At 63.4% G+C, this 56,988-nt stretch carries 51 protein-coding genes and 2 tRNA genes (2 of these 53 only partly in view); 21 read left to right on the top strand and 32 right to left on the bottom strand.

The features are described from left to right. From GGQ99_RS06785 to GGQ99_RS06795, 3 genes are all read right to left on the bottom strand, one after another. Positions 1-936, bottom strand: partial view of a glycosyltransferase family 4 protein gene (locus GGQ99_RS06785; RefSeq protein WP_183261559.1) — the 5' portion only. The gene continues 336 nt to the left of window position 1, outside the view; only the first 936 of its 1,272 coding nucleotides appear in the window; its start codon is at positions 934-936; the stop codon falls past the left edge of the window. Between the two features lie 85 nt (positions 937-1,021). After that, positions 1,022-1,630 (bottom strand): GDYXXLXY domain-containing protein, encoded by a 609-nt coding sequence (locus tag GGQ99_RS06790; RefSeq protein WP_183261561.1) that lies wholly within the window; start codon positions 1,628-1,630, stop codon positions 1,022-1,024. Continuing rightward, a complete protein-coding gene (locus GGQ99_RS06795) occupies positions 1,627-2,730 on the bottom strand; it encodes a DUF2157 domain-containing protein (RefSeq protein WP_183261563.1) in 1,104 nt (367 codons plus the stop codon). The genes GGQ99_RS06790 and GGQ99_RS06795 overlap by 4 nt, the downstream gene beginning before the upstream one ends. 221 nt (positions 2,731-2,951) lie before the next feature. Between GGQ99_RS06795 and GGQ99_RS06800 the strand changes: the two genes are divergently transcribed. Together GGQ99_RS06800 and GGQ99_RS06805 are read left to right on the top strand one after the other, a co-directional pair. Then, the gene (locus tag GGQ99_RS06800; RefSeq protein ID WP_082496386.1) at positions 2,952-3,092 is read left to right on the top strand and encodes a DUF1127 domain-containing protein; all 141 of its coding nucleotides are present in this window, start codon (positions 2,952-2,954) and stop codon (positions 3,090-3,092) included. A gap of 51 nt (positions 3,093-3,143) precedes the next feature. Then, positions 3,144-3,284 carry a DUF1127 domain-containing protein gene (locus tag GGQ99_RS06805; protein ID WP_018427695.1) on the top strand — a complete coding sequence of 47 codons (141 nt, stop codon included), beginning with the start codon at positions 3,144-3,146 and terminating at the stop codon, positions 3,282-3,284. Between the two features lie 474 nt (positions 3,285-3,758). Here the strand turns inward: GGQ99_RS06805 and GGQ99_RS06810 are convergent, their stop codons facing one another. Then, positions 3,759-4,364, bottom strand: coding sequence for a hypothetical protein (locus tag GGQ99_RS06810; protein WP_183261565.1), 606 nt, complete (start codon positions 4,362-4,364; stop codon positions 3,759-3,761). Positions 4,365-4,459: 95 nt separating this feature from the next. Between GGQ99_RS06810 and trmFO the strand changes: the two genes are divergently transcribed. Beyond that, a complete protein-coding gene (gene trmFO, locus GGQ99_RS06815; protein WP_183261567.1) occupies positions 4,460-5,869 on the top strand; it encodes a methylenetetrahydrofolate--tRNA-(uracil(54)-C(5))-methyltransferase (FADH(2)-oxidizing) TrmFO in 1,410 nt (469 codons plus the stop codon). A 13-nt stretch (positions 5,870-5,882) separates the two neighbouring features. Next, on the top strand, positions 5,883-6,404 hold the full coding sequence (locus GGQ99_RS06820; RefSeq protein WP_183261569.1) for a GNAT family N-acetyltransferase: 522 nt from the start codon (positions 5,883-5,885) through the stop codon (positions 6,402-6,404). A gap of 5 nt (positions 6,405-6,409) precedes the next feature. Here GGQ99_RS06820 and GGQ99_RS06825 read toward each other — a convergent pair whose 3' ends face one another. The 4 genes from GGQ99_RS06825 to yajC are packed head-to-tail and all read right to left on the bottom strand — an operon-like array spanning position 6,410 to position 10,585. Next, positions 6,410-7,240, bottom strand: coding sequence for a phytoene/squalene synthase family protein (locus GGQ99_RS06825; RefSeq protein WP_343061691.1), 831 nt, complete (start codon positions 7,238-7,240; stop codon positions 6,410-6,412). A gap of 1 nt (position 7,241) precedes the next feature. Then, positions 7,242-7,628, bottom strand: coding sequence for an Mth938-like domain-containing protein (locus GGQ99_RS06830; RefSeq protein WP_183261571.1), 387 nt, complete (start codon positions 7,626-7,628; stop codon positions 7,242-7,244). Between the two features lie 6 nt (positions 7,629-7,634). Beyond that, the gene (secDF, locus tag GGQ99_RS06835; protein ID WP_183261573.1) at positions 7,635-10,196 is read right to left on the bottom strand and encodes a protein translocase subunit SecDF; all 2,562 of its coding nucleotides are present in this window, start codon (positions 10,194-10,196) and stop codon (positions 7,635-7,637) included. A gap of 50 nt (positions 10,197-10,246) precedes the next feature. Next, positions 10,247-10,585 (bottom strand): preprotein translocase subunit YajC, encoded by a 339-nt coding sequence (gene yajC, locus GGQ99_RS06840; RefSeq protein ID WP_108608306.1) that lies wholly within the window; start codon positions 10,583-10,585, stop codon positions 10,247-10,249. A gap of 181 nt (positions 10,586-10,766) precedes the next feature. Here yajC and GGQ99_RS06845 point away from each other — a divergent pair, with 181 nt between their 5' ends. Beyond that, positions 10,767-11,639 (top strand): ATP-binding protein, encoded by an 873-nt coding sequence (locus GGQ99_RS06845; RefSeq protein ID WP_108608307.1) that lies wholly within the window; start codon positions 10,767-10,769, stop codon positions 11,637-11,639. A gap of 78 nt (positions 11,640-11,717) precedes the next feature. Here the strand turns inward: GGQ99_RS06845 and GGQ99_RS06850 are convergent, their stop codons facing one another. The 14 genes from GGQ99_RS06850 to GGQ99_RS06915 all read right to left on the bottom strand — a co-directional run bounded on the left by GGQ99_RS06850 (position 11,718) and on the right by GGQ99_RS06915 (position 28,071). Next, positions 11,718-12,965 (bottom strand): peptidoglycan DD-metalloendopeptidase family protein, encoded by a 1,248-nt coding sequence (locus GGQ99_RS06850; protein WP_425486777.1) that lies wholly within the window; start codon positions 12,963-12,965, stop codon positions 11,718-11,720. A 262-nt stretch (positions 12,966-13,227) separates the two neighbouring features. Continuing rightward, entirely contained in the window at positions 13,228-13,881 is a 654-nt protein-coding gene (locus tag GGQ99_RS06855) for a protein-L-isoaspartate(D-aspartate) O-methyltransferase (RefSeq protein WP_108608309.1), read from the bottom strand. Next, positions 13,878-14,636: a 5'/3'-nucleotidase SurE gene (surE, locus tag GGQ99_RS06860; RefSeq protein ID WP_108608310.1), complete on the bottom strand. Its 759-nt coding sequence runs from the start codon at positions 14,634-14,636 to the stop codon at positions 13,878-13,880. Before surE ends, GGQ99_RS06855 begins: the two co-directional genes overlap by 4 nt. 1 nt (position 14,637) lies before the next feature. Beyond that, positions 14,638-15,942 carry a serine--tRNA ligase gene (gene serS / locus GGQ99_RS06865; protein WP_183261576.1) on the bottom strand — a complete coding sequence of 435 codons (1,305 nt, stop codon included), beginning with the start codon at positions 15,940-15,942 and terminating at the stop codon, positions 14,638-14,640. Positions 15,943-15,999: 57 nt separating this feature from the next. After that, positions 16,000-16,842, bottom strand: coding sequence for a twin-arginine translocase subunit TatC (gene tatC, locus GGQ99_RS06870; RefSeq protein ID WP_183262376.1), 843 nt, complete (start codon positions 16,840-16,842; stop codon positions 16,000-16,002). A 41-nt stretch (positions 16,843-16,883) separates the two neighbouring features. Then, entirely contained in the window at positions 16,884-17,543 is a 660-nt protein-coding gene (gene tatB, locus GGQ99_RS06875) for a Sec-independent protein translocase protein TatB (protein ID WP_183261578.1), read from the bottom strand. A 32-nt stretch (positions 17,544-17,575) separates the two neighbouring features. Continuing rightward, entirely contained in the window at positions 17,576-17,794 is a 219-nt protein-coding gene (locus tag GGQ99_RS06880) for a twin-arginine translocase TatA/TatE family subunit (RefSeq protein ID WP_108608313.1), read from the bottom strand. Between the two features lie 35 nt (positions 17,795-17,829). After that, entirely contained in the window at positions 17,830-18,933 is a 1,104-nt protein-coding gene (locus GGQ99_RS06885; RefSeq protein WP_108608314.1) for an ABC transporter ATP-binding protein, read from the bottom strand. A gap of 39 nt (positions 18,934-18,972) precedes the next feature. Continuing rightward, positions 18,973-19,707, bottom strand: coding sequence for an SMC-Scp complex subunit ScpB (scpB, locus tag GGQ99_RS06890; RefSeq protein ID WP_183261579.1), 735 nt, complete (start codon positions 19,705-19,707; stop codon positions 18,973-18,975). Then, entirely contained in the window at positions 19,704-20,504 is an 801-nt protein-coding gene (locus tag GGQ99_RS06895; protein WP_183262377.1) for a segregation and condensation protein A, read from the bottom strand. The genes scpB and GGQ99_RS06895 overlap by 4 nt, the downstream gene beginning before the upstream one ends. Positions 20,505-20,569: 65 nt before the next feature. Continuing rightward, positions 20,570-21,589 carry a beta-N-acetylhexosaminidase gene (nagZ, locus tag GGQ99_RS06900; protein WP_183261597.1) on the bottom strand — a complete coding sequence of 340 codons (1,020 nt, stop codon included), beginning with the start codon at positions 21,587-21,589 and terminating at the stop codon, positions 20,570-20,572. Positions 21,590-21,706: 117 nt separating this feature from the next. Beyond that, positions 21,707-24,925, bottom strand: coding sequence for an SPOR domain-containing protein (locus GGQ99_RS06905; protein WP_183261599.1), 3,219 nt, complete (start codon positions 24,923-24,925; stop codon positions 21,707-21,709). Between the two features lie 106 nt (positions 24,926-25,031). Next, positions 25,032-26,789: an arginine--tRNA ligase gene (gene argS, locus GGQ99_RS06910; RefSeq protein WP_183261601.1), complete on the bottom strand. Its 1,758-nt coding sequence runs from the start codon at positions 26,787-26,789 to the stop codon at positions 25,032-25,034. A 61-nt stretch (positions 26,790-26,850) separates the two neighbouring features. Next, complete coding sequence (locus tag GGQ99_RS06915; protein ID WP_108608320.1) at positions 26,851-28,071, bottom strand: deoxyguanosinetriphosphate triphosphohydrolase; 1,221 nt, start codon at positions 28,069-28,071, stop codon at positions 26,851-26,853. A 71-nt stretch (positions 28,072-28,142) separates the two neighbouring features. Here GGQ99_RS06915 and erpA point away from each other — a divergent pair, with 71 nt between their 5' ends. The 3 genes from erpA (at position 28,143) to GGQ99_RS06930 (ending at position 30,135) form a co-directional block, all read left to right on the top strand. Beyond that, positions 28,143-28,490 (top strand): iron-sulfur cluster insertion protein ErpA, encoded by a 348-nt coding sequence (erpA, locus tag GGQ99_RS06920; protein ID WP_108608321.1) that lies wholly within the window; start codon positions 28,143-28,145, stop codon positions 28,488-28,490. A 2-nt stretch (positions 28,491-28,492) separates the two neighbouring features. After that, complete coding sequence (locus GGQ99_RS06925) at positions 28,493-28,873, top strand: VOC family protein (RefSeq protein WP_108608322.1); 381 nt, start codon at positions 28,493-28,495, stop codon at positions 28,871-28,873. A 71-nt stretch (positions 28,874-28,944) separates the two neighbouring features. Then, positions 28,945-30,135 carry a DMP19 family protein gene (locus tag GGQ99_RS06930; protein ID WP_183261602.1) on the top strand — a complete coding sequence of 397 codons (1,191 nt, stop codon included), beginning with the start codon at positions 28,945-28,947 and terminating at the stop codon, positions 30,133-30,135. An 83-nt stretch (positions 30,136-30,218) separates the two neighbouring features. On the opposite strand, the gene GGQ99_RS06935 is transcribed toward GGQ99_RS06930, so the two are convergent. Next, positions 30,219-31,703, bottom strand: a complete 1,485-nt coding sequence (locus GGQ99_RS06935; protein WP_108608324.1) for a nucleobase:cation symporter-2 family protein — start codon at positions 31,701-31,703, stop codon at positions 30,219-30,221. A 138-nt stretch (positions 31,704-31,841) separates the two neighbouring features. On the opposite strand from GGQ99_RS06935, the gene xth reads away from it, so the two are divergent. Further along, entirely contained in the window at positions 31,842-32,633 is a 792-nt protein-coding gene (gene xth / locus GGQ99_RS06940; RefSeq protein ID WP_108608325.1) for an exodeoxyribonuclease III, read from the top strand. A 117-nt stretch (positions 32,634-32,750) separates the two neighbouring features. Here the strand turns inward: xth and GGQ99_RS06945 are convergent, their stop codons facing one another. The 8 genes from GGQ99_RS06945 to GGQ99_RS06980 form a co-directional block, all read right to left on the bottom strand. After that, positions 32,751-33,569: a tetratricopeptide repeat protein gene (locus GGQ99_RS06945; protein WP_108609923.1), complete on the bottom strand. Its 819-nt coding sequence runs from the start codon at positions 33,567-33,569 to the stop codon at positions 32,751-32,753. 716 nt (positions 33,570-34,285) lie between these two features. Beyond that, the gene (locus tag GGQ99_RS06950; protein ID WP_183261604.1) at positions 34,286-35,398 is read right to left on the bottom strand and encodes an outer membrane protein transport protein; all 1,113 of its coding nucleotides are present in this window, start codon (positions 35,396-35,398) and stop codon (positions 34,286-34,288) included. 365 nt (positions 35,399-35,763) lie between these two features. Next, the gene (locus tag GGQ99_RS06955) at positions 35,764-38,547 is read right to left on the bottom strand and encodes a valine--tRNA ligase (RefSeq protein ID WP_183261606.1); all 2,784 of its coding nucleotides are present in this window, start codon (positions 38,545-38,547) and stop codon (positions 35,764-35,766) included. A 143-nt stretch (positions 38,548-38,690) separates the two neighbouring features. Beyond that, positions 38,691-39,446, bottom strand: coding sequence for a PopZ family protein (locus tag GGQ99_RS06960; protein ID WP_183261608.1), 756 nt, complete (start codon positions 39,444-39,446; stop codon positions 38,691-38,693). Between the two features lie 224 nt (positions 39,447-39,670). Beyond that, complete coding sequence (locus GGQ99_RS06965) at positions 39,671-41,053, bottom strand: TolC family outer membrane protein (protein ID WP_183261609.1); 1,383 nt, start codon at positions 41,051-41,053, stop codon at positions 39,671-39,673. Between the two features lie 167 nt (positions 41,054-41,220). After that, positions 41,221-41,895 (bottom strand): protein-L-isoaspartate O-methyltransferase family protein, encoded by a 675-nt coding sequence (locus tag GGQ99_RS06970; RefSeq protein WP_183261611.1) that lies wholly within the window; start codon positions 41,893-41,895, stop codon positions 41,221-41,223. 84 nt (positions 41,896-41,979) lie between these two features. Then, positions 41,980-42,053, bottom strand: a tRNA-Cys gene (locus GGQ99_RS06975). Positions 42,054-42,200: 147 nt separating this feature from the next. Then, positions 42,201-42,467, bottom strand: coding sequence for a hypothetical protein (locus GGQ99_RS06980; protein WP_183261613.1), 267 nt, complete (start codon positions 42,465-42,467; stop codon positions 42,201-42,203). 198 nt (positions 42,468-42,665) lie between these two features. Here GGQ99_RS06980 and GGQ99_RS06985 point away from each other — a divergent pair. The 6 genes from GGQ99_RS06985 (at position 42,666) to GGQ99_RS07010 (ending at position 50,263) form a co-directional block, all read left to right on the top strand. After that, positions 42,666-42,740, top strand: a tRNA-Asn gene (locus GGQ99_RS06985). A gap of 461 nt (positions 42,741-43,201) precedes the next feature. Continuing rightward, positions 43,202-44,806 carry an amidohydrolase gene (locus GGQ99_RS06990; protein ID WP_246389434.1) on the top strand — a complete coding sequence of 535 codons (1,605 nt, stop codon included), beginning with the start codon at positions 43,202-43,204 and terminating at the stop codon, positions 44,804-44,806. A gap of 277 nt (positions 44,807-45,083) precedes the next feature. Continuing rightward, a complete protein-coding gene (locus tag GGQ99_RS06995) occupies positions 45,084-45,224 on the top strand; it encodes a hypothetical protein (protein ID WP_246389436.1) in 141 nt (46 codons plus the stop codon). Positions 45,225-45,765: 541 nt separating this feature from the next. Then, positions 45,766-47,550, top strand: coding sequence for an AfsR/SARP family transcriptional regulator (locus GGQ99_RS07000; protein WP_210307744.1), 1,785 nt, complete (start codon positions 45,766-45,768; stop codon positions 47,548-47,550). Positions 47,551-47,604: 54 nt separating this feature from the next. Then, complete coding sequence (locus GGQ99_RS07005) at positions 47,605-48,576, top strand: phosphatase PAP2 family protein (protein WP_425486778.1); 972 nt, start codon at positions 47,605-47,607, stop codon at positions 48,574-48,576. A gap of 13 nt (positions 48,577-48,589) precedes the next feature. Beyond that, the gene (locus tag GGQ99_RS07010; RefSeq protein ID WP_183261617.1) at positions 48,590-50,263 is read left to right on the top strand and encodes a S8 family serine peptidase; all 1,674 of its coding nucleotides are present in this window, start codon (positions 48,590-48,592) and stop codon (positions 50,261-50,263) included. Positions 50,264-50,486: 223 nt separating this feature from the next. On the opposite strand, the gene GGQ99_RS07015 is transcribed toward GGQ99_RS07010, so the two are convergent. Beyond that, a complete protein-coding gene (locus tag GGQ99_RS07015; protein ID WP_183261619.1) occupies positions 50,487-51,635 on the bottom strand; it encodes a pyridoxal phosphate-dependent aminotransferase in 1,149 nt (382 codons plus the stop codon). A 136-nt stretch (positions 51,636-51,771) separates the two neighbouring features. Here GGQ99_RS07015 and GGQ99_RS07020 point away from each other — a divergent pair, with 136 nt between their 5' ends. From GGQ99_RS07020 to aat, 6 genes are all read left to right on the top strand, one after another. Beyond that, entirely contained in the window at positions 51,772-53,175 is a 1,404-nt protein-coding gene (locus GGQ99_RS07020; RefSeq protein ID WP_183261621.1) for a M48 family metalloprotease, read from the top strand. 53 nt (positions 53,176-53,228) lie between these two features. Continuing rightward, the gene (locus tag GGQ99_RS07025) at positions 53,229-54,035 is read left to right on the top strand and encodes a DsbA family protein (RefSeq protein WP_108608336.1); all 807 of its coding nucleotides are present in this window, start codon (positions 53,229-53,231) and stop codon (positions 54,033-54,035) included. A 130-nt stretch (positions 54,036-54,165) separates the two neighbouring features. Continuing rightward, positions 54,166-54,600 (top strand): type II 3-dehydroquinate dehydratase, encoded by a 435-nt coding sequence (gene aroQ / locus GGQ99_RS07030; RefSeq protein WP_108608337.1) that lies wholly within the window; start codon positions 54,166-54,168, stop codon positions 54,598-54,600. A 27-nt stretch (positions 54,601-54,627) separates the two neighbouring features. Beyond that, entirely contained in the window at positions 54,628-55,092 is a 465-nt protein-coding gene (gene accB, locus GGQ99_RS07035; protein ID WP_108608338.1) for an acetyl-CoA carboxylase biotin carboxyl carrier protein, read from the top strand. A gap of 18 nt (positions 55,093-55,110) precedes the next feature. Next, complete coding sequence (gene accC, locus GGQ99_RS07040; RefSeq protein ID WP_183261623.1) at positions 55,111-56,454, top strand: acetyl-CoA carboxylase biotin carboxylase subunit; 1,344 nt, start codon at positions 55,111-55,113, stop codon at positions 56,452-56,454. 12 nt (positions 56,455-56,466) lie between these two features. Next, a protein-coding gene (gene aat, locus GGQ99_RS07045) for a leucyl/phenylalanyl-tRNA--protein transferase (protein WP_183261625.1) crosses the window boundary here: on the top strand, positions 56,467-56,988 show its 5' portion. Its footprint extends 96 nt past the window's final position; 522 of the gene's 618 nt are visible here — the first part of the coding sequence; it begins with the start codon at positions 56,467-56,469; its stop codon lies beyond the right edge, outside the window.

The following is a 56,988-nucleotide window of genomic DNA, read 5'->3' on the forward strand; positions in this document are numbered from 1 at the left end:
TCGAGCGGCCAGGGCCTCGGCGCATTCCTTCTGGCTCAGCCATCCCGCAAAGCGCACCTTGCCCGCAGCCTCGTCCGAGGAAAGAAGGCCCAGTTCGCGGGCAAGCTTTTCCAGCCGCTCGCGAGCGTCCCCGTCCCCCATGATCAACAGGCTCATGGGCGCAAGGTCCCTGGCCCGGGCAAACGCACGCAACAGCAGATCGACGCCCTTCCAGTCGACAAGACGCCCGGTGAAAACGAAGCGCGTATGCGAAGGTCCCGACTGCGGGTCTTGTGCGGCGGTTCCGCTCCACAGGGAAAAGTCCACGCCATTCTCGCAGATCTCGATGACCTTGCCACCCAGGCCACCAGGCAAGGCCATGCGACTACGCTGGTTGGCGACCATGACCACGCTCGCCAGGCGCTTGCCGGGGATGAGCCGGTTCATCACATTGGTCATCGCCCGGGCAGCGGCAACGGCATAATCCTCGAGCACGGAACTCCGATCGCGGAACCCCGGCGGAAACTCCATACCGCCATTCAGGGGGCCAACCACAACCGGCGCCCCAAGGCGAAAAAGCATCGACGGTTCACGAGGCGAGACAGGAATCGGCTGGTGGACGATTTGCACACCTTCTTCCACGACGAGACGGCGTGCTTCTTTGACCTGTCGTCGCTGCGTCAAAATCCGCATCAGATAGCCGGTCGAAAAATTCGCCACACGCTGCGGAAGAAATGCCCCAAGGCGCCAGAGAAGACGAATTAACGGCGTGTCGGGTGTGAATATCACCCGCGGGTCATTACCGAAGAGACCTTCGAGTTCTTCCCGCGTCCGTTCATGCACGATAAGCCAAACATCGTAATTTCTGTCACGCAGGATGCGGAAGTACTGCAACGGCAGAATGGCCTCACCGCCAAGACGGGCCGAAGCGTGCTCTGCAACAATGGCAATCTTCATTTCATGCAGACTTCTTTTGCAAAATTGACAGAGACATAATTCGTCTCGTTATTTCACACATTCCTGGCCTCTGGAAGCGAACGTCTCAATAAAGCGGTTCCTCGAACAGCATGGTCTCGCCGTCCATCAAAGCCTTGATCTGGCCGCTGCCGTCCCTGGCCACCGCTACCTTGATGCCAAAGCTGCGTAATTCGGGTTCCGCGCCGGAGTTGCGCTTGCGCATCTCCTCCTCGATCGCCAGCCCCTCGCCTTCCGGCACGTAGAAGCGCTCGATGCCGTAGTCGACGCCGATGGTCGAGCCCGGGGGCAGGCTCCAGCCATCGGTAACGTGCCCGACCATGTCGACTTCGTCTGCGCCGGCGGGCGTTGCAGCAGCAGCGCCCAGCCAGGCGGACGTCGCGCGCCAGTAGCCGTCAGCATCCTTCTTCAGCCGCACGACGACGGGCCCCGCCGTCGCCAGCTCGCCCTGGGCCAGGTTGGCGATCTTCTCCACCTCTATGCGCGAAATGTCGTAGCCCAGCCGAACATAGTCGCCGCGCAACAGGTCGCGCGGGTCGACGGGCTCGACCTTGAGCAGCACTTCCTTGCCGTCGCGCAAGATCGCCGCACGTCCGGCGATCATCCAACCGAGGAAACCGATCTGCGCGAGCGCCAGCACGATGGCGGCAATGACGAGCTTGTAACGGGACATCATGCTGCTCCTCGGGCCGGTTCGGGCTTCATCCGTCGTTCGATGCGGATGATCGCATAAGCGAGCCCCGCCAGGATTATTGCCGCTGCGAAGAAGAAGCCGGCCGTGCCGAGCATCGAGCCGACTGTCACGAGATAGACAATCGCCAGTTCGAAGGCGAAGCCGACATAGGCGATCCAGCGCAAGCCGCGACTCTCGCGGCCAAGGAAGACGATGGTCGCGGCAATGACCGCCAGCGCGACGGCGGCGGCAATGACAAAACCCTGCTCGTCGAACCTGTCGAGCTGAACCATGCCCATACCAGAAAGGAAGCCGATCAGCGCATGCAGGGGCAGTCGCCCACCGAGTTGGACAAGGCGTTCCGCAGCGACAGGCGCCAGGGCCGCAACGGCGAGAAGCACCGCCGAGACCAGCGCAAGCACCAGGCCAACCTCCAGCGACTCATAGTGAAAGCCGAGCAGCACCGCATAGAGAATGACCGACAGCGCAATCAGATGCCGGGCAGCGCGGCTCTGCGTCCAGAACGACAGCGCCCAGAACGCCGCCATGAAGACGACGAAGAAATGCGGGAATTCCGAGCGACGGAAGATATCGAAGCCCTTCAGCACCAGCCAGGCGTCGGCGATGCCGACAGCTGCGACGGTCAGCGCGTTGGAGCGCAGCGCGGCAGCGGCAATCGCCGTGCCGATGCACCAAGTGACCACGGCCGCGCTTTCGTCGCCGGCGAAGTGGTACATCTGGCCGATCAGCGCGATCGAGCCGCCGAAAGCCGCGGCAGCGACCAGCCACAGCGCTTCGGCGATACCACCGTGGCCACGCTGCTTGAGCAAGGCGCCACCGACATAGCCTGCGAAGATGACGGCGAACAAGGCGCCGACGCGGGCAATGCGCGGGATCGCTTCCCAGTTGGCGGCGACGAGGATGAGGATGGCGGCAGCAAACAAAAGAGCCGCCATGATCGCCAGGATCGAACCGAAATTGAGCCCGTTGCGCTCGCTGGCCTCGACGTCACGAACAAGCGCGTCACCGGTTGCCCGGTCAAGCAGCCCGGTTTCGACCCATCGGCCGATGTCGTTCTTCACCTTGGTGGCATAGCTCGCCATAAGTCGCGTCCCCCTGCCCGGCTGCCTGTTGTGGCCAAACCGTTGTGATCATGGCGAATTTCAGATTCGGTCGCAATTATGACCGAAGGCTTAATGCCCATTAATGCTGCAATGCACAAAACGCATTGCTGCCATGCGAGCATAGCGCTTCAATTTTGGGCAAGGCCATCCTATCTACGCCTCGTACACAGAAGAGAAAAGAAGACGAACGGAAAACGAAGATGAACCTGATCCGCAATTACCGTAACTGGCGCCGCTACCGTGACACCGTCTCCGAGCTGAGCCGCCTGTCGAACCGTGAACTGACCGACCTCGGCATCACCCGCAGCGACATCCACTTCGTCGCGCGTAAAGCCATCTAACCGAAACCGGGTCCACTGGACCCACCTGTCCGAACCGAAAAGAGAACTAAAATGAACTTGCTCCGCACTTACCGTAACTGGCGCGCTTATCGCGAGACGGTGAACGAGCTTGGCCGTCTGTCGAACCGCCAGCTTGCCGATCTCGGCATCAATCGTGGCGAGATCCAGTCGATCGCCCGCCGCGCAATCTAATTCAAGCTTTCCGTCAGCGCCGACCTCCTCCCCGGCAATGGCGGATCCGGTCAGCTTCTTCCTCCCGATAAGCTGACCACCTTAACACACCCGCCCGACCTCCTCCCCGGGCGGGTGTCGTTACCCGAGAGCTTCGCCCTCTTCGAACTGGCGACAAGAATTCTGCCTGCGCCGACCTCCTCCCCGGCAAAGGCGAATAGGTCAGCTTCCTCCTCCCAGAAGGCTGACCACTCAAAACGACACCTGCCGGATCCTCCTCCCCCGGCAGGTGTTGTTACCCCGAGAGCATCGCCCTCTTCGAACTGGCGACAAGAATTCTGCCTGCGCCGACCTCCTCCCCGGCAAAGGCGAATAGGTCAGCTTCCTCCTCCCAGAAGGCTGACCACCCAAAACGACACCCGCCGGATCTCCTCCCCCGGCGGGTGTTGTTGTTTTGGCCCGCGAAAGTTCCAATTCGGTCCGATGTGCTGCTGTCTAGTTCAGCGCGCCGCTTTCGAGCACGCCACGCTGCTTCCAGTCGCGTAGCGGGATGATGTCGGGGGCGCCGCCCATCGGGGCATACCAGGAATCAACGACCCATTTCACGCCATCGGGCGCGCGGACCACGGCTGTCCAGTGCGGATAGCGGCCGTCGAGCAGGAAGCCACGCGAGGTTCTCGCCTCGACCTTGTGGTACCTGAACAGGCCACGCCCCTGGAGATAGCGCAGCAGCGCGTCAGTGTTGGTCGATTCGTCGACGCAATCCATCTGACCCTTGATCTTCGAGGCGCCGAACTCCGACTGGGGTGCGTCGCGTACGCCGGTCACCTGCTGCGCCCGCTTCTCGAAATAGCCCACTGCCCTTGCAATCGCCGCGCGCTCGGCTTTCGGCGAGGATCGGCCCGCAGCAAGGATCGAGGCAAATCTCGCAGCATCGCCTGGCCCGATGTCGAGGCGCGAACGGAAGGCGCAACTATAGCCATGGCAGATGTCGATGCGCTTCGTGCCCGGCGCGGCGTGGCTCGGCTTGGGGACAGCACCGACGGTCGAGACGGATAGCAGGCCCGCCAGCAGCACATGAGAGATTGAAAGCCTCGTCATGGCAGCATCTTAAAAGTTGCCGCGCAGCGCCCGCAACCCCCTATCACCCGGCGCAATCGTTGCATTCGCCCGCCCAAGGGATTATTCCCGCGACCATGAGCACAAAACCCATTCACATCGTCGGCGGCGGCCTCGCCGGATCGGAAGCAGCATGGCAGGCGGCCTCGGCTGGCGTGCCGGTGATCCTGCATGAGATGCGCCCCGTGCGCGGCACCGACGCACACAAAACCGAGGGCCTGGCCGAACTGGTCTGTTCCAACTCGTTCCGGTCAGACGACGCCGAAACCAACGCGGTTGGCCTGCTGCACGCCGAGATGCGGCTTGCCGGTTCGCTGATCATGAGTGCCGGCGACGCCAACCAGGTTCCCGCCGGCGGCGCGCTCGCCGTCGACCGCGACGGCTTTTCCAACGCCGTCACCGCCCGGCTCGAAGCCCATCCGCTGATCACCATCATGCGCGAGGAAGTCACCGGCCTGCCGCCCGCCGACTGGGACCAGGCGATCATCGCCACCGGCCCGCTGACTGCTCCCTCGCTCGCCGAAGCGATCGCCGCCAGCACCGGCGCCGACGCGCTCGCCTTCTTCGACGCCATCGCGCCGATCATCCATTTCGACAGCATCGACATGAATGTCTGCTGGTTCCAGTCGCGCTACGACAAGGTCGGCCCCGGCGGCACCGGCAAGGACTACATCAACTGCCCGATGGACAAGGAGCAGTACGAGGCCTTCGTCCAGGCACTGCTCGACGGCCAGAAAACCGAGTTCAAGGAGTGGGAAGGCACGCCCTATTTCGACGGCTGCCTGCCGATCGAGATCATGGCCGAGCGCGGTCCCGAGACGTTGCGCCATGGCCCGATGAAGCCGATGGGGCTGACCAACGCCCACAACCCGACAGTCAAGGCCTATGCCGTCGTCCAACTGCGCCAGGACAATGCCCTGGGCACGCTCTACAACATGGTCGGTTTCCAGACCAAGCTGAAGCATGGCGAGCAGGTCGATGTGCTGCGGATGATTCCGGGCCTGGAAAACGCCGAATTCGCCCGCCTCGGCGGCCTGCACCGCAACACCTACCTCAATTCGCCGACGCTGCTCGACCCGACGCTGCAGCTCAAGTCGCGGCCCGGCCTGCGTTTCGCCGGCCAGATCACCGGCTGCGAGGGTTATGTCGAAAGTGCCGCCATCGGCCTGCTCGCCGGGCGCTTCGCCGCAGCCGAACGCCTCGGCCAACAAATGCCGCCGCCGCCTGCCACCACAGCCTTCGGCGCGCTGCTCAACCATATCACCGGCGGCCATATCGTTTCCGACGATGAGCCGGGCAAGCGCTCGTTCCAGCCTATGAACGTCAATTTCGGGCTGTTCCCGGTGATGGAAGCGCCCAAGGTCGAAGGCAAGCGCCTGCGCGGCAAGGAAAAGACCATCGCCAAGAAGAAGGCGATGACGGCGCGCGCGCTTGTCGATTGCCGCGCCTGGCTTGGCATTGCCGAAGCGGCACAGGCGGCGGAATAAGCGGGGCAAGACGATGGCTCCCCCCGAGACCAAGCGCCTGATCCTGAGGGAGATGGTGCCTGGCGATCAGGCGGCCATCCTGGCGGTCTTTGCCGACGACTATGCGCGCCGGTTCTATCCGGAGATGACGACCGAAAACGCTGCCATCGAATGGATCGGCAGAAACCGGGATCGCTACCGGCAGGACGGTTTCGGGCTGTGGGCGATCGTCGACAAGGCCAGCGGCGCGCTGATCGGCGATTGCGGGCCGAGCTGGCAGGACGCCGGTGGCGTTCGCATCCTCGAGATCGGCTATCATGTCGCCCCCGCTTGGCGCGGCCGCGGCATCGCGCTCGAGGCAGCCCGCGCCGCAATGGCATACGGCTTCGCAACCAGGGACGAAATGGAGATCGGCTCGATCGTCGCCACGGACAATACGGCCTCGGCAAGCGTCGCCCGACGCCTGCATCGCGACGTCCGGTCCTACGTGAACTCACGTGGCCTCGACCGCTTCTTGTTCTTCACCAGACGCGACGACCACGACGCGACCGCCTGAGGTCGTTACCAGCCGCGCGAAGCCGTCTTCAACATCAGCAGATGCTTGCGCAGCACTGAGATGCCGTCCTTGCCGCGCTCCAGCCGGTCGAGATAGGCGCCCGTCAGGGACAGCGGCAGGAATGCCGGCCGCAAGCTTACCGGCAAGGTCTTGGCGCCGCGTTCGAAGGCGCGGAGATGTTCCCGCGCGAGCGCAGCCATCGCCTGGACGGCATGCCTCGATGAAGGCGTCTTGCCGCCGGCGACAAATTCGTCCGGCGTCGTGCCGGCCGCAGCCAGGATGTCGCGTGGCACATAACATTGGCCGCGGGTGCTGTGGGCCGGCAGCAGCCGCAACAGCCCGGTGATCGCCTGCGCGCAGCCGGCGTGGCCGGCAAGCTCGGCATGTTTCGGCGCCTCGTCGGCATCGAGAACCAGTGCCGCAAGCTGGATCATCGCCGAGGCGGTCTCGCCGCAATAGCCCTCCAGATCGGTGCGCGAAGGCATCGGGTCGTCGTAGAGGTCGAAGATGCGTGCTTCGAGGTAGTTGTCGAAGGCGGCGACCGGCAGCCGATGGGTCGCAATCGCCGACATCAGGGCCGAGGCCACGGGATGGCCCGCCCCCAGCTCGCTTTGGCCCGACGCGATGACGTCGCGCCACCATTGCAGCCTGATCTCGCCCGGCATGGGCTCGCTGACGCGGTCGCGGATGGCTGCGATCTCGGCATTGAAGGCGTAAAGCGCGAGAAGCGCCGGGCGCTTTTGCTCGGGCGCATAGAGTACGGAGAGATAACGGTCGTGGTCGGAAACGCGCACCGCGTCCAACAGAGACCCTGTCGCGTCGTTCGCCTTGCTCACGTCAGTCGACGGCGATGAAGGCGGCAGCCACGGCGCGGTCTTCGGCAAGCAGCACGTTGTAGGTGCGCACGGCAGCGCCCGTCGACATCGGGTCGGCGGAGATCTTCGCTTGCTTGAGGGCCGCCCTGAGGCGCTCGGGCAAACGGCGCAACTCCTTGCCCATGCCGACGAGCAGGATTTCCACGTCGGCGGCTTCTGCAAACAGCTTTTCGAAATCCGCCGGCGTCAGCGCCAGCGGATCAGTGGGCTGCCATCCGTAGATGCCGGACGGCAGGCACAGGATCGATCCGCGGTGCGACATGTCCGCGAAGCGGAAGCCGCCGTCGCCATAGGCGTCGACGGGTGCTCGCCCGGGAAAATGCGCCTCGCGGATGATCAGTCCAGCCATGGCCTGCTACGACTTGGTCGGCTGGGCGCCGGCCGGCACCGCCGGCTTGTCCTTATCGTCGGCCTCGACGCTTTCGGGCCGCAGCCTGAACAGGATGAGCAGCGGACCAGCGACGAAGATCGACGAGTAGGTACCGACCACGATGCCGAAGATCATCGCCAGCGTGAACGACCGGATGACCTCGCCACCGAACAGGTAGAGCGAAATCAGCGCCAGAAGCGTGGTCACGCCGGTGAGCACCGTACGCGACAGCGTCTGGTTCATCGACAGGTCGAGCAATTGCTCGATCGGCATCTTCTTGTATTTTCGCAGATTTTCACGCACGCGGTCGTAGACCACGACTGTGTCGTTGATCGAATAACCGACAATAGTCAGGATCGCCGCGATACTGGTCAGGTTGAACTCGATGCCAGTCAGCACGTACAGACCGATCATCATGGTCACGTCGTGGATGGTGGCCAGGATCGCGCCCATGCCGAACTGCCACTCGAAGCGGAACCAGATGTAGATCAGCATCGCCAGCATCGCCGTCACCACGCCGATCGTACCCGACCAGGCAAGTTCGCTCGACACGGTCGGTCCGACCGATTCCACGCGGCGGAATTCGTAGTCGTTGGCAAGTTCGCCACGCACCTTTTCGACCACGCTCTGTTCGGCGTTGTCGCCGGCCTTCTGGCCCTCGACGCGGATCAACAGGGTGCTTTCGGAGCCGAATTCCTGGACCTGGACGTCACCGATGTTGAGTTCGCCCAGCCTTGCGCGGACCTCAGACGAATTGGCCGTGCCGCTCTTTGACTGCACCTCGATACTGGTGCCGCCGCGGAAGTCGATGCCGTAGTTCATCTCCATGGTGAAGAACAGGGTCATCGCTGCCAGCGATGCCAGCGCCGAAAGCGTGAAGGCATAGCGGCGCAGGGACATGAACGAATATTTGGTATTGTCCGGAACGAAGCGCACGAGGCCCTTCGGCAGTTCCTTGGGCTTTACCCGGCGCAGCCAGATCGAAACCAGCCAGCGGGTCAGGGTGAAGGCGGTGAACACCGTCGTCACGATACCAATGGCCAGGGTGACGGCGAAGCCACGCACCGGACCCGAGCCGAGATAGAACAGGATGAGCGCGGCGATGAAGGTGGTGAAGTTGGCATCGACGATGGTCGCCAGCGCTCGCGCAAAGCCTGAATCGAGCGATTGGACCAGAGATCGACCCAATTGTCGTTCTTCACGCACGCGTTCGTAGATGATGACGTTGGAGTCCACCGCCATGCCGACGGTCAGGACGATACCGGCGATGCCGGGCATCGTCAGCGTCGCCCCCAGAATGGACAGGATGGCGATGATCAGCGCCACGTTGGCGGCGAGCGCGATGTTGGCGATGATGCCGAGCGTGCCGTAGGCCACCAGCATGAAGCCGACGACGAGGGTGCCGGCGATGACCGAGGCAAACTTGCCGGCCGAGATCGAGTCGGCGCCGAGGCTCGGGCCAACCGTGCGTTCTTCCACAATCGTCAGGTCGGCAGGCAGCGCGCCAGCGCGCAGCAGCACGGCAAGGTCGTTGGCACTCTCAGCCGTGAAGCTGCCAGAGATCTGGCCCGAACCGCCGAGGATCGGCTCGTTGATACGCGGAGCCGAGATCACCTGGTTGTCGAGGATGATGGCAAACAGACGGCCGACATTCTGCTGGGTCGCCTGACCGAAGCGCGAGGCGCCCTTGCCGTCGAAGCGGAACGAGACGACGGCCTCGCTGGTACGCTGATCGAACGTCGCCTGCGCATCGACGAGGTTTTCACCCGACACGATGACCCGGTTCTCGATCAGATAGGGAATGGGCGGATCATCCTGCGAATACATCACCGTCGAGCCTGCCGGCGGACGGCCCTGCAGGGCCTCCTGCGGCGACATCGACTGGTCGACCATCTGGAAGGTCAGCTTGGCGGTCTTGCCGAGGATTTCCTTGAGGCGGGTCGGATCCTGCAGGCCCGGCACCTGGACGAGGATGCGGTCTGCGCCGGCACGCTGGATGATCGGCTCGGTCGTGCCGAGTTCGTTGACGCGGCGGCCGACGACCTCGATCGACTGCGTGACGGCGTTGGCCACGCGATATTCGATGCCGGCATCGGTCAGCGTATAGCGCAACAGGCCGGCTTCTGGCTCTTCGAGCGCAAGCTCGGTCACCGAGCCGGCGCCGAACATGCTTGCCGACACCGGCGCCACCAGCGTGGCCAGTGCGGTCTTGGCCGCCTCGACCTCGCTCGCGTCGGTGATACGCACCTGGATGGTCCTGCCGGTGCCGGTCAGGCCGGTATAGCCGATCTTGGCATCGCGCAGCATCGTGCGGATATCGTCGCGGGTCGTCTGCAGCCGCTCATCGATCAGGTCCTGCCTATCGATGGCGAGCAGCATGTGCGAACCGCCCTGAAGGTCGAGTCCGAGCGTCAACGCGCGCTTGGGAAACCATCCCGGAAGGGAATCGAGCTGAGATTGAGTCAGCATGTTCGGGAGGGTGAAGAGTACCCCGAGGAGCACGACTGCCCAGATCGAGATCGTCTTCCAGCGCGAAAAATAGAGCATATGGCCTCGTCCGTCAGGCGTGAAAGCGGTGCGTGCCGCCTCGAATACGGTTATTTCTTGGCGTTCTGGTTGGCGATCGGCTCGCCCTTGACCCGAACGTCGGAGATGGTCGCACGCAGCGCCGTCACCTTGAGGCCGTTGCCCAGATCGACCTCGAGTTCATTGTCGTCGATGACCTTGGTCACCTTGCCGACGAAACCACCACCCGTGACGACCGTGTCGCCGCGGCGGATCGACGAAAGCATCTCGCCACGCTTCTTGAGCTGGGTGCGCTGCGGGCGGATGATAAGAAAATACATGATCACGAAGATCAGCACAAACGGCAGAATGCTTACGAGAACGTCGGGCGTTCCCCCGGTGGCCTGTGCGTATGCCGGCGTGACGAACATGAATGTCTCCTGAGAAAGTATCGGGATACCGCACACCGGGACCCCGCAAATGTGCGCGGAATATAGTCGCTAAAGCGACCAATGCAACTGCGCTTGGCCCAAGCAGCGGCGCTTTTCCGCGCAATTTGAGCGTGTTACAGCGTCGCGCATTGATGAAATGTAGAGATGGACAGGATTGGTCATGGAAAAGGCGATCGAAGCACTCAACGACAAACTCGACCGTCTGATTGCCGCCGTGGCGACGTTGGCGCCGCCGGCAGCTCCGGAAACCGACATCGACAGCGCCGACTGTTTCGTTTGGGCTGCCGATCCCGGCTATCTCGAACCCGTCCACCGCGTCAACCGGGTCGACATCGGGCTGATCAAGGGCGTTGACCGGGTGCGCGACATCCTTGTCGACAACACCGAGCGCTTCGCCGCCGGCCTGCCCGCCAACAACGTGCTGTTGTGGGGCGCGCGCGGCATGGGCAAGTCGTCCCTGGTCAAGGCGGCGCACGCCAGCATCAACGCCTCGGGCAAGAGCGTCGCTCCGCTCAAGCTGATCGAAATCCACCGTGAGGACATCGACACGCTGCCCAAGCTGATGAACCTGCTCAAGGCGGCGCCCCATCGCTTCATCCTGTTCTGCGACGACCTGTCGTTCGACCACGACGATACGTCCTACAAGTCGCTCAAGGCAGCGCTCGAAGGCGGCGTCGAGGGCCGGCCGGGCAATGTGATCTTCTATGCGACGTCGAATCGCCGGCATCTTCTGCCACGCGACATGATCGACAATGAGCGCTCGACGGCGATCAACCCGTCCGAAGCAGTCGAGGAAAAGGTGTCGCTGTCGGATCGCTTCGGCCTGTGGCTCGGTTTCCACAAGTGCTCGCAGGACGAATATCTCGACATGGTCAACGGCTATGCCCGCTACCACGGTTTCGACGGGGATGCCGAAACGCTGCGCGCCGAAGCGCTGGAATGGGCAACGACCCGCGGCAGCCGCTCGGGCCGCGTTGCCTGGCAGTTCATCCAGGATCTCGCCGGCCGGCTGGGCAAGTCGCTGAAGGATTAAGCCGACCTTCCAACGAAAACGCCCGCCCCTGGTCGGGACGGGCGAAGCTGGCGGGCGAATTGGAGGTCAGGGTACCCGCTATTCCAGGAAGCCGTTCGGATCGACCGGCGTAGAGTTCTTGCGCACTTCGAAATGCAACTTCGGCGCATCGGTGGAACCGCTCATGCCGGAAAGCGCAATCTCGTCGCCACGCTTGACCTTCTGGCCGCGCTGCACCTTGAGCTGACTCGCGTGACCATAGACAGTCACGAGGCCGTTCTCGTGGCGCACCAGCACCGTGTTGCCGAATTCCTTGAGCCCGTCGCCGGCATAGATGACGACGCCGTTTTCGGCTGCCTTGACCGGCGTACCTTCCGGCACCGAGATGTCGATGCCGTCATTCGACTTGCCGCCGCCCTTGCCGTAGCTGGAAACGACCCGACCACGCACCGGCCAGCGCATGCGGTCGATACCGGTGGCATTCGGTGCTGCTTCGGCCGATTCCTCGGCCTGCTGCACCAGCTTGTCCTTCTTCGGCGGCGTGTAGGCTGCGACCGTCGGCGCTTCGGTGGGCTTGGCTGCCGCAACGGCCGGCTTGGCCGGAGCAGGCGTGCTGGTCACCACCGGATCGACGGCGGCCGGCGCTGCCTTGGCAACGGTCGTGGTGGCGGAACCGGGCACCTTCAGCGACTGACCGATACGGATGCGGCCATCCTGCAGGCCGTTGGCCTGCTTGAGAGCTGCCGTGGTGACGCCGAGCTTGTTGGCAATGCGGTTGAGCGTGTCGCCTTCGGCCACCTTGTAGCTGCTGCCAGTGCCCGTGGGCTTGGCATTCTTGTCAGCCGAAGAGTCGACCTGAGCGAGCGCGCCATTTTCCTTGGTCTTGGGCTGCTGCGGCAACACCGCAACCTTGTCCGTGGACAGTGGCTGCTGGTTGGCCGGCAGGGGCTTCTTGCCAGGCACCTTGAGCACGTTGTCCTGGGCGGGGGCCTGGGCAACCGTCGACGTCGTCGTACGATCGACGGCCGGTGCCAAGGCGGGAGCCTGGGCCGTGCGGACCGGAGCCGGAGCCATTGCCGGAGCCTGGGCAACTGCGGGAGCAGGCAGCGGCTGCGAAGAGACAGGCTCCAGGCTGCCGCGGCTCACCGAACCTGAATTGCTGGCCGCGAGCGGCGCTGCCTGGGCCTCACCCGGATAGGGCTGCTGTTGCTGGCTGATGATCGAACGCTGATTGGGCGTCGATGCCGTAAAGATGTCGTCGACGCCACCGCCGCCGAATCGCGACACTCCGGAACTGCAGCCTGCCGCCATGCCGGCAACCAGCAGAACGGCGCCACTGCGCGCCATAGAGCGTCTATTCGCCTTCAAAATACTGAAACGCATCGCACTGACCCGCGCTTTACCCGATACCAACTAGGCTTGATTAAAGCGCGTTAATGTTACCGGCCGGTTAAGGGGATCAAATAAATCAAAAGCTTCGCAAGCCACGTCGCGATAGCAGTCAAGCCGGGGGTGGCCGGGTTTCAATCGGACAGATGCGGGAGGCTCATGGGATAGGCTGGGGCGTGCCGAGGCTCAGGTCAGGCCAGCGTTGCCTGACGCTCAATACCTAGATTACGGCAGCGACGCCACGCGCCAGGGGCTGGAGCCGAACGACGCCCAGGTCTTCGCGTTCGAATCGGCTGCCGATCTTGGTCAGCTTGCAGAGCACCTGCTCGCCCTCTTCAGGACCGATCGGCGCGATCATCGTGCCGCCGCTCGACAGTTGGTCGACAAACATGCGTGGATGGCTGTCGAAGGCGGCCCATACCACGATGCGGTCGAACGGCCCCTCGCCTTGCAGCCCGTTCGAGCCGTCGGCCTGGCGCACCAGCGCGTTGTTGATGCCGAGCAATTCGAAGCGCTGGCGCGCTTGCTCGGCTAGTGTCTTGAAGCGGTCGACAGTGATGACGCGCCCGGCCAGCCGCGCCATCACGGCAGCGGTGTAGCCCGTACCGGTGCCGACCTCGAGCACGCGGTTGCCCGGCTCGATGTTGAGGGCGGCAATCACCGCGGCCTGAAGGTCGGCGCCCTCGATCGCTTCGCCACATTCGATCGGCAGCATGCGATCCGACCAGGCCATGGAATGGAATTGCCCGGCGATGAAATCCCGCCTTGGCGTTGCCTCGAAAGCGGCGATGAGATTTTTCGGAACGATGCCGCGCCCACGCAGGCGAAGAAGAAAGGCGGCGAAGCCTTCACGATCGTCCGGCATCATGTTCATGCAATTGCCTTGGCCAGTTGATCGCGCAGTTCATGCGCCGTCATGTCGAGCTTGAGCGGTGTGACCGAAATCTGCTTGTTGCGTACGGCATGCAAATCGGTGCCCGGCTTGACCTCCGGCTCGTCGCGGCCGAATCGCAGCCAGTAATATGGCAGGCTGCGGCCGTCGCGGCGCTCCTCGACCCAGATGCCGTAAGACAGCTTGCCCTGGCTCGCCACAACAGGACCCGTCACCTCTTCCGGCGGGCAGTTCGGGAAATTGACATTGAGCAGCACGCCGATAGGCAGCTCGGTGGCGATCAGCTTCCTGAGTAGCGCCGGCGCCAGCGCTTCCGCCGTCTCGTAAGGCACGATGCGCTCTTCGTTCTCGTAGACATAGGCCTGGCTCAGCGCGATCGAGCGGATGCCGATCAGCGCGCCTTCCATGGCACCGGCGACCGTGCCCGAATAGGTCACGTCGTCGGCAACGTTGAGGCCCGAATTGATGCCCGACAGGATCAGATCCGGCGGCTCAGGCAGGATCTTCCGCGCGCCCATGATGACGCAGTCGGTCGGCGTGCCATTCACCGCGTAGTGCTTGTCGCTGATCTTGCGCAACCGCAGTGGTTCCGAGATCGACAGCGAATGGGCGTAGCCCGACTGGTCGGTCTCGGGCGCCACCACCCAAACGTCGTCCGACAGCTGGTTGGCGATGCGCTCCAGGACAGCAAGCCCTTCGGCATGGATGCCGTCGTCGTTGGTCAGCAGAATGCGCATGTCACTTCGCTTCGATCTTGGTCAGGCCACCCATGTAAGGCAGCAGCACTTCAGGAATGGTTACGCTACCGTCCTCGTTCTGGTAATTCTCGATGACGGCGATCAGCGCACGACCAACGGCGACACCCGAGCCATTGAGGGTGTGCACGAAGCGCGTGCCCTTCTCTTCCTTCGGACGATAGCGGGCATCCATGCGCCGCGCCTGGAAGTCACCGCACACCGAACAGGAAGAAATCTCGCGGTAGGTATTCTGACCCGGCAGCCAGACCTCGATGTCATGGGTCTTCCGTGCGCCGAAGCCCATGTCGCCGGTGCACAGCACGACAGTGCGGAACGGCAGGCCAAGCATCTTGAGCACGTTCTCGGCGCAGTCGGTCATGCGGTCATGCTCGGCAAGCGCGCTTTCGGCATCAACGATCGAGACCAGCTCGACCTTGTAGAACTGGTGCTGGCGCAGCATGCCGCGCGTGTCGCGGCCCGCCGAGCCAGCTTCCGAGCGGAAGCAGGGCGTCAGCGCCGTCAAGCGCATCGGCAGCTGCTCGCTGGCAAGGATTTCCTCGCGCACGAGATTGGTCAGCGGCACTTCGGCGGTGGGGATCAGGCCGAGGCGGCTGTCGCCATGCGGCACGAAGAACAGGTCTTCCTCGAATTTCGGCAGCTGGTTGGTGCCAAACAGCACCTCGTCGCGCACCAGAAGCGGCGGCTGCACTTCGGTGTAGCCGTGTTCGGTCGTATGCAGGTCCAGCATGAACTGGCCGAGCGCGCGTTCGAGCCGGGCAAGCTGGCCTTTCAGCACGGTGAAACGCGCGCCCGAAAGCTTGGCGGCACGCTCGAAGTCCATCAGGCCGAGCGCCTCGCCGATCTCGAAATGCTCCTTCACCCAGTTCGGGCGCGGCATGACCTTGCCGACCTTGCGCAGTTCGACATTGTCGTTCTCGTCCTTGCCGACGGGAACGTCCTGCAGCGGAACGTTGGGAATAATCGCAAGAGCCGAATCGAGTGCCTTGTCGAGTTCGCGTTCGAGGCCCTCGCCATCCTGGATGAAGCCCTTGATCTCGGCGACTTCGGCCTTCAGCTTCTCTGCCAGGGCGGAATCACCATTGCGCATGGCGTTGCCGATTTCTTTAGACGCGGCATTGCGGCGCTCCTGCGCCTCCTGCAGCTTCGAAACGTGGGCTCGCCGCGCCTCATCCTTGGCGATCAGGTCGTCCACCGTCGAGCTCGCGACCGAAGCCGGCTGCCCACGCTTGGTCAGCGCTTCGACTAAAGCTTCAGGGTTCTCGCGAATCCATTTGATATCAAGCATTTAAAAATTTTCCGGTCGCGGCGGTTGTCGAAACGACCGCGACGGCGGATCGGGCTGTCAGCCGGCTTTCGTGCCGCTGCCTGTGCCTTCGAGCGAGGTCGGTGCTGCTTGCGTCTGCTCGGCGGGGTTGTCGCCCTCGCTCTGCGTCTCGCTCGCCACGCGCTCCTGCTCGCGCTTCTTTTCGATCATCCGGGCGGTCCAGATGGAAATCTCGTAAAGAAGGATCGTGGGAAGGGCAAGGCCGATCTGGCTGACCGGATCGGGTGGCGTCAGCACGGCGGCAACCACGAAGGCGATCACGATCGCCCATTTGCGCTTGTCGGCCAATCCCTGCGACGTCACCATACCGACGCGGGCCATCAACGTCGTCACCACCGGCAGCTGGAACACCAGGCCGAAGGAGAAGATCAGCGTCATGATCAGGCTGAGATATTCCGACACCTTGGGCAGCAGCGAAATCTGTACCTCGCCTTCGCCGCCGGTCTGCTGCATGGCGAGGAAGAACCACATCACCATCGGGGTGAAGAAGAAGTAGACCAGCGACGCCCCCATCAGGAACAGCACCGGCGAAGCGACCAGGAACGGCAGGAAAGCGGCGCGCTCGTTCTTGTAGAGGCCGGGGGCGACGAACTTGTAGATCTGCGAGGCGATCACCGGGAACGCGATCACAAGGCCGCCGAACATGGCGAGCTTGATCTGGGTGAAGAAGAATTCCTGCGGCGCCGTGTAGATGAGCTCGACCTTTTCCGGGTCGAGACCGGCCCAGCCGGTCGCCCATTTGAACGGGATGACCAGCAGATTGAACAGCTGCTTGGCAAAGAAGAAGCAGACCAGGAAGGCGACGAAAAAGCCGCCGATGGACCACATCAGCCGCGTGCGCAGCTCGATGAGATGCTCCATCAGCGGGGCCGAGGACTTTTCGATCTCGTCGTCTTCGGCGCTCACGAGGCTTTTCCTGCTTTGGTCGTCGTCTTGGCGACGGTCTTCTTGGGCGCAGCAGCCTTTGCCGGCGCTGCCTTGGCGGCGGCCGGCTTGGCTGGACTTGCCTTGGCCTTGGCTTGCGCCGCAGCCTTGGGCTTCGCGGCCGCTTTCGGCTTTGTTGCCGCCTTGGCAGCCTTGGCAGGCGCTTCGGCAACCGGCACCGGCGTAGCCTTGATTTCGGCGGCCGGGACAACCGGCGCTGCCGGCATTGCCTCCGGTCCGGCCACGCCCGGCATGACGGTTGCGCCGTTCTTCAACGGCTCGGCCGAATGCACGGAACTAGACGCCGGGTCAGCGGGTGCTGCCGGCTGCGACGGCTTCATCGCAGAATCGAGCCCGGCGCGCACGTCGGCAGCCGCCTTTTCGAACGGATTGAGCTGCTTCCTGATCTCATTGGCCGGATTGAGGCCCTTGAGATCGTCGAGCGACTTCTTGACGTCGTCGAGTTCGGCTTCTTTCAGCGCCTCGTTGAACTGGCGCTGAAAATCGCCCGCCATGGACCGTGCCTTGGTGGTCATCCGCCCTATGGTGCGGAGCATCTTGGGCAAATCCTTCGGGCCGACGACCACGATCATGACGACCGCAATCACCAGCATTTCGGTCCAGCCGATTTCAAACATGTCGGTGCGATCCGGCTAGCAAGAGACTATGGTCAGCTCTTGCTGGCCTTTTCCTTGGTCGAGTTTACGGCCTCGTCGTTGCGATGCTCGACCGTCTTGGCATCGTCGGCTTCCTCGTCCGACATGCCCTTCTTGAAGCTCTTGATGCCCTTGGCCATGTCGCCCATCAGTTCGGGGATCTTGCCACGGCCAAACAGCAGCAGCACGACGACCAGAACGATCAGCCAGTGCCAGATTGAAAACGAACCCATTGAACTCTCTCTTGAACAGTTTCCCTGCGATTGATCTAGGCTCTTTCGCTTCCAGATTCAAACACTAGAACATCCGCTTTCCGAAGCGACAGCCATATATCACGAGCTTTTACGGACAAAGCGCCGCAGCGCACACGCGCCCTGACCGGCGTCTCCGCTCCCGGCACCGCAAGCTCCAGCAATTCGACGACGCCGAGATAGCGGCGCGAAATGATGCGAGCCTGAGTCTCGCCGGTGTCTTCGCTGACGTCGATGCCGGTCAGGCGCACGGCTACCGATACCTGGGTACCGTCGGCGACCGACGTTTCGACCTCGCCGACCGGTGTATCTGCATAACCATCGACAACCCTGGCCGAAAAGACATTCAACTCCGAGAAGAAGCCGGCGGCGAACAGATTTGCCGGCCTGAGGTAGAGGTCGTCCGCCCTGCCCGTCTGCACCAGTTGGCCGTCCTTCAGCAGGGCGATGCGGTCGCCCATGCGCATCGCCTCCTCGGCGTCGTGGGTGACGACGATCGCGGTTGCCCGGCTTTCGCGCAGAATTGCCAGCGTCTCGGCGCGCACCGTATCCTTTAGCCGCGAATCTAGGCCGGAAAACGGCTCGTCCATCAACAGCACTGCCGGCCGCGGCGCGAGCGCACGGGCAAGGGCGACGCGCTGCTGCTCGCCGCCGGACAGCGCGTGCGGGTAGTTGTCGGCATAGTGCTCAAGGCCGACGCGGTTGAGCGCGATCAAGGCCTCGCGCTTGCCCTCGTCCCGCGACAGGGCGGTCAGGCCAAAACGGACATTGTCCAGGATGGTCAAATGCGGAAACAGGGCGAAATCCTGGAAGACCAGGCCGATCGAGCGCTGTTCCGGCGGCAGGAATACCGAGGGGCCGGCAATCTCCTTGCCGTTGAGCATCACCTGGCCGGATGTCTGGGCCTCAATGCCGGCGGCGATCCTCAGCAGCGTCGTCTTGCCCGAACCGGAGGGGCCAAGCAGACACAGAACCTCACCCGGTTCAGCGGCAAGGCTGACGCCGCGCAGCGTCTCGGCGCCATTGGCGAAGGAATGTCGGATATTTTCGAAAGCCAGGCGTGCGGCAAAAGTCACGCCCGCGGTGACGCGGGAAACCGTCTGGGCTTGATTGGTCGTCACAGAATGGACCTCGCAGGGCCGGTTCCACACCGGCGCCGGTCAATCATCTGTGACGCGGGGTGTCAACAGGCCAAGCTCCTCAAGATCGATGTCCGTCAGCGGATCCTCATCTTCGGTGAGCAGATCCGGGTCGGACGGCGGCAACGGCACCGAGAAGCCGGGCGGCATGCGCGTGGAGAGCAGCCCTGCTCCCTTCAGCTCTTCCATGCCGGGCAGGTCGCGTATTTCCTCCAGGCCGAAATGGTCGAGGAACTTGTCGGTGGTGCCATAGGTGACCGGTCGGCCCGGTGTCTTGCGGCGGCCGCGCATGCGCACCCACTCGGTTTCCATCAGCGTGTCGAGCGTACCCTTGGAGGTTTCGACGCCGCGGATGTCCTCGATCTCGGCGCGTGTCACCGGCTGGTGGTAGGCAATCACCGAAAGCACTTCGAGTGCCGCGCGCGACAGCTTCTTTTGCTGGACCGTGTCGCGGCTCATCAGGAAAGCGAGGTCGCCGGCGGTGCGGAAGGCCCATGAATCCGCGACCTTGACCAGATTGACGCCGCGGCGCTCGTAGATGCGCTGCAGTTCGGCCATCGCCGCAGGCACGTCGATGCCTTCGGGCAGTCGCGAAACAAGCTGCCGCTCGCTCACCGGCTCGGCGCTGGCGAAGACGATCGCCTCGGCCATGCGTACGGCCTCGGCGAGATGCAGCCGTACCGCGGGGTTGCGTTCGACGGCATCGCCATCCTCGTCGTCGAGGGAGAACGGAACGACGTTTGATCCTTCGGTCATGAAGCACCTTCGGTCTGCCGGGGGGCGGATTGGCGTTCGCGCAGATAGATCGGCGCGAATGGCTCGTGTTGGCGGATTTCGACGCTGCCGTCGCGAACCATTTCGAGGCTCGCGGCGAAGGAACTGGCAAGCGCTGTTGCGCGCTCCTCCGGGCCGGTCATGTAGCGGATGAGAAAATGGTCGAGCGCGGTCCAGTCCTTCAATTCACCGACCATGCGGGCCAGGATGTCGCGCGCCTGCTTGAGCGACCAGACGCCGCGCTTGGCGATCTGCACGTTGGTGATGGCCTGGCGCTGCCGCTGGCCGGCATAGGCGCTCAACAGGTCGTAGAGCGAGGCCGAGTATTCGTTGCGCTTGTCGATGATGACGAGTTCCGGCGCGCCGCGCTGGAAGACGTCGCGTCCAAGCCGGTTGCGGTTGACCAGCCGCGAGGCGGCATCGCGCATGGCTTCAAGCCGCTTGAGCCTGAACTGCAGCACGGCTGCCAGTTCCTCGCCGCTTTCGCCTTCATCGCCCGGCAGCTTGGGGATCAAGAGCTTCGACTTGAGGAAGGCGAGCCACGCCGCCATGACCAGATAGTCGGCGGCAAGCTCCAGCCGCAAGGCCCGCGCCTGCGAGACGAAGATGAGGTACTGCTCGACAAGCGCCAGGATCGAAATGCGCGACAGGTCCACCCGCTGGCTGCGCGCCAGGTGCAGCAGGAGGTCGAGCGGGCCTTCGAAGCCGGCGACGTCGACGACCAGCGACGGATCGTCCGTCATGCGCTCGTCGGCGTTCTCCGCCCACAGGCGGTCCATCGGTGCTGGCTTTTGGGCCTTGCTTTCCAATGCGTCCGCCAAATCCGTGCCTTCTCCTTGAGAGGCTATGCAACTGCCTCGAAATATTGTCCGAATTCCGCCCGAAGCGACGCTTCATCGTGGCCGTCGCCCGCCTTGACCGCGGCAAGGGCCTTTTCAGCGCGCTCAAGCGACTTCCCGGAAAGTGCCGTCGCCCGCGAGGCGATGCCCTCCATCTCCTCCATCACCCCGTTGCAATGAAGGACAAGATCGACGCCCGCCGCAAGGATCGCCGCCGACTTTGAAGGGAAATCCCCAGAAAGTGCCTTCATCGAGGTGTCGTCGCTGACCAGGAGACCGTCGAAGCCGATCTCGCCGCGCACGATCTCCTCGATGACCTTGCGCGACGTCGTCGCAGGTGCTGACGGATCGACGGCGCTGAAGATCACATGCGCGGTCATGGCGATCGGCAGGTGGTTCAGCGCCTTGAACGGCGCGAAGTCGTGCGCGCGCAGCTGGTCGAGCGGCGTGTCCACCGTCGGCAATTCGAAATGGGTATCGGCAAAGGCGCGGCCATGGCCTGGAATGTGCTTCATGACCGGCAGGATGCCGCCTGAAAGCAGCCCCTCGGCAGCGGCGCGGCCGAGTGCCGTAACGCTATCGGGGTCCTTGCCGTAGGCACGCGCGCCGATGACGTCGCTGGCGCCCTCGACTGGAACATCCAGCACCGGGAGGCAGTCGGCAGTGATGCCGTAGCGGGCGAGATCGAAGGCATGCAGGCGGGCGAGCAACCACGTCGCCCTCAGGCCCGCCTCGCGGTCGCTGCGATAGAGCGCGCCGAGCGCGCCGCCTGCGGGATAGTTCGGCGCCAGCGGCGGGCGCAGGCGCTGCACGCGCCCGCCCTCCTGGTCGATGAAGACAGGGGCGTCCGGCCGACCGACACTGTCACGCATGGCTGCGACGAGATCGCGGATCTGCTCCGGCTCCTTGACGTTGCGGGCAAAGAGGATGAAGCCCCACGGCCGCTCCCGGCGATAAAAGGCAATCTCTTCAGCGGTGAGCGACAGGCCTGCACAGCCAAGGATGATGGACTTTGATTCGGTCATGTCAGGAGCTTAGCGCCTTTTTGGGTGAGATAGAATCGGCTGCAATCTGCGGGCGAGCCGGAAACGAAAAACGGCACAGCAGATGCCGCGCCGTTTGCCGGTTGGAAAGTCGCAAGCCTACTTCGAGACGAAGCAGTTGCCGCCTGCAGCCTTGTAGCTCTCGCACAGGCTAACCGCGTCGTTGCGGGTGCCGGCCGGCACGCGGACGCGCCAGAAGGTGCCCTTGCCGGCGATCTCGGCCTTGACGATGCTGACCTCGCGGCCGTTGAGCACGCTACCGTAGCGGCGCGCCAGATCGGCGTAAGTCGACTTGGCCGCGGCTTCGCTCGGCTGCGAGGCGATCTGCATCGCCCATGCGCCCGAGGCTGCTGCGGTCGGGGCCGACGGTGCAAGGGCTGCGACCTGGTCCGGCTTGACCTCGCCGACGACGTTGACGGGCTGTTCAGAAGGACGCTGCGGCGCGATCGGAGCCGAAGCAGGCGTATTTGCCGACTGGGCAGCCGCCTGGGTGTTGGCAACCGGCGCAAGCGCGGGCTGCGAAGGCACCGTGCCGGTGGCCTCGCTGGCAGGCTCGGCAACGCGCTGCGGCGCCGGATCGTTGGGCTCGGCTGCGGCCACGGCAGCAGGTGCCGGATCTTCGCGCGGCACGAGGGTGCCGTCGGGCCTCACCACCATGGTACGGACCTTGCGCGGTGCGACAGCGGCAGTCTCGGTGCTGGCGTCGGGCTGGTCGGCCTGAGCCGCCTGCGCGACGCGATCCTCTGCCTTCGGCAGCGGCGCATCGGCAGTCTCGTCCGCATCCAGCGGCAGCGTGTCATTGGCGCGTGCCTCGGCGTCCTGCGCCACCACGTCGATCGGCTCTTCGGTGTTGGTGACCAGCTTTTCCTGCGCCGGCGCACCGTTGGCGGCACCGCCTGCGACACGGTCGTAGACCTTGTTGTCCTGGTTCGGCACGGTCATGCCGCCCGGATTTTCCGGCTTGACCTTGATCGGCGTCCCGTCAGCCTTGACGATGACAGGCGCCCCAGCGTCTTCGCTGCCGCCGAAGGACAGTCCCCAGGCGCCGATGCCGCCGACAACGGCGACCGCACCGACGATGGCGGCGATCATCAGGCCGCGACGGGCCGGACGGGCTGCGGCCGGCGAGCCGGGCAGCGCTTCCATGGCTTCGTCAAAATCCGGGTCGTAGTCGAAGTCGTCAACCGGTGCCTGCTCGCGCGGCGCGGAACCGCGTCCCTGGTGCATGCCACCAAGATCAAATCCGGTCAGTCGATCGTCGCCCTGCTGCGCCTGGGACTGGCGCCCGGCATACATGGCGGCCGCGCCGGCGGTAGCAGCAGCTGCAATTGCCTCCGAGGGAAATTCGATCGGCTGCGACGCATCGCCATCGCGCAGCGTCTTGCGATCGAACCCGCTGGCATAAGGATTGGGCTCGTAGCTCGACGAAACCGACGGCTTGCTTGCCTCGGGAGCGTTCATCTCGTTCATGAGATTCGTGAATTCGCTGTCGAGATCATCGTAGGGCGGCGCCGGCGGCGCATCGTCTTCGAAGGACAGCTCGGGAATGTCGAGATCGTCGGCAAGCGCGACGGCCTTCTCCGGCACGTCCACTGTCTCCACGTCTGGCGCATCGTCAAAGGACGAAACGGCGGCGAACAATTCGGCTTCGAGATCGTCGGCAACGTCGGCGACAGGCTCGGCCTGCTGCACGTAGGGCTCGGGCTCGGCCTCCTGCTCGTAATGCTCAGGCTCGGCCGTCGGCACATAAGCTTCGGCAGGCGCAGCATAGGTCTCGGGCTGATAGCTCGGCTGCGTCTCGGCGACAGGCGTCGATGCACGCGGAGCCACTGGTGTGCCCAGACCCCAACTGCGGGCCTGCTCGTAGCGCGAAGCAGCAAGCGGCCGATCTGCTGCCGCAGCGATAGCTGCAGGCGCGACGGCTTCGGTCGCGGCCGTTGCCACGCTGCGTTCGAAAGCCATGTCGAAGGCGTCGTCGTCGAAATTGACATCGACGTCGGCCTGCTGGTCATAGCTGGGCTCGGTGTAGCCGGCATGGGATGCGACAGCAGCCGCATCATCCGTGGCTGCGAAATCCTCGATCTGCTGAGTGTCATCGGCGTAGGACGTCGCATAGTCGGCGTCTTCAACCGACTGCGGCTCGATTTCAGCGGGCTGCTCGGGCGCCCAGAATGAGCTGGTGAACGCCGGCTCCGGTTCGACGGCAACTGGCTCTTCGACGCGAAGCGGTGCAGGCTCGGAAAGAGCCTTGGCCTGGCTGCTCATGGTTCCGAGCAGCGCGTTGAGCTCGTCCTCGAGGCTGGTGTCTTCTGCAACGGCGGCTGCGGCTGCCGGTGTAACCTCGGGTTCATAGGCCGGCTCCTGAGCAACAGCAGGCTCGTAGGCAGGCTCTTCGTCGCGCAGGGCGTCCTGCAAGCGACGCTCGAACCCGTCGTAGTCCTGGGCCTGGGCGACGGGGGCCGCCACTGCTTGCTGTTCTTCGACCAGGTCCTCGTGGGAGAAAGCAATTTCAGCCTCTGCCGGCTGATATTCGCCAAGCGTCAGCTGATCGTCGGCCTCGCTCCCGGCGGCATAGTCCGCACCATCAGCAACATAGTCCGCACCATCATGGGCAGCGAAATCCATGTCGACATCGGCAAGGGCGACATGGAATTCGGCATCGAGATCGGTTTCAAGGGGAGCCTGGTAGGCAATCGGCGCCTCGACCTGGGCGGCAGTCTCCTCGATCGGCAGCTCTTCGAGCGTGAAATGTTCGTCGAGGGAGGCGGCGACGGCATCGTCGAACGCCGCTTCGGCCGCGACATCGGCCACGGGCGCATAGGCTGCGAAAGTCGGCTCGGCGGCGAAAGCGGGCTCAACGGCATAGGCCGGCTCGACCGCATAGGCCTGGTCTTCAGGGCGCAGCAATTCGTCCTCGAGCGAAAACTCCTGCTCGAAGGATGCGGCAACGGCATCGTCGAACGAAGCATCGGAGACGAATTCCGGTTCCTGCGCGCGGCCATAGCCAGATTGTTCGAAACCAGCCTCGACGGGCGCGTAGGCGGACGGCGCGTCAGCCTGAACATAGGCCGCGGGCGCGTCACGCTCCGGTGCTGCCACCAGATCGTCGCCGGCCAGTTCGCCAAGCAATTCCTTCTCCAGGTCGATGCCGAAATCGTCGTCCATCGCCGGCTCGACACGAGCAGCGGGCGCACCAACATCCTGGCGCACCACAGGCTGGCGCGGATCGAAGCCCATGATCCTCGTCAGCTCGGCGAACGGATCTTCGTCGGCGAAATCGTTCTTATCGGCGATCTTCAGCTGGGGTCTGTCTGCCATTCTTTTTCCCGAACTCTCGCACTTTTTTCGGACGCCATGAACGTCGCGTAAGGTTGGCCCTTACCAGCGCAATGTGGGCAAAAGGTGACAGAAAGCCTCTGTTAACCTAGCGCATTTCGGTCGGCGCATCCGCCCCGATCAACGCCAGGCCCGACGTCAAGACGTCCGAAACAGCCTGCACCAGCCCGAGTCTGGCATGGGTCAATTCTGGATCGTTAACCTTAACAAACCGTAAGTCGGGGTTGTCCGTGCCGCGATTCCAGTGTCCGTGGAAGGTGCTGGCGAGATCGTAGAGGTAGAATGCCAGCCTGTGCGGCTCCATCGACTGGGCAGCGGATTCGATCAGGCGCGGATACTCGGCAAGCTTCTTGACGAGCGCGATCTCGCCTTCGTCGGCAAGCCGTTCGACTGGGCCGATCAGGCCTGCACGTGCGAACTCTGCTACGCCGAGCTGTTCCTTCGCCTGCCGGAACACCGAATGGCAGCGCGCCGAAGCATACTGCACATAGAACACCGGGTTGTCTTTCGACTGCTCGGTGACCTTGGCGAAATCGAAATCGAGCGGCGCATCGCTCTTGCGATAGAGCATCATGAAGCGGATTGCGTCGCGGCCGACTTCCTCGACCACTTCGCGCAAGGTGATGAACTCCCCTGCCCGCTTGGACATGCGCACTGGCTCGCCGTCGCGGAACAGCTTGACCAGCTGGCAGAGCAGCACGTCGAGCTTCACGGCACCGTCGGTAACCGCGCGCGCCAGCGCTTCCATGCGCTTGACGTAGCCGCCATGGTCGGCGCCGAGCACGAACACCAGTTCCTCGAAACCGCGATCGACCTTGTCCTTCAGGTAGGCGACGTCGGCGGCGAAATAGGTGAATGCACCGTCCGACTTGACCAGCGGCCGGTCCATGTCGTCGCCAACCTCGGTCGAGCGGAACAAGGTCTGCTCGCGGTCTTCCCAGTCATCCGGCTTCTCGCCCTTGGGCGGCGGCAGCTTGCCCTTGTAGATGTGGCCCTTCAGCGTCAGGTCGCTGATCGCCGAGCGGATCGCCTTGGCGTTGTCGGCGTGCAGCGTGCGCTCGGAGAAGAACACCTCGTGGCGGACGTTGAGCAGCGCCAGGTCTTCGCGGATCATCACCATCATGGCGTCGATGGTCCGGTCCTTGACGATGGCAAGCGCCTCGTCCTCGGGCTTCTGCAGGAGGTCGCGGCCAAACTCCTTGGCGAGGTCCTGGCCGACCGGCACGAGATAGTCGCCTGGGTAAAGCCCGGCCGGAATCTCGCCGATCTCGTCGCCCAATGCCTCGCGATAACGCAGCATCACCGAGCGACCGAGCACGTCGATCTGCACGCCGGCGTCGTTGATGTAGTATTCCTTGGTTACGTCATAGCCGGCAAAGCCGAGGATGTTGGCAAGCGCATCACCGACCACCGCGCCGCGGCAGTGGCCGACATGCATCGGCCCGGTCGGATTGGCCGAAACGTATTCGACGTTGACCCGCTTGTTGTTGCCGAAGCCCGAGCGGCCGTATTCGGCGCCGCGCGACAGCAGATCGGCCAGATGCTTGTGCCAGAACGCGTCCTTGAGCTTGAGGTTGACGAAACCCGGGCCGGCAACCTCGGCATTGACCACATCGGCGTCCTTGGCGAGTTCGGCGACCAACCGCTCGGCCAGCGCGCGCGGGTTCTGGCCCGTCGGCTTGGCCAGAACCATCGCCGCATTGGTCGCCAGATCGCCATGGGTGGCGTCGCGCGGCGGCTCGACGGCGATGCGCGTCAGATCGAGCGCGCCGCCATCTTTGGGAGTCAATTCAAGCGCTTCGACGGCTTTGGTGATCCGCTCGCTGAAATCGGCGAAAATATTCATGTGCTCGGCTCTGGGTGGCATTGCGTGGCAACCGGCAAAATAGCCGGAAATTGCGCCCGGCCTAAACCAAATCGGGCGTATGGTCAAACAAACGCCGGTGTTCCTTGACCGCGTAGGTGTCAGTCATGCCGGCCAGGAAATCGGCGACAGCGCGGGCCTTGATGCGGTCCTCGGCCCGGTCGAGCCCCTCACGCCAGCCCTCCGGCATGGCACGCGGATCGGCGTAGTAGGCGTCAAACAGCTCCTTGACGATCCGGTCGGCATTGGCCCGCACCCGCATCACCTCCGAATGCCGGTACATGTAGCGGTAGAGAAAGGCCTTGAGCTCCTTCTCGGACGCCGCCATCTCGTCGGAAAAGGTCACCATCGCCGCGCCGGCTGACCTGACCTCGTCGGCGCTTTGCGGTGCCACAAGCGTGATCTTTGCGGAAGCTGTCGAAATGACGTCCTCGACAAACATGGTGATCTGGCGGCGCATCAGTTCGTGGCCGGTGCGCACCGCATCGAGTGCAGGATAGCGCTCGCGCACACCGCGCAGGATCGAAGCCGGCAGGCCCACCTCGTCGAGCATGTCGAGCGTCAACAAGCCCGCACGCAGGCCATCGTCGATGTCATGGGTGTTGTAGGCGATGTCGTCGGCGATCGCCGCGCATTGCGCTTCGAGGCTGGCGAAGCGGTCGAGTTCGAGGTCGTGCAACTCGGAATAGTCGCGGATCGCTTGAGGCACCGGCCCTTTCAGGCCCTTGCCGGTGGCGTCGGTCAGCGGACCGTTGTGCTTGACCAGCCCCTCCAGCGTCTCCCAGGTCAGGTTGAGCCCGTCGAACTCGGCATAGCGGCTCTCGAGCCGCGTCACCACGCGCAGCGACTGGGCGTTGTGATCGAAGCCGCCCCAGGTCGCCATCTTCTCGTTCAGCGCGTCCTCGCCGGTGTGGCCGAATGGCGTATGCCCGAAATCATGGACCAGGGCGATCGCCTCGGCGAGATCCTCGTCGCAGCGCAGGGCACGAGCCAAAGCGCGGGCGATCTGCGCCACTTCGATCGTGTGGGTCAGCCGGGTGCGGTAATGATCGCCCTCATGGGCGACGAACACTTGTGTCTTGTGCTTGAGGCGGCGGAAGGCGGTCGAGTGGATGATACGGTCGCGGTCACGCTGGAACGGCGTGCGCGTCGGGCTCTCGACCTCGTCGAACAGGCGTCCGCGCGAACGCGCGGGATCGCAGGCATAGGCCGCGCGCGGCCGGTAGCCGAAGCCGATATCGCCAAGTTGCCGCTCGCCTGCCATACTCCCCACCTGTTGACTTGCCCCAGGTGGCTTCATACCTATCATAAGAAACCGAAAGCAAGGTGACGCCGATGGGCGCTGATGCCAAGACTGCCATGAAGGTCGACATGACCGAAGCCGCTGCGAAGCGGATTGCCAAGATCGTCGCCAGCGATCCGGGCAAGATCGCGCTGCGCATCTCGGTCGAAGGTGGCGGCTGCTCCGGCTTTTCCTACAAGTTCGATCTCGTCGACGGCCGCAACGACGACGACGTCGCCATCGAACGCGATGGCGCGACGCTGCTCGTCGACGACCTGTCGCTGGTCTATATGGGCGGCTCGGTGGTCGACTTTGTCGACGACCTGATGGGCCAGTCGTTCCAGATCAAGAATCCCAACGCGGTCGCCGGCTGCGGCTGCGGCACCAGCTTCTCCATCTAGCCATGCGCCGGGTCGGAGCGCTCCGCCAGGTTGCGCTCTCCGCCGGCCGCGACATCGACGACACGCTCGGCTTCTGGCTCGACGTTTTCGGCCTGCCCGTGCATGCCCGCTACGACCCGCCCGGCATCGCCTTCATCATCGCCGGCAACGTCAGGCTGTTCTTCACCGGTGGCGTGCCGCAGGCAACTGTCTATCTCGACATCGCCGACTTGGACTCCTTCTACGAAACCGCATCCGACAACGGCGTCGCCTTCACCACGGCGCCGACGCTGGTCCATCGCGATGCCGCGGGCGAATTTGGCCCGGCCGGCGAGTGCGAATGGATGGCTTTCCTGAAGGACCCAGCCGGCAATACGATTGGACTGGTGGAAAGGCGGACGTAAACAACCAAAAATTGACCGTTGCTTGCTAGTATCTTCGAGCTTCGCGGAAGCATTGATCGGAGACCTGGTAGATGGCCTTGTTCACATTTGGCAAACGCAAGCAACCGCCTTCGGGCAATCCGCCGATGCCAGTCATCTTGCCGGCCTCTGCTTTTGAACAGTCCAAATATCGCGACGACGACATCGTTCAAGCGGTCGTCAACTACGTCAACAGCCTTTTCGACCATGGCCTGTACCATCGCCACGAACTGCCCCACGTCGCTTTGCAGGCCTACCACGCAGATTTCTATCTGGCCCAGGTCAACAATGGCGGGCACAGCCAGTTCATTCACAACAGCGGCCGGAAAGCACCGCACATCTTCGCCGACGCGCTTTCGGGGCTGCTTGCGATGGGCGCGACCATACAGGCAGCACTGCTGCAGGAGATGATTGACTGGTTCGAGGCCAACCCGGCTGCTGCTAGCGCGCAGACCGGATTTTCCGGCGGCCGCGCACCCGCCTTGGACAAGCTCGACGACCGGCTTTACGCCGCCGAGAAAGCAGACCCGATCTCCCGGCGCGCTGCCGAGTGGGTTTCGCGATGGCCCGAATTGCGAAAGGTCGACGACGGATTCTATGAAGCCGAGATGCAAGCTCTCATCCTTGCCAACCCAAGGCGAGACAAACGCCTTTCTGCCGCCCGTATCGCGCGCTTCCACCACTCGGTGACGGATCCGCTGCACGCAGCCGTGGCGCTTGCTGCGGCAGCCGTCGGGACGCCGGAGGCGCTGACCGGGATTCGTGGCGGATACCTAACAGATATCCATGGCAGACAAGAGAAAGCCTGGGTCGTCGACACCGATGGCGGCATGCGCTTTGCCGTGGTGGACGACGCTGGAGCGCGGCTCTACGAATACGTGGAGGGACATGGCGACCCGCTCGGAAACTATCGGCCGCCCGCTGCCGGCGCGTTGCTGGGAACCGTGCAAGGCCCTGCTGTCGAGGCTGTGATCCGATATGCGACGAGGATGCCGGTAGCCGCCGCGGGTGACCTTCTGCTGCGGCGTGCCCGGCCTCTTGTCGACGATGCGGTCATGTCTGTGCAGGGCGCGACAGCCGACATTCCAAATCCGGTCTTCTGGATCGTCATCGCCGAGGAGAGTTTTGCTCTCGTCGAGTCGCCGCGGGGATTCGTCCTTGCCGGCAGCGCCAGTGGCGAAAGGTACGGCCCGCTGCCGCTGCGTGAAGCCGCAAGCCATGCCGAGGCGTTGCAGGAGCGCTGACCCGCTTGCCGCGGCCCGCGGCAAGACGGAAATGTCGGCGGGTCTGAGCTTGCACGATCAGACCCGCCGCGATTGCCCTTGTGTTACGCCTCCGAAGCCATCGCCGCCTCGCGGATTTCGGCTTCATTTTCCTTGGTGCCGTTGAAGAAGGCGTTGAGCACCACCGCCGAAACCGAGGCGAGCAGGATGCCCGACTCGATCAGCGGGTGGATGCCATGCGGCATCCACATCTTGAAGTCGGGCGCCACCAGCGGGATCATGCCGAAGCCGACAGAGACGGCCACCACGAACAGGTTGTTGCGGTTGGTCTTGAAGTCGACATTGGCAAGGATGCGGATACCCGTCGCCGCCACCATGCCGAACATCACCAGCCCAGCCCCGCCGAGCACGAAGGTCGGCAGCGCCTCGACCAGGGCGCCCATCTTCGGCACCAGGCCGAGGATGATCAGGATCACGCCGCCGGCCACGCAGACGAAGCGGCTCTTGACGCCGGTAACGCCGACAAGACCGACATTCTGCGAGAAGCTCGTATACGGGAACGTGTTGAACAGGCCGCCGATGATGGTGCCGAGACCGTCGGTACGCAGGCCGGCCGAGAGCATCGGCTGGGTCACCTTCTTGCCGGTCATGTCGCCAAGCGCGAGGAACATGCCGGTCGATTCGATCATCACCACGATCATCACCAGCACCATGGTGATGATCAGGATCGGCTCGAAGATCGGCATGCCGAAGCGCAGCGGCGTGACCAACTCGAACCAGCCGGCGGACGCCACCTTGTCGAAACTCATCATGCCGAGCGCCGCCGTGATGACGCCGCCGATGACGATGCCGAGCAGCACGGCGATGTTGGCCATGAAGCCCTTGCCGAACCTGGCGATCGCCAGGATCGACAAAAGGACAACTGCCGAGATGCCGACATTGGTCAGCGGCGCATAGGCCGGGTTAGACACCGACGCTGCAAGCCCGAGCTTTTCGGGCAGCGGCGGAATGGTCGAGCCGGTGGCGGCGGCCATCTCGGTCACCGTCTTCAGCCATTCGGCATGTTCGGGCGACACCAGCTTTGGTGCGGTCGGGCCGAACGGATTGCCGAAGATCCAGTTGATGCCGATGCGCATCAGCGATGCGCCGATCACCACGATGATCGTGCCGGTCACGACAGGCGGAAAGAAGCGCAGCATGCGGCTGACAAGCGGTGCAATGAGAAGTGCGACAATACCGGCGCCAATGATCGCGCCGAAAATCATGCGGGCACCATCGGGCCCCTGGTTGGCGTTGGCCATGGCAACCATCGGGCCGACGGCGGCAAAGGTGACGCCCATCATGACCGGCAGCTTGATGCCGAACCACTGGGTCGCGCCGAAGGACTGGATAATGGTGACGACGCCGCAGACGAACAGATCGGCCGAGATCAGGAAGGCGACCTGCTCCGGGTCGAGCTTGAGTGCACGCCCGATGATGAGCGGGACTGCGATTGCACCGGCATACATGACCAGCACATGCTGGATGCCAAGCGCGGTTAGACGAGGCGCCGGTAGCACCTCGTCCACAGGATGCGGACTGTTGGACATGGCATTTGTTCCCCTTTTGCCAGCCGGTCCGAAGAATGCCGAAGAGGACCGGTTCCCTTCTCCCGAGGGATGGTGCAGGATCGTCTGTATCGAGCCATTCGGCTATCAAGATTTATTTGAAATAATCGCGTGAAATTCATGAAGATCGTGACCTGGAATATCAACGGCGTCAGAGCCCGCATCGACAACCTGCTGCATTGGCTCAAGGAAAGCGCACCCGACATCGTCTGCCTCCAGGAAATAAAGACTGTCGACGAGGGATTTCCCCGCTTCGAGATCGAGGCACTCGGCTATAACGTCGAAACACATGGCCAGAAGGGCTTCAATGGCGTCGCTATACTTTCGAAGCTGCCGTTCGACGAAGTCAATCGCGGCCTGCCGGGAGATGATTCCGACGAGCAGGCGCGCTTCATCGAGGGTGTGTTCTCGACCGACAAGGGCGCCTTGCGCGTGGTTTCGCTCTATCTGCCCAACGGCAATCCCGTCGGCACCGAAAAATTCCCCTACAAGCTGTCATGGATGGCAAGGCTGGAGCGCTGGGCGGCCGAGCGGCTGGCGCTCGAAGAGGCGCTGGTGCTTGCCGGCGACTACAACGTCATTCCCGAGGCGATCGACGCCCGCAACATCGAGCTGTGGCTGGGCGACGCGCTGTATCAGCCCGAGACGCGGCAGGCCTTCCGGCGGCTCGAAAACCTCGGCTTCACCGAGGCGGTGCGCTCGGTCACCGACCAGCCCGACGTCTATACCTTCTGGGATTACCAGGCCGGCGCCTGGCAGAAGAACAACGGCATCCGCATCGACCACCTGCTGTTGTCGCCGGAGGCAGCCAACCGCTTCACTTCCGCGTCGATCGAAAAGCATGTGCGTGCGTGGGAAAAGCCGTCGGACCACGTGCCGGTGGCGATCGACCTCAATCTCGTAGCCGCCTGAGGCAAGCCCGCCAGAGACGGCAGGTGTTCGGCAGCGGGAGCATCGTCAGTTCAATGCTGGGAGACGAAACGTGGGAGGCCTGGCTTTCCACGTGCTCGGCGCGCCTGGCAGCTAGGCCTACTGGTTGCCCTTGGTCAGGATGTCTTCGGCCAGCGAAATCGCGGTGCGGCGGTCGGATTCGTCGGCGAGCGCGAAAGCCTCTTCCTGCATGCCCCTGATCCAGGGCTGGTCGGCAGGCTGGGCGCGCTCGAGGGCTGCGGTCATCATGGCGAGGCCGCGGACCACCTTGCCGCTTTCGAAGAGCAGATTGCCGAGCGTCGCCTGAGCACCCGCATGGCCCTTCTCAGCGGCAAGCTGCAGCCAGCGGCCGGCCTGCCTGACGCTGGCCTTCACGCCGCCGTCGCCCTTGAGGAACATCTTGCCCATTTCGAACTGGGCATTGGGATTGCGGTAGTTGGCCGCGGCGCGCATGTAGTATTCCTGCGCTGCGACCGGATTGGCCGACACCGGGCTGCCGGGGATGCCATGCTTCATGTAGCCGCCGAGCGCCACCAGCGCGTCGGAGACATAGCTCTCCTCGGGCGAGCCAGGCTCGACGTCCTGCTCGGCGATCTCACTGAAGAACTTAAAGGCTTCGTAGTCGTTCTGGGCCACGCCATCGCCTTCGGCATACATGCGGGCAAGCTTCCAGGTGGCGCCGATCTGGCCGTTTTCGGCAGCGTAGCGATAGGCCTCGACAGCCTGGTCCTTGTGGCCGCTCTTGTAGGCGGAGAAACCGAACTGGAACACCGCCCACGGGCTCGACTCCGGCTTCACGCCGGTCTTGTCGTCGAAGACCTTGTCGTCGAACGCCTGCGCCTCGCCGGCGGCGCCCAACAGGGAAGCCGCGACAAGCGCAGAATAGGCTGATGCTCTTACCAACTCAGATATGCGCATAGCAGTGCGTTTCTTCCGCCCACCTGGGTGGGTGACCGTGCCATTGCTGCCCGACGGGGCGGTTTCGGCACAATTCGAGATCGTTCCCGACCGCTGAGCAGTCGGGCACGGCTTCCATTCTTTCGCCCTCTCCGCGAGTTCGACACCGGACTGCGTCATGCCGATCCGTTCGGCCGGGCGCGCCATGTCCTGAACATCGATAACGTGAAGATGCGCGCTGTTTTCGACTAAAGTACGGCCAAATCCCTGCAAGCAACCGCGATCGCGCACATGCTGTGCAGGCTTGGTCCGGGCGCCGACGACATCAAGACTACTTCCACGCACGGCGCGAAATCTCGCGGGCAAAGAACAGGCAGGCGCATGCGCCGACGCTGCCGTCGTCTGACGGCTGGGCAGCTTGGCCTTGAAGATCGCCTTGGCGTTCATTCCTGTTCCTGCCGCAGAATTGCGGCCCCTTGCACATGTCGTCCGATGTCCCGTCACGGGCATCCCGGGTTCTGGTCCGAAGACCTATCCGGGGTGCGCCGGGTTTATGGCGGGAAATGGGCAATTGCCCCGCTTGGTTTCTTAGCCGAAAGCTTGATGCAAAAGTGTTGCCGAATCGTCACAACTGTTGCCGACTTGCCGCGCCATGGTTTCCGAAACGCAAACGGACAAAGGACAACAAAAAAAAGCCGGGCACGAGGCCCGGCTTTTGGAGGTTTAGGAGGTGGTTGTTACCACTTAACGCTGTAGCCGCCGGAAAAGGCGAAGGCCCAATCGTTACCGACAGCGCGGTTTGCAGGTCCATACTGAGTTTCTTCGCCCGCCGTGAGGTAACTCACGCCCGCGCCCGCGCGCAGTTCACCGCCAAACTTGTCTTTGAGCGAGATGCCAGTGCCGACGGTGTAGGTATCGGTGTGAAGATCCCAGCCAGTGCTGACGCCGCGATCCCAGGTAGCAAAGACGGTACCGGCTATAGAGTCACTAAACGAGTGACCAATACCACCGGTGACGGTCCACCCGTCCTGCCAGTTATAGGTATCAACTCTGGTTGCCGCACCGGGGGGAGCAAGCTTGTTCAAAACAAGGACCAACCGCTCGTTGACCGACCAGTCGGTCCATTTGATGCTGCCGTAGGCCAGCCAACCCGGCGCTATGCCACTCTGAACCTTAAGCTCAACACTCTGGGGTAGTTCGGCGAAGCCCTGCGCAACCGGGCTTCCATTTGTGGTGCCTTCAGCCGCGACATTCGTGCTAGAGCGATACATCAATTGGGCACGAAGCGCGATTTCAGGAATCTCATACGCAATTCCTGCACGCCAACCAAAATCCTGATCCTGCAAATCGACCGTTACGAACCCGTTCTGACCTACGAGATTGTAGTCGACGCTTTCAATGAAAGCACCGCCCAGCACCGAAATGCGTCCCTTGCCAAGCTCATACTGGAACGCACAGGTCGCCCCGTACTCCATGACGGTGAAGTCTTCCTCGCGCTTGAACAGCGTTCCATTGCCTCCGAGGCCATACGTAACACCGCCACCATAGGGCATACTCACTGTGCCTGCGCATGAAAGCTCGTCGAATATCTTGAACTTCACCGCCGCCGAAGGAACAACGTATGTGTCGGAGTAATCATAACCCGTCCCATCCGGGGAGGTATTCACTGTAAACTTACGCTCCGGGCTAACCACCGTCATGCTCGTGCGCAGGTTGAAATTGCCCTGCTCATACAGAATATCAGTATCGGCCGTACCACGCGAAAAACCGCCCGCCTGAGCTGCGCCTGCCGCTACGATCGTCAGCGCCGTTGCCCCCAGCAGCGCTTTTGTGAGACGCGAAATGTTCATTTGTGTCCTCTCCCGAATGCTCGCGATGAGAATTGACCGATTTCATTCTGATCACGCAACATTGATTTTTTGCAAACGCGGCAGCGCTACGGCCAAGCTCGGCCATCGCCGCTGACCTTCCGCTTACGCAAACGTCAATTTTGGTGATTTCGCTCTTCCACCGGAAAGATTTCCAGGAAAATCCGGAGAGCCCGATCCGGAAATCGGCGTTTTTGCGGGTATATCAGCGCCTTGTTACATTATGGCAACAATCAGGCGCAAAACGGTTACATCGACCACAATTTACGCTGCGGCACGCCTGTTCCGGCAGCCAAAGACGCCCCTGCCGCAGCGTCATTCCGCGGCAGGATTTCAGCCTCGAATCGTCAGCCAGCGTCGCGAACCCGCGACAGCGCGGTGTCGAGCTTTTCCTGCGTCTGGCGATAGTCCTCGAGCTTTTCGCGCTCGGCTGCGACAATCTCCTCGGGCGCGGAAGCGACGAATTTTTCGTTCGACAGCTTCTTGTGCAGCCGGGCGATCTCCTCGGTGGTCTTGGCCAATTCCTTCTGCAGGCGCGCGGCTTCAGCCGTCAGGTCGATCAGGCTGCCGAGCGGCAGGCAGGCGGTGGCCTCGCCGGCGACGATCTGGGCCGCGCCCTTGGGCGCTGCCGCCTCATGGGTGATCTCGCCGACACGGGCCAGGCGCGCGATCGCCGACTGGTGACGCTTCAGGCGCTCAAGCGTCTCGTCATTGGCGCCGACAAAGACCAGCGGCGCGATCGCCGCCGGCGGCACGTTCATCTCCGAGCGCACCGAGCGGATGCCGCTGACCAGGTCGACCAGCCAGTTGATCTCGGCCGCAGAGGCTCCGTCCTCGAAGTCGGGCGAGGGCCAGGCAGCATGGCACAGCAGCGACGGCCGCTCCTTGCCCTCGCCCGCCGTGTGCGCCCACAGCTCCTCGGTCATGAACGGCATCATCGGATGCAGCATCTTATAGATCTCGTCCAGCACGAACGCCGCGACTGCCTGACTTTCGGCCTTGGCCGCCTCGTCCTCGCCCATGAAGATCGGCTTCAGCAGCTCCAGATACCAGTCGCAGAAGGTGTTCCAGACAAAGCGATAGGCCGCGCCCGCCGCCTCGTTGAAGCGATAGCTGGTGATCGACGCCGTCACCTCGCGCGTGGCGCGGGTGAGCTCGGTCAGGATCCAGCGGTTGACGGTGAGCTTGGCATCGTTGAGCCAGAACTCGTCGTTGCGCGCCACGCCGTTCATCTCGGCAAAACGCGTGGCGTTCCAGAGCTTGGTGCCGAAGTTGCGGTAGCCGGCAATGCGGGCCGGGTCGAGCTTCACGTCGCGGCCCTGGGCAGCCATGATCGCAAGCGTGAAACGCAAGGCATCGGCGCCGTATTCGTCGACCAGCTCGATCGGATCGATGACGTTGCCCTTCGACTTCGACATCTTCTGGCCGCTCTTGTCGCGAACCAGCGCATGGACATAGACCGTGTGGAACGGCTCCTCGTCCATGAAATGCAGGCCCATCATCATCATCCGGGCGACCCAGAAGAAGATGATGTCGAAGCCGGTCACCAGCACGTCGGTCTGGTAGTAGGTGTCGAGTTCGGGCGTCTTGTCGGGCCAGCCGAGCGTCGAGAACGGCCACAGCGCCGACGAGAACCATGTGTCGAGCACGTCCTCGTCGCGGGTCAGGATCTTGCCGGGCTCGAAATTCTCAAGCTGCTCCTCAACCCAGGCCTTCCACGGCCCGTCAAGGGCGAGATAGTGCTGGACCGCCGCATCGAGCGCCTCTTCTTCGGTGCGCTCGACGAAGACGTGGCCGTCCGGGCCATACCAGGCCGGGATCTGGTGTCCCCACCACAGCTGGCGCGACACGCACCAGGGCTGGATGTTCTCCATCCAGTCAAAATAGGTCTTTTCCCAGTTCTTGGGCACGAAGTTGGTACGGCCCTCGCGCACGCTGCGTATGGCGGGCTTCGCCATCTCGGCAGCGTTGACCCACCACTGGTCGGTCAGATACGGCTCGATCGGCACGCCGCCACGGTCGCCATGTGGCACCATGTGCTTGTGCGGCTCGATCTTGTCGAGGAACCCGCCCTCCTCCATGATCTGGACCACCAGCTTGCGCGCAGCGAAGCGGTCGAGGCCGTGCAACTGCGCCCAGACACCATCGCGCATGTCGTTGCGCTCGAGGCCTTCGAGGAACTCGTCATTGTCGACGATGTTGATGCTGGCCTCGACGGTCAGGATGTTGATCGCCGGCAGATTGTTCCGCTTGCCGACCTCGAAGTCGTTGAAGTCGTGCGCAGGCGTGATCTTGACCGCGCCCGAACCCTTTTCCGGATCGGAGTATTCGTCGGCGACAACGGGAATCTTGCGGCCGACGATCGGCAGCACGACATTCCTGCCGACGAGATGCGCATAACGCTTGTCGTCGGGATGAACGGCGACAGCCGTATCGCCCAGCATCGTCTCGGGCCTTGTGGTCGCAACCGTGATGTAGGTGCTCGGGTTCTCCGGATCGTAGACCTCGCCCTCGACCGGATAGCGGAAGTGCCAGAGGTTGCCGTTGACCTCATGCTGCTCGACCTCGAGGTCGGAGATCGCCGTCAGCAGCTTGGGGTCCCAGTTCACAAGGCGCTTGTCCTTGTAGATCAGGCCCTGCTTGTGCAGCGTGACGAACACCTCGATGACGGCCTTGGACAGGCCCTCGTCCATGGTGAAGCGCTCGCGCGACCAATCGCAGGAGGCACCCAGCCGCTTCAGCTGGTTGAAGATCATGCCGCCGGATTCGTCCTTCCACTCCCAGACCTTGTCGACGAACTGCTCGCGCGTCAGGTCGCGGCGATGGATCTGCTTTTCCATCAGTTTGCGCTCGACCACCATCTGGGTGGCGATGCCGGCATGGTCCATGCCCGGCTGCCACAGCACGTTCTTGCCGCGCATGCGCTCGAAGCGCACGAGGATGTCCTGCAGGGTATTGTTGAGCGCGTGGCCCATGTGCAGCGAGCCGGTGACGTTGGGCGGCGGGATGACGATGGTGAACGGCTCCGCGCCCTCGGCAGCACCCGCGCCGGCCTTGAAGGCATCGGCGTCTTCCCAGGCCTTGGCAATCTTGGGTTCGACTGATTTGGCGTCGTAGGTCTTCTCAAGCATCGGAATTGGTTCCGTTTGGTCCGGATTTTGCTGGTCCGGTGTAAATCGGATGGGTGGGGGCAAGTCAACAGCATGGCCTGCCGCAACCAGAAACGAAAACGCCGCCCGAAGGCGGCGCTTTCATGTCGGCAAGGCCGAAAACACTACACGCCGCGGGCCACGCGCTCGATCTCTTCGCGTACCAGCCGTTCGACCAGCGTCGGCAAGTTGTTGTCGAGCCAATCCTGCAGCATCGGCCGCATCATTTCGGCAGCAATATCGTCGAACGACTTGCGGCTGCGCGCCGCATAGGCGTCGTTGAGCTCGCCGAAGGCGGCCGAAACCTGGCGGCCAGCCTGCTCGGAGATAATCGCGGGCTTCACAGCGAAGGGCTCTTCGGCAGTTGCCGGCTCGATCGGGGAAGCTGCAGGTTCGATCGGGGCCGCAGCAGCTTCGCCCCTCGCTGCTGAGACAGGAGCTTCGACCTCGGGCTCGCGCGCAGGGCCTGCCAGACGCTCCATCTGCTCTACCGCCAGGGTGGACTTTGGCGCCCAGCTCGCCGTCGGCGTGCGCGGCAATGCAGCGGCCTCTGCCATGACTGCTTCAGCCGGCTTCGGATCTGCCGTCGGCCACGTCACGGCGCGAGGCTCGGCTACCTTGGCTTCGGGTGCTGTCGGAGCCTGCACGGCTTCAACGGGCTTGACCTCGACCGGCGCCGGCTTGGCAGCCTGGAGTTCAGCCCTGAATGCCTCGACCTCGATGATATTGCGGTCACCGCGATCGTCTTCCGGCTCCGGGCGCATCTGCTCGAAGTCGACGGCCGGGCGTCGTCCGGTGTCGTTGTCCTCGATGATCCTGCGAATGGAAGCGAGTATCTCTTCCATCGAGGGTTCGCGCTGAGCGCTGCTAGCCTGGGCCATCGTCACATCCGCCGCCTTTGTGACAGGTTACAAAACCCGCCCGTCGAAACGAGCTTCGAATCAGTGCTTTAGCGTAGCCGACTGATTCCTCTTCGAGAATCCCCAATCGGACAGCCCCGGCGATTTCAACAGATTACCTCACAAGGGGGGTCGCAAACGACAACGGGCGCCCGCTCCAAAAGAGCAGGCGCCCGCCTCAAATCCCGCACGCGGGGTGCTGAAGGTCAGCGACCGTCCGGCGTCCGCAGCCCGATCCACTTATCCTTGACGGCATTGAAGTGTTCTTCCGGCCGGTACTTCGTGACGTTCAGCCCAAGTCGTTCGACCGACAGATTGCCGGCAGCAGACAGGATGGCATAGCTCGCAACCACGACATCGCGCTCGGCGGTCGCCAGGTTGATCTGGGCGTCGATGACGTCCTGCTGGGCATTCAGCACGTCGAGCGTCGTGCGCTGGCCGACATTGCGCTCCTCGACAACGCCGCTAAGTGCAAGCTGAGCAGCCGAAATCACTTCGCGATTGGCTGCCACGGCCTCGCGGGCCGCGGTGTACTGCGTCCAGGCGGAGGTCACCGCGGCGCGCACCTGATCACGGCTGACATCGACTTCGATGCGGGCCTGGCCAAGCGATTCCTTGGACTGGCGCACGGTCGCCGAGGCCCGGCCACCCTGGTAGATCGGCACGGTCAGCGTCGCGCCGATATTGGCCGACGTCGACCAGCCATCCTGCGTGCCAGGAGTCGCTCCGGCAGTATCCCGATTGATCTGGGAAACGCCTGCCGAAGCCGACAGCTGCGGCAGCAGCGCGCCTTCCGCGGATTTGACGGCAAAGCCGGCCGCGTCGACCAGGTGCCCGGTAGCAAGGATCGCCGGATGCTGATCGGCTGCGATGGAGGCAGCGCCCTCAAGGCTCCTGGGCAGGAGCTTGGCAAGCGGCGATGCCGCCTTCAGGTTCTTCGGTTCGTCGCCGACGATCTGGCGATAGATGGCTGCGCTCGACAGCGCCTGGGCCCGGGCAGCGCTGAGCTGGGCGAGTGCCGCCGAGCGGGATGCGTCAGCCTGGGCGACGTCGGTGCGGGTGCCCTCGCCCACGTCGAAGCGCGAACGCGCGGCCCGTACCTGCTCGCCCAGGAACTGCAGGTTGCGCTCGGTCAGCGCCGCCACCTGGCGGTCGCGGATCACATCCATGTAGGCGCTTGCCGCGTTGAACAGAATGTTCTGCTCGGTGTTGCGCAGGCTCTCATTGGAGGCCCGAACACGTGCCTCTGCGGCAGCCACATTGTTCTTGGTCTGGAAGCCGTCGAACAGCGACTGGCGAATCTCGACGCCGAACGAACCGGTCGTCAGATGGCTCGTCGATGAATTCCTACGGGTCGTAGAATAGTCGATGCTGGCGGAGCCATTGATCGTCGGACGCCAGCCTGACTTGGCGATCGCGACGTTTTCGTCGGTGACGCGCACACCGGCGCGGGCCGAATTGAGCTGGGAGTTGTTCTGATAGGCCTTTGCCAAAGCTCCGAGGATCGTTTCCGCGGAGGCCGACAACGGCGACAGCGCCGTGGCAGAGACCAGAGCTACAGCAAACACACTTTTACGGAAAAACGACACGCGCGTCCCTCATTCATTCTGCGGCGAGCTGCCCGAAAGCAGCCTGAAGTGCCCCTCGCCGAAACCGGCCTAATGCGCTGATTCCAGACTGAAACAGTCCAGAATCAAATCACCCTCGTCCGGTCTTAGAACATCACGACGCGTTGCGCACAGCAAGAAAAAGGCGCTCAGAACTCAAATTCGCGTGTGCGATTGAAGCCAGGTAGTGGCTTAACTGCCGCATTGAACGCCCTGCGGGCCGTCACATTGCCGTCTGCCTTGAGGTAAACGCTGGCCACGCCGGCGTTGCCGCGCCCTTCGACGGCGACCAGGCGGCCGCCTTCCTTGAGCTGGGCAAGCAGCGCATCGGGCACCTGCTCGACGCTGCCGCCGACGAAAATAACGTCATAGGGAGCCTGCGAGGCATAACCTGCGGCAAGCGGCCCGGAGACCACCACCACGTTGTCGCAGCCAAGCGAGGAAAGGGTCGAGGTCGCGGTTGCCGCGAGCGTCGGATCGCTTTCGAGCGCGATCACCGAGATGGCGAGCTTCGACAGCACGGCTGCGGAATAGCCGGTGCCGCTGCCGACATCGAGCACGAAGTCACGCGGACCGATCTCGGCCAGTTGCGCGAGCTTGGCGAAGGGCGACGGCTCCATCAGGTAGCGCGGCTGGTCGCTGTCGGCGGTCACACCGTAGCGCAGATCCTCGTCGATATAGGCAAGCTCGCGCTGGGCGCTGTCGACGAATGCCTCGCGCGGCACCGAAAGCATGGCGGAAAGGATGGCAGCGTCAGTCACGTCGGTGGTGCGGACCTGGCCGTCCACCATCTTCACGCGACGTTCGGAAAAATCAGCGTTCATTTTCAAACAGGCCCGCCTTCGGCGCATGAAGCGCAAATGTGACTGTGCCCGAACTCGGTCCTCGGCGGCGGTTGCCGAGAAAGCTGGAGGCCTCGCCCGGAATCGAACCGGGATGCAAGGATTTGCAGTCCTCTGCGTAACCACTCCGCCACGAGGCCTCGCCGCTTCGGGCGTCTACACGGCTCCAATAGGTTGCCAGGAATCCGGCGTCAAGCGGGGAAGCTTCTTTCCCCATCGGTTTTGGACACGGCACGCTCAAGCAATGCCGTTGGCAAGTCCGATCGCGCATCCCGCTTCGGCCTGCCTCATCGATCAGCCGGACGCCGGCGCCGCTCCCACCAGACGATCAGTCGACGACGCACGCGCCGCACGACGTGGAACTCGTGCGAAAGAATCAGCAGGCCGAGCGGAATCATCCAGAAGCCGAGCACCGGCAGGAACCCAAGCAGCCCGAGGAAGCAAAGCGCCACGCCGAGTCCGATGCGGACGCCACGCGATTGCGGCATGGCAAACTCGCGCCCCAGCACCGAAATCTTCCGTCTGGGCGGCTGCTGAGGTTTGTAGCTGGTCATAAGTCCTGCATTTGTGGCGATCCGTATGCGCCCGAATGCCGCGCCAAGCCGGCAAAAATGCGGGCGAAGCCGTCATATGAGGCCGCGCGGCGGCGATTACCAGAAAGGCTGCTGGGAAAAACTCGCAAAAAGTTCGATTAGCGCTTTGCAAATCGCGAAACCGTTTGCTATACGCCGCCTCGTTCACATGAGCCCTGTTCCCCGGTAGCTCAGTGGTAGAGCAACCGGCTGTTAACCGGTTGGTCGCTGGTTCGAATCCGGCCCGGGGAGCCACTTTTTCCGCAAAGTGCAATTGTTGGCATCAGGGCACAAACGTGCCTGGCATGGCCACGACGTTTATGGCTCGGCCGGCCGGAGACGGCAATTAAGCTGCCCGCCGCAGGCGCGGATGCCAAGCTCCACATGCAATGCAGCGACGCTTGTGAAGATCTTCCGGTTCCAGCACCCCTGCCCCGCAGTAGTCCAGAAGATTTGCCGATTGGGCCAATCGTTGACCTTGAGTTGAACAGCCGCCGCCGCGGCATTCTGTTTCCGACACATATATTAGCCTGCGAAAATACAACAGACCATAAGACTGGCGATTCACAGCACATATTTTCCTAAATTCCAGTGACTGGAAGAATATTCTTGCCGTCACTCCCAACCCGACGTCATCATTCCGGTTGCCGTTGCGTCAGGCTCTGCAGATTGCAGCTCGTGGCCAGCGGCGAGTTGTCGATCAATGGGAGATTTTCATGAAGCGGATGCGGATTTCACGAATAGCCCTGGCTGCCTTCCTGGCAGCGTCCACCTCGACATATGCATTGGCAAACGAACAGAAGCCGATGAGCGCCGAGCAGGTCGCGGACCTCAAGAAACGTGCGATCGAGGGCATCGAGTCGCGCGCCAAGCTCGCCCAGGAGATGACGGATTCGATCTTCAGCTTCGGCGAACTGGCATTCCAGGAAGTCGAAACCTCGAAATACATCACCGACATCCTCGAAGAAGGCGGCTTCACGGTCGAACGCGGCGTCGCCGGCCTGCCCACCGGCTGGGTCGCCAAATGGGGATCGGGCGAACCGGTGATCGCCCTTGGCAGCGACATCGACGGCCTGCCCAAGACCTCGCAGAAGCCGGGCGTCGCCTATCACGACCCGATGATCGCAGGCGCGCCGGGGCATGGCGAAGGCCACAATTCCGGGCAGGCGGTGAATGTCGTCGCAGCGCTCGCGCTCAAGGACATCATGGAGAAGGACAAGATCCCGGGCACCATCATGCTGTGGCCTGGCGTTGCCGAGGAGTTGCTGGCCGGCAAGGCCTACATGGTGCGCGACGGCGTCTTCAAGGAAGTCGACGCGGTGCTGTTCACCCATGTCGGCAACAATCTGCAGACCACATGGGGCCAGCCCAACGGCACCGGCATGGTTTCGGTCGAATACACCTTCAGCGGCGAATCGGCCCATTCGGCCGGGGCGCCGTGGCGCGGCCGCAGCGCGCTTGACGGCGTCGAACTGATGAACATCGCCTGGAACATGAAGCGCGAGCACCTGCGTCCCGAACAGCGGTCGCACTACGTCATCCCGGATGGCGGCGACCAGCCCAACGTCGTGCCTTCCGCGGCAACGGTCTGGTACTTCATCCGCGAGCAGGACTTCGACAACATTTCCAAGAATTTCGAAACCGCCAACACCATCGCCGAAGCCGCGGCGAAAATGTCGAACACCACCGTGTCGCGGCAGATCGTCGGCACGGCGGCACCGCGCCACTTCAACAAGCCGATGGCCGAGGCTGCCTACGCCAACATCCAGCAGGTCGGCCTGCCGAGCTGGAACGACGACGAGCAGGCCTTCGCCAAGGCCGTGCAGAAGACGGTGAAAGCCAAAGAGGAAGGGCTGGCCGTCAAGCTCAAGGAACTGCAGCCGCCGCTGGAGAAACCCGAGAGCGGCGGGTCGGACGACATCGGCGACATCTCCTGGGTGGTGCCGACGATCACCGTGAACTACCCGTCGAACATCCCCGGTTTGCCTGGCCACCATTGGTCGAACGCCATGGCGATGGCGACGCCGATCGCCCACAAGGGCGTGGTCGCCGGCTCGAAAGTCGTCGCCATGACGTCGATCGACCTCCTGACCAATCCGGAACTGTTGGCCAAGGCGACCGACTATTTCCAGAACGAACAGCAGAAAGGTCAGAAATATGTCCCGATGCTGAGCGCCGACGACAAGCCGCAGATCCAGAAGAACGTGGAGATCATGGCGACCTTCCGGCCGGAAATGCAGAAATTCTACTACGACCCGTCGAAGTATCCGACCTATCTCGAACAGCTGGGGATCAAGTTCCCGGTCCTCGAGAAGAAGTAGGCTGGCACTGCGCCACCAGCCTGGTGGCGCAATCGAACGGCTGCAGCGGCGAGGCCCCGCTGCAGCCGAACTTTTTTCCAGAGCCAACTGCCCGGCCCCGCGTCGCAAAATTCGCGCTCGACGCGAAACTTTTCACAACCCGATTCACGTATCCATCACGTTGCGTGCAACATGGGGCTGTTACAAGCGGTCGCTAATATTCACCAACCACCGGCCAGGAGAGGCGACCATGCGTTTTTCGGATGTACGTGAGACCCTTCGCTCCATCGGAGTGGTCATGAGCAAGCGAGGCGAGACCATCCGCCTCAACCATTTCGGCGGGCTCGAAGACACGGCGAAATACACCACCGACCTCCAGGACGCGCTGGCGCTGGGCAGGCAGATTGCCGGCCCGCGACGTGCCAGCGCCAGCAGGTAACATAAGTAGCTGATCACCTGCGGCGACCGGTCGTGACCGTTCGCCGAGTCGCCGCCAGTTGCAGCTCTGCGGACCTGACCACATCGGCGCGTGCCCTGTCGGCAGCCCCGCTTTTTGACGAACCCGCGCCGAAATCCCTCCCCAACGGCGCGGCATTCCGGTCGGACCACCGGTTTTCCGCCCCTCTCCCGATACTTGTGAACCGCCACGCAACCAAGCGGTCGGCATGTCCGCACCTGTGTGCGCCACATGACGATTCAGCCAGGACGACCTGAGATTTTCGGCTGCTTTGACGTTTCGCTCACGCAGCAATCACCCCACCCCACTATCGTCTTCCAAAACAGGCTGGAATCGCCTCCGGCAAACATTGGTGAGGGACGCTGGAATGCTTCAGGTTTTGTCCGGTTGCGAAGGCACACAAATAGGCGCGCTGGCTGGGTTGTCGTTGTATGATTCCAACCTAAGGTATCCACGCCCAAGGCGAGTCGAGTTGTGCTACCCTCGTCGCGGGCAGGAACGACCTGCTGCAAAGGTCCGCGCGATGACTGGTGAAGACGCCAGTACCCTGGGTCATATCTATCTGTTCGGGACGCTGGCCGTCACCGACGCAGATGGCGTGTCGTGCACGCCGAAAGCCCAGAAATCCCGCGCCTTGGTCGCCATGCTGGCGCTGGCCCCGCGCGGCGCCCGGTCACGCATCTGGCTTCGCGACAAGCTGTGGAGCGACCGCGGCGAAGAACAGGCGGCGGCAAGCCTGAGGCAGGCGCTTGTCGACGTGCGCAAGTCGCTCGGCCCGATGGCCGAACGCATCATCATTTCCGACAACCATACGATCTCGCTCGACCTCAACCGTGTTTCGGTCGATGCGCTGCAGCTTCTCGACCCGGCCCGCCAGTCCTCGCCCGACGACGTGCAACTCGAATCCTGGCCGGAACTGCTCGAAGGGCTCGACATAGGCGACCCCGAATTCGAGGAATGGCTGATGCTCGAGCGCCAGGTCTGGCATGGCCGGCTCGAAACCGCGCTCGGCCAGCGCGACCTCAGCCCGAAAGACCGTCGAGCCAACGGCTTCATCCCGGCAGAGAACAAGCGGTCCGGCCCGGATTCGCCCGATGGCGGGGAGCGCAGAACGACGCCGCAACGCGGCAGCCTCACCGGCTGGTCTGTCGCCCTGCTGCCGCCCTCGATATCAGGCGACGCATTCAATGCGGCATCGCTGCCGGACATGTTCACGGCATCACTGGTCCGTTCGTTGCTGGAAGATGGCGAACTGGCCGTCTGCGACCTTTCGAGGCCAGACCTTTCAGCGGCCACGCAAGCCGGGGCCGAATTCGACGCCGTGGCCCTGGCCATCCAGGTCGGCTACCGGTTTTCGGCCCACCAGGCCCATATCAGCGTCAGCGTCCATCGCACCGCGGACCGCAGCCTGCTGTGGATGGGCGGCGCCACGCTGGAACGCCGCGCCATCGAGACGGGCGACACCTCGGCCTCGCACCAGCTCATCAACGAGGCGATGGACGAACTGCGCCGTTACTTCATCGCGCGCTCCGAACAATCCGACGACGCGGCGGAAGGCGAGAGCCTCTTTGCTGCCGTCAACGCCATGTTCCGCCTGTCGCGCAACGACCTTGTGATGTCGGAGGCCTCGCTTCGGCGCATCATCGCCCAGCGGCCATCCTCGCAGGCCTATGCCTGGCTCGCCTTCTTGATGACCTTCCAGGTCGGCCAGCGCTTTTCCGATTCGGCCAATGTGACCGAGCAGGCGCAGCAATACGCACGCAAGGCGCTGGAACTCGACCCCGGCAACTCGGTCACCCTGGCGCTGGTCGGCCACGTCCATTCGTTCCTGTTCGGCGAATACGACTACGCATCGGGTCTGTTCGAACGGGCAATCCGGGCCAACCCGACCCAGGTTCTGGGCTGGGACCTCTACTCGATGCTGCATGCCTATGCCGGACAGCCGGAAAAGGGCTTGGGCCTCGCCAACTGGGCGCGCCACCTCGGCGCCCACAGCCCCTACCGCTACTATTTCGACACCTCGCGGCTGATCAACGCCACACTCGCCGGCAATCACCGCGTCGCCATCGAGGCCGGCGAACAGGCGCTGCGCGAACGGCCGGATTTCAATTCGCTGCTGCGCTATCTCGTGGCGAGCCACGCACAGCTGGGCGACATCCGCGCCGCGCGCTCGCTTCTCGACCGCCTCAATACGGTGGAACCCAATTTCTCGATCAGTTCGCTGATCGATGCGCGCTACCCGATCATGCGAACCGAAGGCGGCGCCAATCTGATTTCGGGCCTCATCAAGGCCGGCGTCAAGAAATAAGCCTGACCGGCGCACTGAGCGCCGCAACATTCGATCAAATCAATGGGGTTTAAAGTGGCTGGCAACGACAGTTTTGCGCCGCATGAAGGCGGCTTATCGCACTTCCTGGATCAGTACCGCTTCAAGATCGCCGGCGACGACGTGCTGCCTTGTGCGGCTTCCGACCGGCCGCAGGTTGCGCTGGAGACGAAATCGCTCGCAGCCGGCCCGCAGATGGTGATGGCCGCAAGGGTGGCCAGCGCGGTGATGAGTGCTGGCGTGCAGAACAAGGCTTCGCTCAACAAGAACAAGAATAAGAACAAAAACAAAAATAAGAACAAGAACAAGGGCAGCGCTCTGCAATCCGGATCCGGAGGCGGTTCACAGAGCAACCTCATCCCCGCCTTCGAGCTTCGGCGCCTCCACACCTCGCCCTCGCCGCATGCATTCACCGCGGCGCGCAAATTCACCTGGGAGCAGCTCGACATCCCGCTGCCGCCAGGGCCCGACGTCACGCGGCTGGAAACCGCGGTCATGCTGTCGCTCCAAGCGCGCGACCGCGAACGGACACGGCGCAAGGAAGACATCGAGCGCGAAGCCAGCCTCGACGTCTCGGATTTCACCAAGCCACTGGGCATCGACGGCATCAGCGGCTTCGATCAGACCGAGGGCCTGTTCCAGGCGATTCTCACGGCCTGCGAATATGTCGGGCTGATCTACAAGGCCAAGTTCAACCGCACGCGGCCGAACCAGATCGAGCCAAGGCTGCGGCTGATGCTGCCCAACCCGGCGCACCAGGCCTATCCCAGCAACCACTCGTTCCAGTGCCATACGATCGCTTTCGCCTTCAACTCGATCCTGCCCGAGCACCCGGCGACGGAGGAGCTGTCACGCATCGCTCGCAAGGTCGCCGAGAACCGCGAATGGGCGGGCCTTCACTATCCCAGCGACACCAATGGCGGACGCGCTTTGGCACAGCGTTTCCAGCCCTATCTTAGGGATGCCTTCATGGCGAACTATCTCGCCGCCCAGCGCGAATGGCTTTGAGGGAGAGACGAAGATGGCAAACGGCAACCAATTCTCCTTCCAGGCACCGCAGTCCTATTATTATCTCTGGCACCTCGCCGCCCTCGGCGTGATCGATGCGACTTTCGGGCCGCTTAGCCCGGGCGGCGAGATCGACTATTCATCGCCGGACATACAAGGCACGATCTGGGATACGATCACCCAGGCCTTTCCGGCGGCCAACACGCCGGCGACGATCGCCCTCATCGACGTCGGCGTCAGCCGCAGCCACCCAAACCTCAAGAGCCGGCTCGACACCGTCAAGTCGATCGATCTCGTCAGCCATCCCCATGGCGCGAAATATGTGGCCGCGCCTGCAGCCAGCCCCTACGACCCGGAGGTCAAAGCCGCGTTTTTTGCCGGTCTTTCCACCGCCGGCCTGGGCGCGCTGAACCTGACCGGACCTGAAACGGGCTATTTCAACAGCCTGATTGCCGAGCTCGTGGCCTCCGAGGGCGTCGTCCATACGCTGATCGAGGGCGACGAGACCTTCGGCAGCCACGGCACCGCCGTCGCCGGCCTGGCAGTTGGCGAACCGGCCGCCACCGTTGCCCCCGATCCCGCCATCGTGCTTCCAGATGTGCTGAACGGCGACGACGGCAGCGTCGTCCCCAACCCGAACCGCAACACGCTGCCCTACTTCGGCGTCGATCCGTTCTCGCGGCTGATCTCGATTCGCACCGGCTTCGAACAACAGCCCGACCAGTTCATCACGGCTTTCCTCTATGCCTTCGCCAGCGGTGCCGACGTGATCCTGCTGCCCCGCGGCCTCCCCGATCCGAACCGCGGTGCCCTGAATCCCAAGCCCGAACTGTCGCAGGACCTCGACGAGCGCCAGAACTGGGAGCGGGCCGATCTGTTTGCCCGGCTCGAGGAGGCGACGCCGCCGGCCAGCGAAATCCGTCCCAATGCGGTCGGCAAGACGGCAAATCGCGAGTTGGCCTGGAACATCCTCGCCAAGCTGATCGTCGCGATCAGCCGCAAGGTGCCCGTCGTGTGCGCGGCAGGAAACGACGGTGAAAGCCAGCTCATCTACCCGGCCAACCTCGCCGCGGCCAACAATGGCATTGTGGCCGTGGGCGCGGTGACGCCCAACGGCTATCGCTCCGGCTATAGCAACTACGGAACGAAGCTGACGCTGGTCGCACCGTCCGACGATTTCGAGATCTACACGCGGCACCAGTTGCGCGTGGACCGAACCGACCCGATGGTCGAGCAGCATTTCTACCATCCCGGCACCGGCAAGGTCATTCCGCACAGCCATTTCTCGCTGCTGACGACCGACCTGCCCGGCACGTTCGGCTATGCCGGCGGCTCGGATCCCTATTCGTCGATCCTGCCGCCGCACGACAATCCCGGCATAGGCGGCGGCTACTACACGACGTTCGGCGGAACCTCGGGTGCCGCAGCCCTTGTCGCGGGCGTGGCAGCCCTGCTGGCGCGCGCCAACAAGGCCAAGCAGGGCCCGGCGGCAAAACTCGACGGCCTGTCGTCAAAGGCGATCCTGGTGGCCGCCTGCGACCAGAACGCCACCGTCAAGCCGGGCACGACACCGCTGACGCCCGATCCGATGAATGCCGACAACGAGCCTGCGAAGGGCAAGGGCTATTTCTTTGGCGCCGGACTGCTCGATGCGGGCAAGGCGGTCGCCGCGGTGCTTGGCCCCTGACGGGCCACGGAAGAAGGCAGCGATAACGAAGGTCTGAGGTGGATGGCGTGAGCGCAGCCCATCCGCCGGCGGGAAACCTTTGTCGAAAATCATGGTTTGTCAGGATGCTGTCCGCGGGGGTTGTAGCATCCTGGCAATCAGGGGCCGAGATGATCCTCCCCTTGCCCCTGCCCCGCCCCGTCGGCTCGACGACGGGGCGGTTGGATTTGAAGGAGACCGGCGCTCAGCGCAACCAGCGCTCGATGCGGTCCATCGCCTCGATCATTTCGTCGTGGCTGCCGGCATAGGAGAACCGCATATAGCGATGGCCGGCAAGCGGATCGAAATCCCTGCCGGGCGTTGCTGCGACATGGGCTTCGGCCAGCATGCGACGTGCGAACTCCATGCTGTCGTTGGTCAGGCGCGAGACGTCGCAAAAGGCGTAGAAGGCGCCATCCATGGGCGCTGCGAAGCTGAACTCCAGTTCCGGCAGCCGCTTGGCCAGTAGCTCGCGGTTCCAGGCATAGCGCGCCTTGATGACCTCGAGCTCGTCGGTGACGTTGAACGCCTCGATGGCAGCGACCTGCGACAGCTCGGGCGCCGAGATGTAGAGCGATTGCGCGATGCGCTCCACCGGCCGCACCAGCCGTTCCGGCAATACCATCCAGCCGATGCGCCAGCCGGTCATGCAGTAATATTTCGAGAACGAGTTGATGACGGTGACGTCGTCGTCATAGGCGAGCGCGGTCACGTCGGGCGCGCCATAGGCAAGCCGGTGGTAGATCTCGTCTGAGATGACGGCGATGCCGAGTTCGCGTGCCGTGTCGACCAGCGCCTTGAGGTCGCCCGGCGGCACGACCGCGCCGGTCGGATTGGCGGGGCTCGCAAACAGCACGCCCTTCAGCGGCTTCTGGCGATGCGCCTCGCGCAGATGCTCGGCGTGGAGATAGGCGGCGCCATCAAGCTCGATCTCGACCACGTCGAGCCCGAGCGCGCCCATGATGTTGCGATAGGCGGGATAGCCGGGTGCGGCGATCGCCACCCGGTCGCCCGGATCGAACATGGCAAGGAAGGCGAGATTGAAGGCCGCCGACGACCCGGTGGTGACGGCGATTCGCGAAACCGGCACCTCGATGCGGTAATGTTCGGCGTAGTAGGCCGAAATCGCCTTGCGCAGTTCGGCAAGGCCGAGCGCGTCGGTATAGCCGATACGCCCGATCTTGAGTGCTGCGGCCGCCGCATCGCGCACCCGTTGCGGTGCCGGATCGGAGGGCTGGCCGACCGCCATCGAAATGACGGGCGTTCCCAAGGCCTTGAGCCTGTTGGCTTCGGCCAGGATGTCCATCGCGTGGAAGGGCTCAACCTCGCCGCGCCGTGAAATCGCTACCGCCATGTTCGTCCACTTTCCCTTGCCGTCCGTCGGGCAATGCGCCGCACAAATGCCTGATTGATATGGGGATCACAAGTTGATGAGTTTCTTGGACCAGCCTTTTCACAGCCCAACGGCTCGTTTACGAGTGTTTCCCGCCATGCAGAGCAACAATAGTCTTTCGCGTTTCCTCGCAAGATCAACGCGCGCCTTTGCCGCGTTTGCATTGTCGGCCGGCGTTGCGCTGGGTTCGACGGGTGCAGCGCATGCGCAGCGGGTGCCCATAGTACGCGACGCAGAGATCGAGGCGCTGGTCCGCGACTACGCCCGGCCGATCCTCAAGGCTGCGGGGCTTGCCAATTCGAACATCAATATCGTGCTCGTCAACGATCCGGCTTTCAATGCCTTCGTTGCCGGCCGGCGCATTTTCATCAACACCGGCACTTTGATGACGTCGGAGACGCCGAACGAGGTCATCGGCGTGCTGGCCCATGAGGCCGGCCATATCGCCGGCGGTCACCAGGAACGCTTGCGCGACCAGCTGGCACGCGCCCAGACCATGGCGATCGTGGCCGCACTGCTCGGCGCAGGCGCGATGGTGGCAGGGGCAGCATCCGACACCAACGGCCTCGGCGCCGCGGGCGCCGGCATCATGACCGGCGGTTCGGAAATGGCACGGCGCAGCCTGCTCGGCTACCAGCGCTCGGAAGAGGCCACCGCCGACCGTTCGGCGATCACCTATCTCAATGCCACGGGCCAGTCGGCACAGGGAATGCTGAAGACCTTCCAGCGCTTCCAGAGTGCGTTGTCGCTGTCAGGCGCCCGGGTCGACCCTTATCAGGTCAGCCATCCGATGCCGCGCGAACGCATCGCCAATCTCGAAACGCTGGCGCATCAGAGCCCCAATTTCGGCAAGACCGACTCTGAAGCGCTCCAGCTGCGTCATGACATGATGCGGGTGAAGATCGCCGTCTACACTCAGGGCCAGGCCGCCGCCTCGCGGCTGCTTCGCAACAATGCGGGTGGCCTTGCCGCGCGCTATGGCGACGCCCAGGCGACCTATCTGTTCGGCGATCTGCGCTCTGCGCTCAGCAAGACCGACGCGCTGATCAAGTCGCAGCCCAAGAACGCCTATTTCCATGAATTGCGCGGCGACATCCTGATGAAGTCGAACAAGGCAGCGGCTGCAGCCGAATCCTACGCCACCGCCGTCCGGCTCGACCCGGCCAAGTCGGGCATCCTGCCGATCCAGCTTGGCCAGGCCTATCTCGCCGTCGGCACCCCGGACGCATTGAAGAAAGCCGTCATCGAGGTGCGCAAGGGCCTCGATCGCGATCGCGAGAACGCCGCCGGCTACCGCTACCTTGCCCAGGCCTACGGCATGCTCGGCGACGTCGCCGACGCCGACCTTGCCACCGCCGACGGACACTACTACAGCGGTGCCTACCAGGACGCCAAGATCTTTGCGATGCGCGCGCAGATGAAGATGCCGCGCGGCTCGCCGGGCTGGGTGCGCGCCCAGGACATCATCAATTACAAGGCGCCGAGCAAGAAAAAGAAGTGAACCTTCTTTCGGCGGGTAGCGACATAGCCGAAACGGCTGGAGACTCAGGGATCATGAAAAAAGCACTTCTTCTCGGCACGACCGGCATCGCAGTCGCCTTCGCCATGCTGGCTTTCGGCCTGGCCGGCAATCCCGGCACCGCGCATGCCCAAAGCGCATCGCAACCGGCAGCAACCGGCAGCCTCGACAAGAAGCAGGTCGAGACGATCGTGCGCGAATACCTGCTCGACAATCCCGAGCTGCTGCTCGAAATGCAGGGCGCGCTCGAAGCCAAGCAGAAGGAAGAGCAGCGCATCGCCAGCCTCGAGGTGATCAAGCAGAGCAAGGACGAGATCTTCAACTCGGCCTTCGACGGCATCGTCGGCAATCCCGACGGCAAGACCACCATCGTCGAGTTCTACGACTACAATTGCGGCTACTGCAAACGCGCGCAGGCCGACATGCATGCGCTGACCAAGGCCAATCCCGACCTGCGCTTCGTCCTCAAGGAGTTCCCGATCCTCGGACCGGACTCCCAGAAGGCCCACGTCGTTTCGATGGCCTTCCGTAAGCTGATGCCCGAGAAGTACGGCGAATTCCACGACAAGCTGCTCGGCGGCGAAGGCCGCGCCGGCGAGGACAATGCCATCAAGCTCGCTCTGGAGCTCGGCGCCGACGAAGCCAAGCTGCGCGAGGCGATGAAGGATCCGGCCATAGGCGAAGCCTTCAACCGCACCTACGAGCTCGCCAACAAGCTGCAGATCAGCGGCACGCCGTCCTATGTCGTCGGCAACGAGGTCGTCTTCGGCGCGCTCGGCCAGGACGTGCTGGCCGAGAAGATCGCCGCGGCCGCCGCCTGCCAGGCCGATTCCACCTGCTGAGCCCGTCATTTGGACATGAGCCGTTGTGGACAGCGCAAGAAGTTGCTTGCGCTCTTTCCGCGACGGCTTATGCCGATTATAGAGGGTCCGCCGCGCCAGAGAGGATCTGGCGGGTGGAAAGGTCTGTAGATTGAAAACGGTTTTCGTCCTCAACGGTCCGAACCTTAACATGCTCGGCAAACGCGAGCCCGGCATCTATGGCGGCAAGACCCTGGCCGACATCGAGGCCGACTGCCATGCGGCAGCCGCTTCGCTTGGGCTTGCGGTCGACTTCCGGCAATCGAACCACGAGGGCGATCTGGTCGACTGGATCCACGAGGCGGGCGAAAACGCCGCCGGCATCGTGCTCAACGCCGGCGCCTATACCCACACCTCAATCGCGCTGCAGGACGCCATCCGTGCCGTCTCGCCGCTGCCGCTCGCCGAGGTGCACCTTTCCAACATCCACGCCCGCGAACCGTTCCGCCATAAATCGATGGTGGCACCGGTGGCCGTGGGCATGATCTGCGGCTTCGGGCCGCTCGGATATACGCTGGCGCTTCAGGCGCTGGCCGCCCGGCTCTGACCGGAAACAGACAGAAAAGGTTTGAACATGGCGACGAAGAAGACCGATGGAGTTGACCAGCAGCTCGTCCGCGACCTCGCAGGGATCCTGAACGACACCAACCTGACCGAGATCGAAGTCGAACTCGGCGACCTCAAGGTGCGCGTCTCGCGCCAGACGCAGGCCGTGCATGCGGTGGCGGCCCCGGTCATGGCAGCGCCGGCAGCTGTGAATTCGACGCCGGTCGCGGTCGCCGCACCCGCGGTCGTCGACATCTCCAAGAACGCCGTGCCCTCGCCGATGGTCGGCACTGCCTATCTGGCACCTTCGCCGGATGCCAAGCCGTTCATCGAGGTTGGCTCGGTGGTCAAGGAAGGCCAGACGCTGCTGATCATCGAAGCCATGAAGACGATGAACCAGATTCCCGCGCCGCGCTCCGGCACCGTCACAGCGATCCTGATTGAAGACGCGCAGCCTGTCGAATACGGCATGCCGCTCGTCGTCGTCGAGTAAGCCGGAAGGCTGCGCGCAATGTTCCAGAAAATCCTGATCGCCAACCGCGGCGAAATCGCGCTGAGAGTGCTCCGCGCGGCCAAGGAGCTCGGCATCCAGACGGTTGCTGTTCACTCCACCGCAGATGCCGACGCCATGCATGTGCGGCTTGCCGACGAAAGCGTCTGCATCGGCCCGCCGCCTTCGCGCGACAGCTATCTCAACATCCATCAGATCGTCGCGGCATGCGAGATCACCGGGGCGGACGCCGTCCATCCTGGCTACGGCTTCCTGTCGGAAAACGCCAAGTTCGCCGACATCCTGGCCGCCCACAACATCACCTTCATCGGGCCCTCGGGCGACCATATCCGCATCATGGGCGACAAGATCGAGGCCAAGCGCACCGCCAAGCGCCTGGGCATTCCGGTCGTTCCCGGCTCGGAAGGCGCTGTCAGCGACGAGAAGGAAGCCAAGCGGGTGGCCGCCGAGATCGGCTATCCGGTCATCATCAAGGCCTCCGCCGGCGGCGGCGGTCGCGGGATGAAGGTTGCCCTCACCGAGGCGGACCTCGAGGTCGCGCTGCAGACTGCACGCACCGAAGCGGGCGCAGCCTTCGGCGACGACGCCGTCTACATCGAGAAGTACCTGCAGAAGCCGCGCCATATCGAAGTCCAGATCTTCGGCGACGGCGCCGGCAAGGGCGTCCATCTCGGCGAGCGCGACTGCTCGCTGCAACGCCGCCACCAGAAGGTCTGGGAAGAAGCCAATTCGCCCGCCCTCAACGCCGAGGAGCGCTCGCGCATCGGGGACATCTGCGCCAATGCGGTAGCTAACCTCGGCTATTCCGGCGCAGGTACGATCGAGTTCCTCTACGAGAACGGCGAGTTCTATTTCATCGAAATGAACACCCGCCTCCAGGTCGAGCATACGATCACCGAAGCGATCACCGGTATCGACCTCGTGCACGAGCAGATCCGCGTCGCTTCCGGCGGCGGCCTGTCTGTCACGCAGGACGACATCCGCTTCCACGGCCATGCTATCGAATGCCGGATCAACGCCGAGGATCCGCGCACGTTCGTGCCCTCGCCCGGCACGATCACGCATTTCCACACCCCGGGCGGCCTCGGCATCCGCGTCGATTCGGGCGTCTATTCCGGCTATCGCATCCCGCCCTACTATGACAGCCTGATCGGCAAGCTCATCGTGCACGGCCGCAATCGCGTCGAATGCATGATGCGTCTGCGGCGCGCGCTCGACGAATTCGTGGTAGATGGTATCAAGACGACGTTGCCGCTGTTCCGTGAGCTCGTTGGCAACCCTGACATTGCAAATGGCGACTACGACATCCACTGGCTGGAAAAACATCTCGCCAAAGGCGAGTAGGCTGGGGGGCGCATGACCCGCCCTTATGCGCCCGGCTACAGCATTCCCACGGACCTTCTGTTGAAGGCCTATGCGTCGGGCGTCTTTCCCATGGCCGAAAGCGCGTCGGATCCGGAGGTCTTCTGGGTCCGGCCCGAGACGCGCGGCATCATCCCCTTCGACAGCTTCCACGTACCGCACAGCCTTGCCAAGACCATCCGGCAGGGGCATTTCGAAGTCCGTTTCGACAGCGACTTCGAAGCGACGATCGATGCCTGCGCCGAACGGCGCGCCGGGCGCCTGTCGACCTGGATCAACGCACCGATCCGCGAAGCCTACACCCATCTCCACCGCATCGGCCATGCGCACTCGGTTGAGGCATGGCGCGACGGGCAGTTGGCCGGCGGTCTCTATGGCGTGTCGCTGGGTCGCGCCTTCTTCGGCGAAAGCATGTTCTCGCGCGAGAAAGATGCATCGAAGGTCTGCCTCGTCCGCCTGGTCGAACGGCTCCAGCAACGCGGCTTCCTGCTGCTCGACACGCAGTTCACCACCGAC

Source organism: Aminobacter niigataensis (genome assembly GCF_014200015.1).
Taxonomy (GTDB): Bacteria; Pseudomonadota; Alphaproteobacteria; order Rhizobiales; family Rhizobiaceae; genus Aminobacter; species Aminobacter niigataensis.

Coding starts and splice junctions, on each gene's coding strand:
- GGQ99_RS06790 (WP_183261561.1), bottom strand. CDS start 1,630: ATGATGTCCCGTTACAAGCTCGTCATTGCCGCCATCGTGCTGGCGCTC.
- GGQ99_RS06845 (WP_108608307.1), top strand. CDS start 10,767: ATGGAAAAGGCGATCGAAGCACTCAACGACAAACTCGACCGTCTGATT.
- GGQ99_RS06970 (WP_183261611.1), bottom strand. CDS start 41,895: ATGAACGCTGATTTTTCCGAACGTCGCGTGAAGATGGTGGACGGCCAG.
- GGQ99_RS07010 (WP_183261617.1), top strand. CDS start 48,590: ATGGCAAACGGCAACCAATTCTCCTTCCAGGCACCGCAGTCCTATTAT.
- GGQ99_RS06805 (WP_018427695.1), top strand. CDS start 3,144: ATGAACTTGCTCCGCACTTACCGTAACTGGCGCGCTTATCGCGAGACG.
- erpA (WP_108608321.1), top strand. CDS start 28,143: ATGGGCGCTGATGCCAAGACTGCCATGAAGGTCGACATGACCGAAGCC.
- argS (WP_183261601.1), bottom strand. CDS start 26,789: ATGAATATTTTCGCCGATTTCAGCGAGCGGATCACCAAAGCCGTCGAA.
- GGQ99_RS06850 (WP_425486777.1), bottom strand. CDS start 12,965: ATGGCGCGCAGTGGCGCCGTTCTGCTGGTTGCCGGCATGGCGGCAGGC.
- GGQ99_RS06935 (WP_108608324.1), bottom strand. CDS start 31,703: ATGTCCAACAGTCCGCATCCTGTGGACGAGGTGCTACCGGCGCCTCGT.
- GGQ99_RS07000 (WP_210307744.1), top strand. CDS start 45,766: ATGACTGGTGAAGACGCCAGTACCCTGGGTCATATCTATCTGTTCGGG.
- scpB (WP_183261579.1), bottom strand. CDS start 19,707: ATGACCGAAGGATCAAACGTCGTTCCGTTCTCCCTCGACGACGAGGAT.
- GGQ99_RS06955 (WP_183261606.1), bottom strand. CDS start 38,547: ATGCTTGAGAAGACCTACGACGCCAAATCAGTCGAACCCAAGATTGCC.
- GGQ99_RS06800 (WP_082496386.1), top strand. CDS start 2,952: ATGAACCTGATCCGCAATTACCGTAACTGGCGCCGCTACCGTGACACC.
- xth (WP_108608325.1), top strand. CDS start 31,842: ATGAAGATCGTGACCTGGAATATCAACGGCGTCAGAGCCCGCATCGAC.
- GGQ99_RS06945 (WP_108609923.1), bottom strand. CDS start 33,569: ATGCGCATATCTGAGTTGGTAAGAGCATCAGCCTATTCTGCGCTTGTC.
- trmFO (WP_183261567.1), top strand. CDS start 4,460: ATGAGCACAAAACCCATTCACATCGTCGGCGGCGGCCTCGCCGGATCG.
- GGQ99_RS06895 (WP_183262377.1), bottom strand. CDS start 20,504: ATGGACCGCCTGTGGGCGGAGAACGCCGACGAGCGCATGACGGACGAT.
- tatC (WP_183262376.1), bottom strand. CDS start 16,842: ATGGAGCATCTCATCGAGCTGCGCACGCGGCTGATGTGGTCCATCGGC.
- nagZ (WP_183261597.1), bottom strand. CDS start 21,589: ATGACCGAATCAAAGTCCATCATCCTTGGCTGTGCAGGCCTGTCGCTC.
- GGQ99_RS06880 (WP_108608313.1), bottom strand. CDS start 17,794: ATGGGTTCGTTTTCAATCTGGCACTGGCTGATCGTTCTGGTCGTCGTG.
- GGQ99_RS06980 (WP_183261613.1), bottom strand. CDS start 42,467: ATGACCAGCTACAAACCTCAGCAGCCGCCCAGACGGAAGATTTCGGTG.
- GGQ99_RS06960 (WP_183261608.1), bottom strand. CDS start 39,446: ATGGCCCAGGCTAGCAGCGCTCAGCGCGAACCCTCGATGGAAGAGATA.
- GGQ99_RS06855 (WP_108608309.1), bottom strand. CDS start 13,881: ATGAACATGATGCCGGACGATCGTGAAGGCTTCGCCGCCTTTCTTCTT.
- GGQ99_RS06915 (WP_108608320.1), bottom strand. CDS start 28,071: ATGGCAGGCGAGCGGCAACTTGGCGATATCGGCTTCGGCTACCGGCCG.
- serS (WP_183261576.1), bottom strand. CDS start 15,942: ATGCTTGATATCAAATGGATTCGCGAGAACCCTGAAGCTTTAGTCGAA.
- yajC (WP_108608306.1), bottom strand. CDS start 10,585: ATGTTCGTCACGCCGGCATACGCACAGGCCACCGGGGGAACGCCCGAC.
- GGQ99_RS06795 (WP_183261563.1), bottom strand. CDS start 2,730: ATGGCGAGCTATGCCACCAAGGTGAAGAACGACATCGGCCGATGGGTC.
- GGQ99_RS07025 (WP_108608336.1), top strand. CDS start 53,229: ATGAAAAAAGCACTTCTTCTCGGCACGACCGGCATCGCAGTCGCCTTC.
- GGQ99_RS06950 (WP_183261604.1), bottom strand. CDS start 35,398: ATGAACATTTCGCGTCTCACAAAAGCGCTGCTGGGGGCAACGGCGCTG.
- surE (WP_108608310.1), bottom strand. CDS start 14,636: ATGCGCATTCTGCTGACCAACGACGACGGCATCCATGCCGAAGGGCTT.
- GGQ99_RS06810 (WP_183261565.1), bottom strand. CDS start 4,364: ATGACGAGGCTTTCAATCTCTCATGTGCTGCTGGCGGGCCTGCTATCC.
- secDF (WP_183261573.1), bottom strand. CDS start 10,196: ATGCTCTATTTTTCGCGCTGGAAGACGATCTCGATCTGGGCAGTCGTG.
- GGQ99_RS07020 (WP_183261621.1), top strand. CDS start 51,772: ATGCAGAGCAACAATAGTCTTTCGCGTTTCCTCGCAAGATCAACGCGC.
- accC (WP_183261623.1), top strand. CDS start 55,111: ATGTTCCAGAAAATCCTGATCGCCAACCGCGGCGAAATCGCGCTGAGA.
- GGQ99_RS07015 (WP_183261619.1), bottom strand. CDS start 51,635: ATGGCGGTAGCGATTTCACGGCGCGGCGAGGTTGAGCCCTTCCACGCG.
- GGQ99_RS06820 (WP_183261569.1), top strand. CDS start 5,883: ATGGCTCCCCCCGAGACCAAGCGCCTGATCCTGAGGGAGATGGTGCCT.
- GGQ99_RS06830 (WP_183261571.1), bottom strand. CDS start 7,628: ATGGCTGGACTGATCATCCGCGAGGCGCATTTTCCCGGGCGAGCACCC.
- tatB (WP_183261578.1), bottom strand. CDS start 17,543: ATGTTTGAAATCGGCTGGACCGAAATGCTGGTGATTGCGGTCGTCATG.
- GGQ99_RS06995 (WP_246389436.1), top strand. CDS start 45,084: ATGAGCAAGCGAGGCGAGACCATCCGCCTCAACCATTTCGGCGGGCTC.
- GGQ99_RS06925 (WP_108608322.1), top strand. CDS start 28,493: ATGCGCCGGGTCGGAGCGCTCCGCCAGGTTGCGCTCTCCGCCGGCCGC.
- GGQ99_RS06905 (WP_183261599.1), bottom strand. CDS start 24,925: ATGGCAGACAGACCCCAGCTGAAGATCGCCGATAAGAACGATTTCGCC.
- accB (WP_108608338.1), top strand. CDS start 54,628: ATGGCGACGAAGAAGACCGATGGAGTTGACCAGCAGCTCGTCCGCGAC.
- GGQ99_RS06990 (WP_246389434.1), top strand. CDS start 43,202: ATGAAGCGGATGCGGATTTCACGAATAGCCCTGGCTGCCTTCCTGGCA.
- GGQ99_RS06930 (WP_183261602.1), top strand. CDS start 28,945: ATGGCCTTGTTCACATTTGGCAAACGCAAGCAACCGCCTTCGGGCAAT.